A 56,503-nucleotide genomic window follows, 5' to 3' on the forward strand; every position below is an offset into this window, starting at 1 on the left:
CTTCAGCAGCCTCATCCTGCATCTGATCAAGCAGCGGGTGGCTTATTTCCGCCTGAAGCCTATTAATGGTAATCAGATGGCTGTACAAATTCTGTCCTATTCCGTCATGAAGCTCACGAGACAATCTTTTCCGTTCATCCTCTTGAACCTCTATGATCCTGGTCATCATTTTTTGCAGCTCTTCTTCTGCATTTTTTCTTTGCGTGACTTCATGGCGAATGGCAAGATGCTGATAAGGTTTCCCTTTTTCATTAAGGAATGGGACGATGGTGGTATCCACCCAATAATGTGTGCCATCCTTGGCTCTGTTCTTGATCTCTCCTTTCCATACCTGTCCGGAAGAAATTGTCTTCCACAAATCTCTGAAATATTCTTTAGAATGGTAACCTGAGTTGATAATTTTATGATCCTGTCCAAGCAATTCTTCCCGTGAATATTTTGAGATGCTGCAGAATTGATCATTTACATAAGTAATGGTGCCTTTCTGATCTGTAATTGCCACAATGGATGAAGCATCCAGGGCAAATTTTAAATCAATCAGCTCGTTTACGGAATTTTTCAGTTCCTCCACAACACGCTTATATTCAGTTATTTCATTCCGGATCGCCAGGTATTTATATGGCTTTCCTTTGTCATCAATGAAGGGAACGATGGTGGTATCCACCCAATAATAAGTTCCGTCTTTAGCTTTGTTTTTAATTTCCCCGCGCCAGACTTCCCCGCTCGAAATAGTTTCCCAAAGTTTCTGCATAAAGTCTTTGGAATGGTAGGATGAGTTGATAATTCTATGATCTTTACCAACCAGCTCATACGCAGAATATTTCGACACCTCACAGAACTTTTCATTCACATACGTAATTTTTCCTTTTTTGTCTGTAAAGGCCACAATTGTTGATTCATCCAGGGCAAATTGCAGATCAACCAATTCCTTTAATGAATATGATTGCTGCTTTTTTAATCGGGAACGGTCTTTGACTGAATGAAAGACGATTAAATAATAGGTTTCTTCTCCTTGCATGAAAGAATTAATTCTATAAAAGATTGAAAATACCTGACCATTACGATGCCGGCCATATTGGTGTACCACTTTGCCCTCTTCCGTTTCATGCAGAGTGATCTCAGGGAGCAGTTCCTTCAGGCTCTTCCCCTGCAGTTCATTTACCCTATATCCAAATTGCTCTTGCGCCTGCTCATTCGCATAGGAGATGACCCCAAATCTATTAACAAGAATCGTTGCATCACTGGAATCAGGAGCAATCTCTCTCTTTTTCGGCAACTGATTATTCCTGTCCATTTACGTTCCTCCAGTTGCATTTTTTAACCATTCAGCTTTAGTTCAAGTGTCCTCGCTGCATTCCTTGCAGTGTTTTGCTTGTTTTCATTTATAGGCTGACCTGACCGGTTCCCGATCAAGAAGACCCCTTTAGGGATTCCTTTAAAATGAATGGGAACAGCATATGCATACTTCAGGGCTTCAGCAAGCATAATCGGGTATTCCAATGCCTTTCCAGCAACATATTCCGGGAAGTTTTCTACGTACATCGGCCTGCCGGTTGAAATTACCTTTCCTGCAATGCCTTTGCCGTACCTTACTGTAATCCGCTTATATTTTTCGTTGCTATTTCCTGCAGCATAATGCCATCTTACATCCGGGCCATCTGTATTTTGCAGTGCCAATCCGACAAAATCACAGTCCAGCTCTGTCAGCACCTTTTCACAAGCCTGATCAATAAGTGCGCTTCCCCCCGGGCTGCAACCCTTATATTCCATAACCAAGCAGCCCTTTCTTTAAAGCATACGCTACTAGTTCCGGCCTGGTTTTCATCTGAAGTTTTTCCATTAAATTACCTTTATGGGTTTCAACTGTCTTTACACTAATCACAAGCTGTTCAGCAATATCCTTATTGGAAAACCCTTTGGCTATTAAAGTAAGAACCTCTTTCTCCCTGTCAGACAACAGGTTGAATGTATCGGTGTTCCCCTGCTTTACACTTCCGATATATTCTTCCATCAGCCTTTTAGTTGCAGACGGATGCAAATAGGCATTCCCGCTTGCAACAGACCGGATTGCTGCGAGCAGTTCATCATGAGGAGCACTTTTTAAAATACATCCGGACGCACCCGCTTGGATCGCTCTGAATAAGTACTCTTCATCATCATGCATGGTCAAAATCAGGATCTGTATTTCCGGTTTTAATTTTTTCAATTCTGACGTTGCCGACATGCCATCTTTTCCATGGGGCATGCTCAAATCCATTACTACCACATCAGGCTTTAATTCAAGAGCCTGCTGAATCCCCTCGTTGCCTTCCGAAGCTTCACCGACCACCTGCATATCTTCATGGTTATTTAAAAGCATTTTCAAACCCATTCTGACTACCGCGTGGTCGTCGCAAAGTAAAATATTGATCAACCTTGCTCCCCCTTTACCATTTGTCCGCACGAGAAAAGCACAAGCGCCTTGCCTGCCCGAGGGGGCAGGCTGCTTGCGCCGGACAGTTCTCGAAGTACAAAGCAACAATTCCAGTGCTTATAGGCAACAAGGGAGCCGCTTTGCGAAGCCCCTTGTTAAGTATAATCTTAGTATAACGGAAGGCTGATATCTATTGTAGTCCCTTCACCGATTTTGGAGCTGATGACGCACTTGCCGCTGATTAAACACATTCTTTCAATCATGGCAGCAAGACCAGACGATTTTTGCATTCCAGCATTAACATCAAAGCCCTTCCCCTTGTCTTCGATGTTTATAGAAAGCTGTCCCGGTTTCCATTGCAGGAAGATGGCTGCACTCATTGTGTCAGCATACCTGGCTATGTTTGCCAGAGCTTCCTGGCAAACTCGGAACAAAGTAATGCTTTCTCTTTCATTGATTTGGACTTCCATCCCCTCATTTTGAAGATCCACTGTTATTCCATATGTGGAAGTGTATAATTTCAGATAACTTTTCAGCGCCGGCAGCAGGCCGAGGGTTCCCAGAGCAGGGGGATGCAATTCCACAGCCAGTAGCCTGATTTCCTGAATCGTTTTTTCCATCATTTGCGCCATATCTCCAATATAGCCTTTCATCTCGGGCTGATCGACCGCAGTTTGAATGAACTGCATGCCTGTATATAAGCTGTAGAGCGTCTGCCCGACCCCTTCATGAAGCTCCAGGGCGATGCGCTTGATCTCATCTTCCTGAGATTGAATAATATAGGAACTGATATTTTTCTTTGCTGGCTGGATCTCCATTTCACCCCTCCTCCTTACGACTTTATTTTTGCTTTTACTTTGCTTTTTTTACCCGATGGCTGGAAATGTCACTAAACATGCCCGCATATTGGACTACATCTCCAGCATCATTTTTAATAGCACTAATGGTAAGCCATTGGAGATATTCTTCTCCGTCTTTGCGGCAATTCCATATTTCCCCTTGCCAGAATCCATTTTTTTCGATTGAAGTCCATAAGTCCTGATAAAAGCCCTTAGTCTGCTTCCCTGATTTAAGGATATTCGGATTTTTGCCGACTACTTCTTCTTCCTTGTAACCGGTTATTTCTGTGAAAGCAGGGTTTACAGAGATTATTTTACCGCCCTTATCCGTTACCAGAATTCCTTCAATTGTATGATCAATCACCTGGCTCGCAATTTCCATTTTACCTTGGAAGTACATCCAGACAACCAGAATCAGGCTGGCAAGCGCCACTTCTGACAATGCCATAAAGCCAATCGCATAATGGCCGGTGATATTAAATAACAGGGTCAGGATCAGTGGCGGAAAAAACCCTCCCAGGCCGCCCATTGCGGAAACAATTCCGTTTACGATACCCGCCTGCTGCTGGAAGTACATAGGCACCAGCTTAAAGATAACACCATTCCCAATTCCCGCTGATAGAGCAATGCTTAAGCATCCAAATGTATACCATGTAATTGACGGAGATAATGATAGAATTACTGCAGAGATGGTATATACTCCAAAGACAAACATTAGAAGAATTAAAGAATGGAAACGGTCTGCAAGCCATCCGCCAATCGGTCTCATGGCAGTTGCAAGGACGATGAATCCGGCTGTCCTTAATCCCGCATCCACTTTATCGAGTTCAAAATGAGCAACCAAGAAATTTGGAAGATAAATGGTAAACGCAACAAATGATCCGAAAGTAATGAAATAGAATAAGCTCAAGAGCCACAGCTTTTCATTTTTATATACGCCTTTAATCTGTTCCAGAAGCGGAGTCTGCACTTTAACTTCTTTTTTATCACCAAGCAAGAAGTTTGCTGCAATGAAGATTCCGAGCAGGACAAGATAGATTTGTACGGTTAGGGACCATCCAAACTTTGTGGCAACAACCGGAGCCGCAAATGCGGTTATGGCTGTTCCAAGATTACCTGCCCCGTATATTCCATTTACAAACCCATGGCGCTCCTTTGGATAATACTTTGGAAGAGATGTAACACCGACAGAAAACACCGCTCCTCCAAGACCGAGGAATAATCCCCCGATCAGTAAATCAGTAATGGAATCAGCTATACTGATATAATAGACTGGAAATAATAATAGAATAAAGCTCAGCATAAAGATTATTCTTGCGCCAAACTGATTAGCATAATACCCCAGAGGAATGCGCAGCAGCGATCCAAGGATTACCGGAACTGCTGTTACAAGGGCTAGCTTGTCGGCTGGAATACTGATATCTTCCTTAATAAACGGCATAAGGGAGGATATCAGCACCCAAACCATAAACCCGGCTACTAAGTTTAACGTCTGCAAAGGCAGCTGTATTTTTCTGATCATTGTGTTCACACTCTCTTCTTTATTACATATTTTAATCCGGCTTCCTGATCAAAAGCAGCCCACCTGCTATCAGATGCTTCCACAGAGGAAGTCAGCGGGACTGCAAAAAAATTCATGTGGTCAAAATAAATACGCAAATGTGTTCCATCCGGACAGAGCCCGGTTTTTATTATTTCTTTGTGAACAAAAGGGGCTTTGTCATTTCCCTTTTCATCTAAAATTGCCACCTGCACATTTTGCCGGACAAAGCGGTCCAAATCTTCTTTTTTAATGAGTTCCACAGCTGCCGCACCCTCTTTTTGCAGGGTAAATATACATTTGATAACCCTGCAGATATTTCCAGAATGTTTCACTTGCATGTTCTTCTATGAATTCAATGGTTTCTTCTTCTGATTGCCATTTGCTCATTCCTTTTATCTCTGCTACAACAATGTTCATGCCGTCATGAGATTTCTCATCCAAATACCAGTTCAGGCGGACTCCCTTGAATAGTTCGGAAAGGAGCTGATCCACTTCTGGAGCAAAATCCCCGGATTGTTCTCTTACAAAACAAAAATCAAGATATGTCTCACTGTTCATAAAAATCACGCCCTCATGTTAATCGTCTTTTTATAAGCGAATACAGCCAAGGGAAAAAGAACAATATTCAGTCCGCCGAAAATCAGTACATTTACATAGTTTTCGTAATAGTATTGGTGGACCATATATTGGGTAAAGACAATATTCATCATTAATATCGCGGCCAAAATGATGACACCCAGGTAGCTACGCTTCATAACGTTTCACCCTCACTGCAAAGATTGCTCCATTCTCCACCTTAACCTGGATTTCCGGAAGCGGCCTTCTTGGCGGTCCCGCAGTTGGCGAACCAGTCTCCACATCGAACTTGCCGTGGTGGCAAGGGCAGATCATTTCACCTTGCTCCTTCACCCAAAATACCGGACAGCGCAAATGTGTGCACGCATTCTGATAGGCGACATATTTGTTCTCTGATAAGCGGATTAAAATGGCGTCATCATGATCCCCAGGAAACTTGAACTCCACTGCATCACCGATTGGCAGCTTGCTTACTTCAGTTATTTTCTTATGAGGATATTCTTTTTCGCCAAGCCCCATTAATTCTTTGGCAGCAACTGCCCCCCAGGGAAGGGAGGAAACCGCAAATACACCGGCGGCACCAACCAAAGTTTTCATGAACCCGCGTCTATCCAGTTTTCTTTCGTTATTCCGTTCGATATTATGCGTATAATTATCTTCATTAAAGGGAATCTTGTTATTCTTATCAGACATCCCTAATCCCTCCTAAAACAGCTTTGTAATCCCCTGCAGGATTCCCGGCAGATTTACCTTAACGTTTGTTTCGCCTTCTAGGTATGGCATGCTTGTTACCCATTTGCCGTTATCAAGGTTAAATTGCTTCTTCTTGTTTTCAATTTCTTCATCTGTCAGCCATTGCAGCGTGTGGGATGGACATACACTCGCACACATAGGAGGAATTCCATCTTTAGTACGGTCAATACATAGGTCGCATTTGTACATTAAGTTCTGCTCTTGATCAAATTTTGGTATGCCATATGGGCAGGCAATTGTGCAGTTCTGGCAGCCAATACACTTTTCCACCAGTGCAGATAACACAGCGCCTGTCTCATGAATTTGAATAGCCTGGGCCGGACAGCTTCGGGCACATGCCGGATTTTCACAGTGAAGGCACATGAGAGGCATCGTCTGCCGGTTCACAAGAGGATTTACATCATACACATAATTTCTGTTGCGCTCCTCATGCCCCCCGCATTGTGTACATGCTGCCAGACAAGAACGGCATCCTATACAGTTTTCAAGTTCTAAATACAGCCTCTTCTTCATTTATTGCACCTTCTTTAATTCGACTTTTTCCAGCTGTGCAGCACATGCCTTGAACTCAGGCATTCGGGAAATAGGATCTAATGCTGCAATTGTTAATAGATTAATAGAATCCTCATGTCCAAAATGGTATGGAACAAAGACGGTATCCTTGCGGATGGCTTCCGTAATTTTGACTTTATAGATGGCCTCGCCTCTTCTGGTAAATAAACGGACCCTTTCTTCATGTTCCATATTATATTTTGATGCTGTTTCCGGATGGATCTCCACAAATGGTTCAGGGCACATATCATGAAGGAATGGAATTCTTCTAGTCTGATTACCGGATAGGTAATGGTAAACCACCCGGCCAGTTGTTAAACGGAGCGGATATTTTTCACATGGTTCTTCCGCTGGCGGACGGTATGGAAGTGCGCATATTTTTGCTTTGCCGTCCGGATGATAAAATTTCTTATCAAGGAACATATGTGGTGTCCCTTCATCCTTTTCATTTTTGCATGGCCAGAAAACTCCATCCTGCTTGTCGATTTTATCCCAGGTAGCTCCATAGTAATCAGCATAGCCGCCCTTGGTAGCCAGTCTGAACTCATCTGCAACATCTCGTGCCGTTTTTAGGTGAGAAAAGTATTTTCCTTTTCCTAAACGTTCAGCCAGCTCCACTTGTATTTGCCAGTCCGGCTTCGATTCCCCAACAGGTTCCTGGGCTTTATTGATTTTAATAATTCGGCCTTCAATATTCGTTACTGTTCCTTCATCTTCTGACCATGTGACTGCAGGAAGAACAACATCTGCAAATTCTGCCGATTCAGAAAGGTAGAAATCGGAGCATACCATGAAATCCAGAGCCTTAAATGCTTTCCTGACAAAATTTTGATTTGGTGCAGATACAGCAGGATTGGAACATAGAAGGTATAAACCGCGAATCGTTTTTTGCTCCATCAGCTCAATCATTTCATAAGCAGATACACCAGGCTGCGGCATTTCTTCAGGTGTAATTCCCCAAACACTGCATACTTCTTCAACATGTTTCGGGTTAGTAATTTTTCGGTAGCCTGGAAGCAAATCCGATTTCTGTCCATGCTCTCTTCCGCCCTGTCCATTGCCCTGACCGGTGAATGTGGCTACGCCGGCTTTCGGACGGCCAATCTTTCCAGTAACAAGCGCCATATTGGTGTAGGCGGAAACATTATCAACACCCTTATGCTGCTGTTCAACACCTCGTGCAAACATGACAACTGCATTTGGAGCTTTTCCGAATATTTCTGCAGCACGAATGATTTTTTCCTCCGCCACACCAGTCAGCATACTTGTATATTCAGGTGTGAAATCCTTTACAAGTTCCTTTGTTTCTTCAAATCCGTTGGTATGTTTATTAATAAACTCTTCATCTATATAGCCCATTTCAATCAATTGATTAACAATTCCGTTTGCAAGTGCAAGGTCTGTTCCGGGCTGCAGGTCGAGATGAAGGTCAGCTCTTCTGGCAATTGGCGTTTCCCGTGGATCGACTACAATGATATAACCGCCTCTTTCCTGAACGTTCCAAATGCGGAACATGGAAGTTGGATGGCATTCAGCTGTATTGCTTCCAGCGATAAACAGGCAATCTGTTTCATGAATATCTGTCCAAGGCAATGTTGACCCTCTATCAACTCCGAAAGAACGGAGGAAACCGCCGGCAGCGCTTGACATACAGAAACGTCCGTTATAGTCAATATATCGCGTTGCAAGAGCAACACGGGCAAATTTACCTGTCAAATAACATTTTTCATTTGTCATTGATACCCCGCTGAAGACGGAGAGTGAATCTTTTCCGAATTCTGTTTGAAGCTCTTTAAATTTTTTTGCAATTAAATCGTATGCTTCATCCCAGCTTGCTTCACGGAACCCTTCTGTGGTTCCTTTCAACGAAGCATCATCCCGGATCAGCGGTTTCAGCAGGCGGTCCTTGTGGTTGGTCTGCTGGTAGGCGGTAACCCCTTTAGGGCACATTTTCCCGACCGTAACCGGCCAGTCATACCGGGGCTCGACCCCAATGATTTTATTTGTCTGTGTATTAACCCTCAAGTTCATTCCGCATTGCATGCCGCAATAGCTGCAATGTGTTTTGATCAATTTTTCATTCGGATGGTTTAGATTCTCAATTTCTTTAAAAAACTTATCCCTTTGCATTCTGGTTTGCCTCCTTGACCTTCACTTCATGAGTGGGGAATCCGGAAAATTGTGCAATCCGGTATTTCCTTCTGCAAGGGAGGCACATTTCTGCAAGATGATGTCCTTCCTTTGCTTTAAATTCAATATCGTTCACGCCGAGTACATCGACGACATCTTTTGATTGTTCTGATGAAACAAACTGATCTCCGCACACCTTGCATTCCTTCATGCCCTGTTCGGCATAATGTTCTCTGTAGTTTCTTGCCAAAACACTCATTGGGCGGAAAGGAATATGTGCAAGCTTTCCAAATGGCAGGTAAATCAGTGTAATGATGACTGACCACTGATGGATCAATGACATTGCCGGCTGTCCTGCACCGTGTAAAAAGAGATTCATAAAGGTTAAAGCCAACCCTGTGATGCTGACTAGAAGCAGCATATAAAGAGGCATGAAATCATATAGGAATTTCTGCTCTGCTCTTGCCTGCATATTTTTCAGACGGCGGTACAGCGCCATGCAAACTCCAGCGATTACCATTACTGCTGTAATATTCAGCGCGTTATAAGAAATGGTGGCAACGATGCCATCCGCAGGGACAGTCATTACCTTCATGCCCATTGCAATAATGTTGTAATGGCCATTGTCATCCATCGTAAAATACATCCATCCGAAAACGAGAGGGAATGTAACGAAGCAGGATAAAATGCAGCCCCAGCCGATCATCACGTGCTGAGTCCATCGGTAAATTCCCCTATTCCAGATAAAATTGTAGGTTGCAAGATGCTCAACAGACGTTTTTGGCGTTGACTTTCTAAATAGCAGCTTCAATCCTTTTTTCAGGATAAGCTTTGTTGGCGGCCTTTCGCCCCAGGCAATAAACCTATAGAAAAACCCTCCAATAAACACAATCGTTCCGACCATATATCCGTACAGGTTTAAATCCACATGTGTAAACATTCTAGTGCCAATAAAAGAAAGAATTGCTAATGCTGTAACAGATAAAAACATCGACTTGGCAAAATGAGATGCAAACGCATTGTTTAATGTGTTTCCTGTTTTTTGATTGACTGCAGCTTTTGCCTGCATATTAACTCCTCCTCATTCACAAACAATTACCTTAACCTTATTGTAAAAGCGGGAGGACTTTTTCAATATCGGGGAACTTCCCCATTAGAGGGGGGAAATTCCCCTATCTTTAAGAAAGGATATTAAATGAGCATGTTGCTGAAGACAATGCACAAAAAAAAGACCTTTTCAAAGGTCTTGCGAAAATATTGAAACTTTTTCCAAATTCATGCGTATTTCTAAATAGGAGGCGGAATAATGAAAAAAAATATATTTATAATGTTCATTACACTAGCAGCAGAAACTTTAATTACCCTGCTCGCTTCACGTGCCTTTTCAATCCGATTCATCGAAATCATGTTTTTTTCAGGTGTGGTTTTTACAGCTTTAACTGTATGGTTTTCGAGCAGCGGCGGTATGGTTACGAGGTTTATGGACAGCACCGCAAGTGCCATGACTGGATTCATATCTAAAAGGGAGGAATTCAGCTTCAGACCGAATTATGCTGTTCTCGGTTCGGTTATCTTTTTACTTATTGGTCTTGTTTTCTTTATCTTACTGTTAACAAATATTATTCCTCCAATTTAGGCATTATGGTACAATCTTGAAAAGGAGTTGGTCATATGGCTAAATCAGCTGCGAAAAAGTTAAGGGAAAAAGCAGTACGTGAGGGAAAAAGAAACCCTGAATGCAATCGAAGCCCATTTGCACATGCGGACATGCGCACAAGAAAAACAAAAACCAAAAAAGAACAATTATACAGGAGCAAATATAAGAACCGTTATTCTGATGAAAACAGAAGAGACGGTTCTTTTTTTATGTATTATCTTTTCAAAAGCAGCCAGTCCGATTAAAGACCAGCTGCATTTTTTAGATTATAATATTCCCATCCCTTCTATATGTCTCCGCGCTTTGTCATCACCCAGATCATAAATCATTTTATATATGCCTTCCATGGATGCATCATATTCATCATTTTTTGATTCTTTGTGGTATTCCAGGAAAGGGACATGTGCACGGGCAAATGTTTTAAGATCTGCATCATAATTCTCATTAATATAATCATTTAACTGAGCTAATTCTTCATCTGTTGCAAAAATTTTAAACTGCCATTCGGCTGCTTCAACTGGTTCTGTGTAAATCTGCGCATTTTCAATATCTATATAATATGTTTTTTTTGTTTGGTCCATGTTTTTCATCTCCTCTATCTTTTATACGATATTTACCACATACTGAGGAAGTTTAACCATTTAATATTCAATGACATTTTAAGACGCTAGTTGGGCATGATATAGCTGTGCATTATAAGGAAGGTGGCACAAAAAATGAATCTTTTCAGGAGGTATACAATGGGTATTTTAAGCGGAAATCCAAAGGACGAGCCTTTGCATTTTGGCGAGGTTTATAGCACATGGTCTTACTTGCTGGCAGGAAAGGGAATGACCTCTGCCTACCAAACGATGCTTAGCCACTCTGGGGATGGGGACTTGAAGAAAATGCTTGAAGAAGCCATCCGCCTCTGCAAGCAGGAAGAGGAACAAATTGAGGCGATGTTAAAGGAAAACGGGATCGGTCTTCCCCCCGCACCACCTGATAGACCTGATGCTTGTGTAAATGATATCCCTCCAGGTGCCCGATTCATGGATCCTGAAGTAGCTGCAAAGTTAGCAGGAGACCTGGCAGCAGGATTGGTTGGCTGCAGTACAATCATGGGCCAATGTATCCGTGAAGATATCGCAGGCATGTTTGGCCAATTTCATACTCAGAAAGCAGCTTTAGGTGTTAAGGTTCTTCGAATGAATAAAGAAAAAGGCTGGCTTATTCCTCCGCCGCTACATCTTCACAAATCGGATAATTGCTAAGGATTTGCTGGAGAGATGTCCATATGTAAAAAGAGAGCAGAGTCCATTGTCTGCTCTCTTTCCTAAAAGGTTATTTCTTAAAACTTGGGCTCAGTTCACTCCATACATCAAACAAGATGCCGTCCGGGTCAGAAGATACAAAATTCCTGCCAGGATGCCCGCGATTTTCGATAGCTCCTGTATTTACTTCCTTCTCAAAAAGTTCCCGATGCAAGTTTTCGAGCTCTGTTATTCCATTGAGTTCAAAGGTTAAACAAAATCGCAATCTTCCGTCAGAACCCTTAAAATTAAGACTTTCCTCTTTGAGGTGTTTCCAAAAGGAAAAAGCTTTGGCTTGCCATATTGATTATGGCCATTTTTCCCTTTTCATCCCTAAAACTTTTTGCTGCTCCAAGATTCTCTGTGTACCAGTTTAAAGAATCCATTACATTTCTGACAGGTATGTGACCATTCCCACTCTTAAGAGCTTTTGACTCATAAATGCCCCTCCTCCAAACAAATTCTCTATTTTTGTAAATTCTATCCAAACGCGTATTAATTCCTTTTTAAAAATAAAAAAACCTTAGTCCGGAATGTGACTAAGGCTCATGTAACTTACTCAGAGTATTTGCTTTCACTGGAATCAGGGGAGACCATACCGCCGGCACCGCTGGAATTGATATCAGGTTCTGCTCCTTCAGGCTGAGATGGCAGCACTTTGTTTTTCTTTTGATTGGGTAGACCTGAGTGCTCCTTTAGATATTGATCATTTTCCATAATCGTTACCACTTTAAATCCTGTTCCTTCGAGCTGGTTCTTCAATTGATCAAATACCTTTGTCTGAGTATTATTCATTTCCTGATCATCATACTGAAGCTCTACATTTATTGTTTTCATGTCAGGACCTCCTTTTTAAGCTATTTTCCCGAATGCCTTTTCATTAAACTACACAGAACCTTTAAAAAAGCAGAAGTTTATTTCAGAAATAATAGGTTATTTAAGAAAATAACCAGGACATTGTTCGGTCCAAAAAATACATGGCTGATTTTCCCATAAATATCATTATCATTTCAATCCTGAATATAAATAAATTGTATGCCGATCAGACGAAAGGAGCAGAGGCATGTGGTTCTGGATTCTGGTAATCTTCATCCCTATTATTATCCTCGCTATTTTGGAAGAAACGATTCAATTTGCGGTGAATCGTAAAGTCTTCGGAAAAAGCGGCAAACCGGTTTTAATTAAACAAAAACTGCATCACTTAAAAAATAAATTCAAGTATAAAAAAAGCCATTCCCAATAAGGAAAGGCTTTTTTGTCCAGCAAGTATTGGCCGCTAAAACTCATATTTAATTAGATTCTTCTGTTTCAGAATCTTCTTCTGCCGACTGTTCCTGTCCGGACATCCGCTTCTTTTTCAGCTCAAAATAGGCATCTAATACTTTTCTGCCAATTTCATAATTGGCTGTATGTCCGCTTCTTCCCTGGTATGCCCATGGAACAATGACAGACATGGCGATTTCTGGATTATTATGGGGTGCATAGGCAACAAGGCTCAAGTTCATAACATCTATTAATGCATCTCCCTTTTTTTTGAGAGGGCCATCATAAAATGCTTCCGCTGTACCTGTTTTTCCTGCTGGAGAATATGGCGCATCTGCGAACCTTCGATATGCAGTCCCTTCAGGATGCTGCATCACCTGTCTTAATCCTTCTTTGACAGTGTTTAGTTCTCTATCACTTACATCTATCGTATTTAAGACAGTTGGCTGAATATCCTTCCAGATCCGGCCAAGCTCCTCCTGCTCTGTGGCGGGCTCACGGATTTCTTTTACAAGGCGCGGCTGGATACGATAGCCGCCATTTGCAATCGTTGATATATATTGCGCCATTTGCATCGGAGTGTAGGTATCATACTGTCCGATTGCAAGGTCTAATAGAAATCCCGGCAAGCGAAGCGGTCCTTCATAGCCTATTGCCTCATTCGGCAAATCGATGCCAGTTCTGACTCCGAGGCCAAATTGGCCGAATGACTCTCTCATGTCTTCAAATGCATTAGGGTTTTTAAATCCCAGAGGCTGATCATAAGCATACCGCGCATCCGCAATTTCAATTGCTGTTTTGAACATATATACGTTTGAGGATATACGCAAAGCCCTTGTTTCGTTCATGATTGCCTGAAAGTTAAACCACGATTTTTTCACCTGTGGTGTACCTGCAATTTTCATTGGTGCATCTAAAAATGCAGTCCCGGGTGAAATTGCACCGGTTTTATATCCTGTTAAAACGGTTGCCCCTTTTACAGAGGATCCCACATTATAAGAAGAGGCAATCGTACCCAGCGCATAATCCTGCAGAACCGTTTTGCCATCATCATCTTTGTCTATCATTTTCCCTGCCATCGTCAGAACTTCGCCAGTATGCGGATTCATTAGGACGACAAACGCACGATCCATTAAATATGTTCCCCGAGTCCTTTTTGCAGCCCAAATTTCCTCTTCCAATATTTTTTCCACAGCCTTCTGCAGATCCATATCAATCGTCAGAACAAGATCCTTGCCTCTTTGGCCCTGAGAAACCAGTTCACTTCCGAGAATTTCTCCTTTTTTAGTAATAAGCTTTTCCTTTGATTTTTGGCCATGCAGAACATCCTCATATTGCATTTCGAGATAGCTCTTACCTACGCGTTCATTTCTGCTGTAGTCCCTGGCCAGAAAATAATCCAGCCTTTCCTGCGGCAGCCCTTCGTTTGTATCTGTAACCTTCCCCAGGACTGTCTGGAGCGTACTGTCAAAAGCATAAGTTCGATCCCAGTCAGTAGTTGTATTGACCCCTGGAAGATATTGAAGGTTCTCGCTTACCGCAGCATATTCTTTACTTGATACATCCTCATTTTTGACTATTTGCGGCGTCATGGCATAACCGCTCGTAAATTCCCGGAAGATTGCCCGCACTTCCAGATCCTGCTTGCTCAGCTGTTTCAGATCTTCGTCTGTAATTCTCTTAAGCTGCATCTCATAAATTTGCTTATCATCCAATTTGTTCTCTTTAAACAGCTTCCATTCCTTATCAGTTATTTTATCCCGGACAGCATCAGGATTTTTTAGAATCCAATGATCCTTCTTATCTCGTTCCGTCACTTTATCCGTCTTTTTATCAATCAGAATGGCCAGCCGCTCTGCCACCTGAAGCATTTCTTTCTGTTTGGTATTCCGATTTGTATACGTAATCGCACTCTTTGGAATATTATCCACAATAACCTGATGGTTCCTGTCAAGCATCCTTCCCCTTGGAACCGGATTAGCTACGATGACATCTTCCGTCCTGTCCACTTCTTTTTTGTATGTCTCACCATTTACAATCTGGACAACGCCAAGTCTTAAGATTAGTACTGAAAACAAAACAAAAACAGCAAAAAACAATAAATTGACCCTAAAAGGCACATGGCTTTTCTTTTTCTTCTTTTTCCCCATGTACGAATCTCCCCCCTTATGAACATTATGTCTGTATAATAGAGATTCTTCCAAATCTTCCCCTGTTAAATAATTCCACGGTTTTTGTAAAATCCCTGCCAGTCCAAAACATATTTTGAAATATAAAGGTATTTAAAGAGGTTAAGTGGAAATGTTAATCTGATAATTTTTTTAGGAGGTCTTTAATATGGAAAGAGCACAAAAATTTCTGAACTATTTTTTATCTCACAGAAAGGTGACTAATGAGTTAATCAAGAAGATTGATGAAAATAACTATGACTACAAACCAACTGAAACAAGCATGGCGGCCGGCAAGCTTGTAACACATATGCTTACTTCTTTTTATATGTTTTCCAAAACAGTAAAAGAAGGCAGCCCTGCAGTGTTTGGCGAGAAATTCGAAGAAATTGCCCCAAACCTTTCTGAAGCCGCTGAAAACTACACAGAAAAAACCATTGAGATCATTTCATCATTAACAAATGATGAGTTAGAAAGAACGATTGATATGTCACGGATATTTGGAATGGAATTTACCGGCATCCAGCTGCTGCAGCTTGCAATGGATCATGAAATTCATCATAAAGGAAATTTGTTTGTCTACGTACGTGAAATGGGCCATACGGAGCTTCCGATGTTTGTGAGCAGATGATAAGAAAAGCGGAAGCGCCTTCGAAACAAGCCAAAGCGCTTGTTACTGCGAAGAACATCCAAGGAAGCTTTCCCTTGGCGCTCACCCCCGACTCCTCGAGAAGGTAGGCGCTGGAGCTAGACAGTACTCAAAGTTAAAAGTTATAATTTCTTATCATTTTGAAAAAACGGACGCGTCGCCGCGTCCGTTTTAAAAACTATTAAGGGGAGAAATTAATTCTGCCAGCTCATTTTTTGGTGAATTCACTTTATTTGATACCGGATACTTATCCATTTTTTCAGCCGGATAAGGTTCAAGCAATGACTTCAGGTATTCAGTGTCATTAAAACGAGGATTAAGCCAGTCCTCAAAATCGCTTTCCTTTAATATCACCGGCATTCGGTCATGAACATCTTCGGTTACTTCATTTGGCCCCGTTGTAATAATTGTACAGCTCGTTAGAGGATTTTCTCCTTTATGCCATGAATCCCAAATGCCTGCAAAGGCAAACGGCTTATCATCTTTCATAATGAACCGGTACGGCTGTTTACCTTCTTCGGTTTTCTTCCATTCATAAAAGCCATCTGCAAGGATTAAGCACCTTTTGCTTTTAAAAGGAGCTTTAAAGCTGGGTTTCGAGTCGATGCCTTCCGCTCTTGCGTTTATCATTTTGTAAGCAATTTTTTCGTCTTTAGCCCAGTAGGGGACCAGTCCCCATTTCATCTGTCTGCCGATCCGCTGTTTACCATCTCCAATGATGGTTAAGATATTCTGGCTTGGCGCGATATTATATCTGGGTAAAACCTCTCCCTCTGCATATTCAAATTCAAACAGCAGCTGAAGTTTTTCGATGGTTTCTGTTAGTGTAAACCGGCCGCACAATATAATCACCTCTTTTAAGTCAATAGCAATATAATGTTCATCTATTCCCGGATATAGCGCATATTAAAACTGTCAGCTATTTTTACAGGGAGGAATGAAATATGACAAAACAAGGCAGACAAAATGCAAATCAAACGAGAGCCCAAATTGAAAAACAGGATAAACGAAACGATGTTGAACTGGGAAGCGAGTTTCAGGCAGGAAATGATAAATCTCAAAGCCAGAAAAAAAGCGGAAAGCAAATTAATAAGAAGTCATAATGACAAATCCCCCATTTTAGGGGGATTTTCATGTCCTGATTGTATACAGCTGTCCTTCCACTGCAAAAGAAATACGGCCTGTTTCCTCTGAAACTACAATAGCAACAGCATCTGATTTTTCCGTAAGTCCCATTGCCGCTCTATGCCTTGTCCCAAATTTTTTCCCCTCAATGGTTTTATTGGCAAGAGGCAGGATGTTGCCTGCAGAAATAATGGTATCTTCTTTTATTAGAATACCCCCGTCATGCAATGGGTTTCCAGGATAAAAAATGGTTTCGAGCAAAGTGCTGCTTACTTTTGCTCCAATAGGAGTCCCATTATGAAGGTAATCGCCTATAGGCAGCCTTCTCTCCACAACAATAAGCCCGCCATGCCTTTTTTTCGATAAATGCTGGGCGGCCAATGATAAGCTCGAATATTCCTTGGTATACGGCGATAAATATGACTGAAGATAATATGTCGAAGCAATTGTGTGAGCCTCCGTTACCGCCCTCTGCAAGTTCTCGAAATCAGATAAAATACAGCAGCTGAAGTCCTCTAGCGTTTTGGAAATAGAATGAATCTGACTGTCGATATTGTCAATATACCGGTTTAAATCTTTTCGGTATTGATCTTCGCCATAAATCACCGGACTTCCTCCAATCTTAATTCATATTAGTACCTTTTCCAGTTAAAAATTATTTATCCATTTTACGGAATAGGTTTAGGACTGCTTTAAAGGGACTAAATATAAGTATTAAGCAACGAGGTGAGGGACATGTTCGATATATTAGCAAAACAATTTCAGAAACCCGCAGGATTACTTGGGAAGCTTGCTGGAAAAATCATGTATTTTGAGAACCGCAAGATTAACAAATGGACAATACAGCAATTAAAGATTAATCGCAGGGACTCTATTTTAGAAGTAGGCTTTGGCCCTGGCTACAGCATCAGGCATATAATGGATCACTTCCGCCATGCAGAAACGGATGGAGTTGATGTATCCGAAGATATGAAGGCTTCAGCAGCCAAACTGAATGATGAGTATATCCGTCAGGGAAAGGTCAGATTGTTCGTAAAAGATATACACGATTACTTCCCTGATAAAACGTATAATAAGATATTTTCAGTAAACAATTATCCTTTATGGACAAAACCAAGAGAGTCTCTTCAGTATCTCTATGGGATGCTTGAGGAAGACGGAATAATTGCCATCACCGTCCAGCCAAGAGAAGAAGGAGCAGATGACACCATTGCCAAAAATCTCGGACAGGTGATCAAAACTGATATGGAAGCGGCAGGTTTCCATTCTATTTCCATTTCTTATAAAGAAGCCCGCCCCGTATTAACCGTTTGTGTAACTGCAATTAAATAATAATAAAAAAGAGCGGGAGATTGCAGCTCCCGCTCTTTTTCAATTTATCACCAGCCTCGGCTGGCTCCTCCTCCGCCGGAAGAACCGCCTCCCCCTCCCCGGGGACCGCCACCGCCACTTCCACCTCTTGAGAGAATGGAAAGGATGGCGTAAGAAAAGGCTCCTCCAAAAAATTTAATGTCCAGAAATAATAATCCAACAACAATTAAAATTATCAGCCAGGACGGTATGCCAATGCCTCTATCCTGTGTTCCGGCATCAGCATAATCGCCGCCTAAATTCACTTCTTCCCCGGCAGCTTCCTGTACAAGCACCTTATAGGTTTCAATTACAGCTCTGTTAGGCTCGCCATCCTGGAGATATGGAAGGGTGACGTCATCCAGAATCCTGCCTGCTTTTCCATCGGGAATTTGGCCTTCAAGCCCATAACCAACCTCAATCCGCACCTTCCGATCCTCCATGGCAACAACCAAGAGGACACCATTATTCTCTGCGGCACTGCCTATGCCATAAGACCGGAAAGCTTCATTAGCATATTCTTCAATCGGTCTGTCTCCAGTAGTTCCAACAGTTAACACTGCAACCTGTGCAGATGTCTTATCTTCCAATTGCCTCCCCAGGTTATTCAATTCAGTTTTTTCCTGGTCATTCAGAACCTCCGCAAAATCCTGGACATAAATATCTCCAGCAGGCTGCGGTATGGATTCATCTGCATGGACTGGGATTGCCCCCATTATTAAATTTGCGAAAAGAAGGGCCAAAGAGACCCAGCGGATGATCATTCCCCATTGCCTCCAAAGTCAACATCAGGTGCTTCGTTCGCCAGCGGATCCGCCCTAAAATACTCTTTTTCATCAAAGCCGGTTATCCCTGCAACAATTGCACCCGGGAACCTTTTTACTTGTTTGTTATATACGGCAACCTGGTCGTTATAATCCTTTCGGGCAACCGAAATCCGATTTTCTGTGCCCGCAAGCTCGTCCATTAATTGGGTAAACTGCTTATCCGCTTTTAAATTTGGATAGTTCTCCACCACTACAAGCAGACGGCTCAAAGCGCTTGACAGCTCGGCGTTTGCAGCTGCTTCCTCTTCAGGGGACCCCGCTCCCGCCAATCTCGCACGAGCATCTGATATAGCCTGAATTGTCTCCTTCTCGTGAGCAGCATATCCCTTTACTGTATTTACCAGATTAGGAATCAAATCCAGCCTTCTCTGCAGCTGGTTCTCAATTTGAGAATAAGCCTGATCCACATTTTCCTCAGCACTTACAAACCTGTTATAACTGGACATCAGCATCATGCCTGCTATGACTACTGCCGCAATAACGGCAATTAAAACTCCCATACCTTTTTTCATTTGCGTCACTCCTGTTTCTAAGTTGTTTTGTCACTTGCATGGTATTTTTCCTTTTTGGGGTGAAAGTTAAACCTGGAGATTGGTTTGCTGATGTTGTTAAGCTCGCGCGGATTTGGATGATTTACGCGCGGGTGGGCTCCTTTTCTGCGCGGGGGCACGTTTTTTTGCGCGGGCTGGCTTCTGTTTTGCGCGGGATTATTTCTTTTGTGCGCGGATTTGGATGATTTACGTGCGCGCGGCCGGGCTCTTTCTGCGCGGGGGCACGTTTTTTTGCGCGGGCTTCCTTTTGTTTGGCGCGGGATTACTACCTTAATGCGCCGATTTGGATGATTTACGCGCGGGTGGGCTCCTTCTGCGCGGGGGCACGTTTTCTTGCGCGGGCTGGCTTCAGTTTTGCGCGGGATTATTCCTTTTGTGCGCGGATTTGGATGATTTACGCGCGGCCGGGCTCCTTCTGCGCGGGGGGCACGTTTTTTTGCGCGGGCTGGCTTCTGTTTTGCGCGCGATTATTACTTTTGTGCGCGGATTTGGATGATTTACGCGCGGGTGGGCTCCTTTTCTGCGCGGGGGCACGTTTTTTTGCGCAGGCTGGCTTCTGTTTTGCGCGGGATTATTACTTTTGTGCGCGGATTTGGATGATTTACGCGCGGCCAGGCTCTTTCTGCGCGGGGGGTGGCAGGCTTCAGGTTCGGGCGGATACATTACTTTAAAGCGCGAATTCTTGTAGGTTTCGTGCATATGACTTTTTACAATATCAAGAGTAATCGCGTAATTATCTATCATTATTGCTTCATGTCTGACTTAAATTGCGTCTCCAGGACAGGGTATTGCACTGATCTTTTAATTTTTTGCGCTATCACAATGTTTATGCGTTTAACTTACCCATACTCGCGTCATCCAGCAGGTTATTCGAGCCTCCGTGTCTCTTTTTCGCGCTGTCCCCTTTTCAAAATTGCACCAAATAATCCCTATAATACAACAAAAACCGGAACCCATCCGGGCCCCGGTTCAAGTATGATTATTTAATAAAATTGTTCGCAATCAGTTCACTGAATTCAGGTTTATCTTTCAGGAATTTTAAAGTGTAGGATGAATCTGCAAATTCCTGGATGGTGTCTGCATCAACATCGTAAGTGAACCCGATTCTTTCCCAGGCGCGGTCTACGACTTCTTTTTCCAGTTCCTGGCCAGTCACTTCTTTAATGTCTTTGATAGTAATTGCTTTTGCTTCTTCAGGATTTTCTTCGATAAATTTAACTGCATCTTTATGTGCATCAACGATTTTCTGTACTTTTTCCGGGCTGTTCTTCACAGCATCACCAGTAGCAACCAATACTGATGCCGGAAGTGTTTCACCGAAGGATACTTCATCCCAGCCAATTACGACTTCAGCGTTTGTTTCCTGTTCAATGACTGCTGCCCATGGTTCGGGAGCAACTGCAATATCGACTTTACCTGTTTTCAGCATACTTGCATATTGTGCAGGGTTGCCTGTCAAATGCTTCATGGTACCGCCAATGCGAGCTGAAGTGATGCCGGCTTCTTCAAGATATGTCTCATACTGGACATCATGTGTACAGCCCACGCCAGGTGTAATAAACGTTTTTCCCTGGAAGTCTTCAAGTGAGTTAATTTCTACTCCTTCTCTGGCAAGGACAACTGTTCCGCCAGTTGAGGCACCGGCGATAATTTTAACATCAGCTCCGGTTGAGAAGTTGTTCATTGCTGGTCCGGGTCCTACTAGTCCTGCATCAATATCGCCTGTTTTCAGGGCAGTCATGAATGAACCGCCTTCAGCAAACGTCTTATATTCTACCTTAGTACCATCGCCAAGCTGTTTCTCAAAATAGCCTTGATCTTTCGCAACCATTGCTGGCACATGATTGATATTCGGGAAATAGCCGATGACAATCTTGTCTTCTCCTCCGCTGCTCTTCTCAGATGATCCGCATCCGGCAAGCAGCCCGGTGAAAGTAAATAATATAGCAACCCATAAAATAGCCTTTTTCATTTATACCCCTCCAAAATTAAGACTCAAGTCCCCATTTTTTTATGACTGATTTTTCAATGCGCTGGAATATAAACTGGTCAACAATCATTCCGATAGCTCCAATAATAATCATGACACCGATTACGATGTCCATTCTTCCAAAGTCTGAAGCATATCGAAGTGTGTAGCCCAATCCTGGTCCTGTGCTTAAAAGCTCACCCGCCATCAATGCACGCCAGGCAAATGCCCAGGCAAGTCGTGAACCAGTGACAACGTATGGAATGGATGCCGGAAAGATGACTCTTGTGAATAAGTCAATTCCATTCGCTCCCATAGTCTGAGCTGCCTTGATATATAATGGTGAAACATTTTTTATGCCTGTTCGCATGTTCAGAGCCATTACAAATGTACCGCCAAGTATGGTTACAAAAATAACAGCCTTTTCATTTAATCCAAACCACATAATCGCGATCGGCAGCCATACGATGCTGGGAACACTTTGCAAGGCAAGGATGACTGCACCCAGTGTTTCATCAGCTGTTTTGGATTTTCCAAGGAGAATGCCAATCAATGTGCCAATGACAAGGCTGATAGCCAGACCGACTGCGAGCCTCTTAAAACTGGCGATTAAATCATAAATGAGAGTTTTATCCTGAAACCCTTCAACAAGAGCACTGAATACACTGGAAAGGGAAGGGAAAATCAGAGGATGCCAAAGTTCAAGCCGTGACCCAATCTCCCAAAATGCAATGATGGCTGCAAAAAATATAATCCTTTTAATGGTTGTTTGCATATTGGAGTTCCTCACTTATAACTTTATCAATTTCCTTCTTCAGGTATTTCATAATGTGGTCTTCAATCTCGAGCATTTCTTTTTTGTGTTCTTCACGGGGTCTGGGTATATCAACCGTTATATCCTGTAAAATGATTCCCGGCTTTGTTCCCATAACAATGATTCGATCTGACAGTTTAATAGATTCTGAGATGCTATGAGTAACAAAAAGAATGGTTTTCTTCGTCTCAGTCCAAATGTTTTCCAGCTGTCCGTGCAGACGCGAACGGGTCTGTTCATCAAGAGCTCCGAATGGTTCATCCATTAAGAGTGTTTCCGGGTTCATCGCAAGTGCTCTCGCGATCGCCACCCTCTGCTGCATTCCTCCAGAAAGTTCATGAGGATAATGGGATATATATTTTCCCAGCTGAACCATTTGCAGATACTTAAGTGCTGTTTCCTCTGCATCTTTCTTCTTCATTTCTTTTTTCAGCGGAAACGTGACATTTTCCATGACTGTCAGCCAAGGGAATAAGGCTGCCTGCTGGAACACCATTCCCCTGTCTTTTCCGGGCTTTGTTATGGCTTTGCCATCGATTTGAATGTGGCCTGAAGTTGTTTTAGTCAGCCCTGCGACGATTGAAAGAAGTGTTGACTTTCCGCATCCTGAAGGGCCTAAAATTGAAACAAACTGGCCTTTCTCAATGGATAAATTAATATCTTTCAAGACGTCAACAGGACGATTTTCTTTATCGCTATATTGTTTATTCACATCGTTTATCTCAATGAACATTTTAAAAATCACCTATTCCTATAAATCTCATTAATTTACTCGGATTACTTGTAATTATAAAGTATTCACCTTGCATGTCAACCATTACAATAAATATTTTTAAAATTGGGCTTAATCAAATAAAAAGCCTCCTCCATCAAGGAGAAAGCTATTGTTTCACAATTTAATTTCTTCTATTTTAGATGAAGCGATCAGCTCTTCAACCTTTGCTAACTCACCGCTTTGAAAAAGTTCTATGATCTTGCTTCCAACGATTACCCCGTCACAATGCTGATTCATTTCTTTTACATGCTCTGGTTCAGAAATTCCGAAGCCGGCCAATACTGGTATCGGACTTACATCTCTAACCTTCTCCAAATGCTTTCCAAGCTCATCTTTAAATTCTTTTCTTGCCCCAGTGATGCCATTAACCGTTACAGCGTATAGGAAGCCTTTCCCTTTAGCTGCAATCGCCTCTATGCGCTCCAATGGACTGGTTAAGGTCACAAGGCGGATAATTTCGATTCCAGATCTTTCTGCAATTGGTGCAATGATCTCCTCTTCCTCTGCAGGAAGATCAGGGATTATTAAGCCGTCTACCCCTGACCTGGAGGCATCAGAAATAAAGTTGCCAATGCCATAGGCCATGATCGGATTCATGTATGTCATAAAGATCAGCGGGATGTGAACAATAGGCCGGATTTCCGCAATTTTAGCTAAGACCCCTCTAAGGGTTGTTCCGGCTTCTAATGCTCGAATGCCAGCCTGCTGGATGACTGGGCCATCTGCAACCGGATCCGAAAACGGAATCCCAATTTCAATGGCAGTTGCTCCCGCTTTTTCAAGGAATGTGATTTTCTCGGCCAGTGTCTCTAAGCCTCCGTCCCCAGCCATTATATATGGCACAAATGCTTTTTCTTTGTTTTGCTTAAGGCTCTGAAAAACTTTTTCAACCCGGTTCATTGTCCTTTCCCTCCTAATCTTGCTCTTACAGTTTCTACATCTTTATCGCCTCTGCCAGATAAACAGATGACAAGGCCTTCGTCTTTTTTCATTTGCGGTGCAAGCTTTAATGCATAGGCTACGGCATGGGAGCTTTCCAGCGCAGGGATAATGCCTTCCAGTTTGCATAAAAGCTTTAATGCATCAAGCGCCTCATCGTCTGTAATGGATTCATACTCGGCTCTTCCGCTGTCTTTCAGATAGCTGTGTTCCGGCCCAACTCCTGGATAATCAAGGCCAGCTGAGATGGAATGAGCCTCCTGAATTTGACCGTGTTCGTCCTGCAGCAAATACATTAATGCTCCATGAAGAACTCCAGGAGTTCCTTTTGTTAAAGAAGCAGCGTGCTTATCTGTATCTGTACCCAAACCAGCTGCTTCAACCCCAACCATGCGGACCGTATCATCTTTAATGAAAGGATAAAACATGCCCATTGAATTGCTTCCGCCTCCAATGCAAGCCACAACTGCATCAGGGAGTTTACCTTCTTTTTCAAGGTATTGCTTCTTCGTCTCATTTCCGATAACACTCTGAAAATCCCGTACAATCATAGGAAAAGGATGTGGTCCCATCACAGAACCAAGGATGTAATGTGTATCCTCGACATTTGTCACCCAGTAGCGGAGTGCTTCGTTGACTGCATCTTTTAAGGTGGCACTTCCCGATTGTACCCCTACAACCTTCGCTCCAAGCAGTTCCATTCTGAATACGTTCAGCTGCTGTCTCCTGATGTCCTCTTCACCCATAAAAATAATGCATTCAAGATTTAAAAGCGCACATGCAGTTGCTGTTGCGACTCCATGCTGCCCTGCACCCGTTTCAGCTACTATTTTTCTTTTTCCCATTCGCAGCGCCAATAGAGCCTGGCCCAGTGAGTTGTTTATTTTATGGGCACCTGTATGATTCAAATCTTCTCTTTTAAGATAGACCTTCGCACCGCCGGCATAATTTGTGAGGTTCTCAGCAAAATAAAGAGGAGTTTCCCGTCCGACATAGTCTTTCAGCAAAGCCTTCAGTTCTTTCTGAAAACTTTCATCGGCTTGAGCTTTCTTATACTCCTCTTCCAATTCAAGAATGGCCTGCATAAGTGTCTCCGGCACATACCTTCCTCCAAAATCCCCGAAATGACCTCGTTCATCAGGCAATGTATAAGCTGTGTTCATTTTACTTCCTCCCTCTCCACACATTTAGCGTTTTCTATGAATCTTTTTATTTTCTCCGGATCTTTCTTCCCTTCAGTCTCAACCCCGCTGCTTACATCAACCATATAAGGATTGGCTGCTTTAATTCCTTCCCCCACATTTTCAGGATTGAGCCCCCCAGCAAGGATCATTTTTTTGTCCTGCAATGGTTTATTTAAAATCGACCAATCAAAAGATACCCCGTTGCCCCCCCGATATTTTCCTTTCGGACTATCAAGAAGAATGTATTCGCATGAAAATTCATCTAATTGAGATAAATCATCTGGTGAACCTACACTCAAAGCTTTTATAACCGGAAGAGAAAATGAGCTGCAAAATTCCGGCGTTTCATCTCCGTGCAGCTGAATGACATTGATCCCTGAAACATTTGCTATTTCTTCAATGGTCGCTTTCGTTTCATTTACAAACACTCCGACTTTTAAAACTTCTCCGGGAAGCTCTCTGATTATCTCCCCTGCTGCCTCAGGATTAATTTTTCTTTTGCTTTCTGCAAAAACAAATCCCAGGGCATCAGCCCCGTTTTCAATAGCAAAAAGTGCCGTGCTGATATCCCTGATTCCGCAAATCTTCACCTTCATTGTCTGACAGCCCCCTGCAAAGGAATCTTCATGGCCTTCAAAAGCCCTTCCAGATTATCTGCTTTCATGAATGCTTCTCCGACAAGAATGGCGTTTGCTCCTGCTGCAATTACACGCCGCACATCGTCTTCCGACTTAATCCCGCTTTCACTGATCAGGAATTTTCCCGCATTCTTTATTAGCGGGGCAAGTTTTTCTGTTACACCAAGGTCTACTTCGAAAGTTTTTAAATTTCGGTTGTTGACTCCGATCAGCTGTGCACCGGTTCTTAGAGCTATTTCCAGTTCTTCTTCATTATGAACCTCCATTAATACCTCAAGGCCTTCACTTTCAGCAAAATCGAAAAGCTCTTGAAGCCGTTCAGCTTCCATCGCAGCAGCAATGAGTAAAATTAGGTTTGCCCCTGATGCTTTTGCTTTTAATACTTGCACCTCGTCTATAATGAAGTCTTTGCAAAGGATAGGCAGGTCGACTGTCTCTCTGACAGCTGACAGATCAGCGAAGCTGCCTTTAAAAAACCTATTGTCTGTTAAAACGGAAATGGCATCGGCACCATACTTTTTATAAAATAATGCCTGATCTTTCGGATTTTGTCCGGTATTTATATCACCTTTTGAAGGTGAGGCTCTTTTGAATTCCGCAATCACAGCCAGTTCACTGCCTGATGCAAGCTTGTTAATAAAGGAGCGTTTATACATGGTTTCTCCTATTTGAAAATATTCCTTTTCCTTCTGCAGTACGATGACTTCTTTTCTTTTTTCAGCCAGTATTTGATCTAGAATTGTTCCCATCTTATATCACCTCTTTATGGACGCTTTTACTTGCTTCAATTAACCTATGCAGTTTTTCTAATGCAGCACCTGAATCTATGCTTTCTTTGGCTAAATTTATCCCGCCATGAATTGTTTCTGCCTTGCCTCCTGTAAAGATGCCAATCCCGGCGTTAAGAAGGACCGTGTCTCTTCTTGCTCCCTTCTCCCCCTTTAGGACACTTAGGAGTATTTCAGCATTTTCCCTGGAATCTCCGCCTCTGATCGCATCATTGCTGCTAACCGATAGGCCAACTTCCTCTGGATGAAGAACCTTTTTCGTTACCTTGCCGTTATTAAGAATGGCCAGGTGATTTTCCCCCTGTAAGGATGCTTCATCCATAAACCCTGCACCATTTAAAACAACTGCCCGTTTTCTTCCCAAAGCTTTTAACACCTCTGCAAACATTTCAATATAATCTCTCCGGTAGATCCCGAGAAGCTGATGATCAAGTTCAACCGGATTGGTTAAAGGTCCTATTAAATTGAAAGTTGTAGGTATTCTCAGGTCCCTGCGTACTTTCATGATTCTTTTAATATTCGGATGGACATGAGGTGCGAATAGAAAGGCTATCCCAATTTCCTCCAGAATTTCCTCCGTGCGCTCAGGCGAGTGATCCAAGTTTATTCCCAAATGTTCCAGTACATCGGCACTGCCTGTTTTGCTGGATACACTTCTATTGCCATGCTTGGCAACAGAAATTCCTGCTCCTGCAATCACAAAGGCCGAAGTAGAACTGATATTAAAGCTGCTTGAACCATCTCCTCCTGTACCGCAATTATCCAAAACATTAGGAATTTTCTTGCTAAATGTAAGGGATTTATCCCGCATTGCTTTTACGATGCCTGCAATTTCTTCAACTGTTTCCCCTTTTGTTTTAAGGCTCACCATAAATGCCGCAATCTCACTGTCCGTCACATCATTGGCAAATAAATTGTCCATCGCTTCCTTCATTTCTGCCTCTGTTAATGACTCGCGATCAGATAACCTCTGCAGTATAGTTTTCATCGTTTTTCTCCCTCCCGATAGTTTGTAAAAAGTTTTCCAAAATATTTTTTCCAAGGCCTGTTCCTACAGACTCCGGATGGAATTGCAAACCGTATAAAGGATAATCTTCATGCTTGATTGCCATTATTTCATTATCATCCATTGATCTTGCCAAAACCTTAAAACTGCCAGGCAAAGTTCCCGACTTAATTATTAAGGAATGATAACGCATGATATGGATCGGCTGCGGCATGTATTGAAAAAGCTGTGATCCGTTATGCTTCAGATTAGACACCTTGCCATGCATAATTCTCTTGGCTTTTTCAATCTTTGCCCCAAAGGCATAGCCGATTGCCTGATGGCCAAGGCAAATGCCCAGGATAGGGAGCTTCCTGTAAAATTGCTGAATAACATCAACAATAACTCCAGCTTGTTCAGGCCGTCCCGGTCCAGGTGATAGAACAATGGCTTCAGGATTTAATTTTTCAATATCTTCGATTGTTATTTGATCATTCCTTACAACTTTAATTTCTTGTCCCAGTTCACCCAGATACTGATAAAGGTTAAATGTAAATGAATCATAATTATCAATCAGCAGAATCATTTTTTGTCCTCCAAAAATGCTTTTAATTTATGAAGTGTTTCGTCGTACTCTTTTTCTGGAATCGAATCATGCACGATGCCTGCCCCAGCTTGTATATAAGCGAATCCATCTTTTATTACCATGGTTCTGATTGCCAGGGCGAAATCCATATTGCCGTTTCCGGAAAAATAGCCGACTGCCCCTGAGTAAATTCCTCTTTTCACTGCTTCCAGTTCATTGATGATTTCCATTGCTCTAATTTTGGGTGCACCTGAAACCGTTCCGGCAGGGAGACACGCTATTAAGGCATCAATCGCTTTGTGAGGACTTTTCAGCTTGCCGCCCACTTCGGATACAAGGTGCATGACATGCTTATATCTCTCAATGACCATGTTTTTTTCTATAGTTACCGATCCAAATTCGCATACACGGCCGAGATCATTTCTGCCTAGATCGAGCAGCATCCTGTGTTCGGCAAGCTCCTTTTCATCTTCTATCAGGTCCCTTTCAAGCTGTAAGTCTTCCTCTTCTGTCTTGCCTCTTGGCCTTGTTCCTGCAATAGGGTTAGTAATTACTTTGTTTCCAGTTGCTTTTATAAGACTTTCAGGCGATGCCCCTGCAACCGCATATTCTTCAAAATCAAGATAGTACATGTATGGGGAGGGATTTTGCACTCTTAACTTCCGGTAAAATGCGAAAGGATCTCCAGTCAATTCTGCTTTTAACCGCTGAGAAAGCACTACCTGAAAAATGTCTCCCTCTTCAATATAGGCCTTGGCCCTTTTTACTTTTTCAACGAAGTCTTCTTTAGATATGGAAGCTTTGAAAGCCGACAGCGATGCTTCTTCCGATTGGGATGCCGCAGCCCCCTTTTGGATTTCGGCCTTTCTTTTCTGCAATCTTTCACGTAGCTGAGATTCATCGGTTGCTGCCAATAAAGACATGGCTATCAGAAATACCTTTTGCTCCAGATGATCAAAAACGGCCACTTCCTCAAAAAACATAAGGTGAACATCTGGTACATTCAGCTCATCATGAGGGATCACCCCGATATCTTCGTATTGCCTGATGACATCATAGCCTGCATATCCAACAGCTCCTCCACAAAATGGGAACTGTTCAATGGGGTGAGCCTTTTCCTCGGGCATCAGCCTTCTTAATACATCAAGCGGCTTTTCATTAAAAACTTCTATTTTCCCCTCCGCAGTAACAGCCGTCCGAGATGCTTCCCCTTTTAGTTCCATCACCGGGTCCGCCCCAATAAAGGAATACCTTCCCGACTTTTCATGCTTTAGCGAGCTTTCAAGCAGAAATTTTTTTCTCCCGCTCATTCTCTGGTAGATCAAAATAGGTGTTAATGTGTCCCCCTCAAGCTCTTCGATGATATAAGGACCTTCCAAAATCGTTTTCAATATATTTCTCCTCCAGTTCTTTCGGATTCAGATAAGCGCAAGCGCCCTGATCACCCCTGACACTTTGAGGGAGCAGGCGATGGAGCCAGACAGGTATCTGACTTCAGAATTTTTACTTAACTATAAATAAAAAAGTCCCCTATACACACAGACAGAATCTGCGGGTATAGAGGACGTGTCTTGTGAACGTGGTGCCACCTCTTTTTAGAGCAGCATGCTGCTCCCTTTTTCGGGTACGGAAACATATCGATACCCTATCCTTTTAACGGTGGAAATCCGTGCTTCCCTACTATCTTTCAGGAAGCCTCTCGCAAGTCCATTCGAATGACTTACCGTACCGGGCTCTCACCTTACCCCGGCTCTCTTGAACGGACTCCATCAATCTACTCCTCTTGCTCAGCGATTTAAAGTAATAAAGTTAAAGAAAAGCGGAAGCGCCTTGCCACCCCCGACAAGCACAAGACGAGCCTCCCGGAAAGGCGTTCTTTGCCTTTTTAGGGGATTGGCTTGTGAACTCGAGGGGGTAGGCTGCTTGCGCTAGACAGTTATTTAAGTTCAAAAATTCTATATTTTTTCTGAACTAAATAAAAAAGGGCCTCCCGTCTAAAAAGGACGAGAGACCCGTGGTGCCACCTTCATTAGCTGATACATCAGCTCACTTAACAGATATCAAAACGAAAAACCGTTTGAATATCTGTCCCTTGTAACGATGAGACCGTTCGCCAAAGCCTACTGCTTAAAAAGGTTCGGTTTGGAGGCTCGAAAGTCCATTCACTGCTGTTTCCACACTGATTTGCACCAACCATCAGCTCTCTTTAGCTTCCACTGCAGCTACTACTCTTTGTCATTGCCGATCGATATATTGCTTATTATACTATTCCGATAAATGAAAAATGTCAAGGATATTTTTCATTTTTTTATAATAGAGCTTTTTCCAGCTTTTCTCTCCAGACAGCTGCAAGTGCCTCAATCTGCAGGAGTTCTTCAATTGCTTTACGGTTTTTGCGGTCATGGAACATGATAAAATTTCCTTGCAGAACCGATACCTTTTCCTGCTTTCTTTCTTCGAGCTTAAGAACGCTGCCTGCTGTTACAGTTCCTTCCTTCAGCACTCTGAAAAAGTAGCCTGTAAAGCATGTTTCAACAATTCTGCTTAAAAGCCGATCTTCTTCGTTATGCTTTGATATGGTTGAACATGGAATGCGGCCCTGTGTTATTTGGATAACAGATTCACCAAGCGAAAAGGTATCACCTATAAAAACATCCTTTTCCAGCATATTACCCGCACAAATATTTTCACCAAATGCCGGGGGACAGAATGTCTTTTTAAATTCTTTTTCCCACATCCCGTAATGTTCGAACGGGTATAGGCAAACTGCCCGGTCGGGGCCGCCATGAAAATCAGTGTTTGCCACTCCATCCCCCAGGAAACCATCCTTCGTTAAGAACGCACTTTCAATTTTTTCTTTGCCTATTCCCGATATTTCCTCACGGTTTTTCCAGCTGTGCTTTTTCGGTTTCCCTATGCTTAAACTAATAATTTCTTTCACATTTATCCCCTCGCCAGATTCGCTTTTCTATATATTTTAACGCTTTCCTTTTAGTAAATCGAAACATATTTTTCCAGAATTTGAATTTTCCCATAAAAAGACAGAGGTTTTTCTAGTTAGTTTTCCTGCAATTAGCTCATATTAAGACTAGTTTGATTAACGAAAAGGAAGGTCAGAAATATGGAGCATGTTGAAAATTTACAATCTGTAAATTCCAAAGCTAAAAAGAAGTCAGGTGATGATGTTCATAACCAAAAATGGGCCATTCTTTCACTTTCTTCAATTCCTCTCGTTATGACACTTGGGAATTCCATGCTGATTCCTGTTCTGCCGGCGATGGAAAATAAACTAAATATTTCTGCATTCCAATCCAGCATGATTATTACCGTTTATAGTATTGTAGCCATTATTTTGATTCCAATCGCAGGCTTTTTATCGGATCATATCGGCCGTAAAAAAGTCATTATACCAAGTCTGTTCATTGCAGGAATTGGCGGGCTGATCTCCGGATGGGCGGCATGGAAAATGGCGGATGCTTATTGGATCATATTAGCTGGGAGGGCATTGCAGGGTGTTGGGGCAGCTGGTGCGGCACCAATTGTTATGCCTTTAGTAGGGGATATGTTTAAAAATGATGATGATGTCAGCAGTTCCCTTGGACTTATTGAAACTTCCAATACTTTTGGAAAAGTTCTATCGCCTATACTTGGAGCATTTCTTGCAGGGTTTATATGGTTTTTACCGTTTTTTTCGTTTCCGGTTTTTTGTACGATTTCAATCCTGCTGGTTATCTTTCTTGTAAAAACGCCAAATAAAAGAGAAGAGCCGCTTCCTCTAAAGAAATTTTGGAGCAATATCAAGGATACCTTTAAAAACAACGGAAAATGGCTATATGCTATTTTCTTAATAGGTGCCATTCTTATGTTTGTGCTTTTTGGGATACTTTTTTATTTATCTGATGTGCTTGAAAAGACATACGATATTAAAGATGTTAAAAAAGGGCTTCTCCTAGCTGTCCCGCTTGGCGCACTATGCCTTTCCTCCTATCTGACAGGAAAAAAAATAAAAGAAAATAAAATACTGATGAAGTGGATCATATTTTTAGGCTCAGTGCTTGTGGCAGCTGCCACTGCAATCTTAAGCTTTTCAAACAACATGTGGTTTATGATCAGCATGTTCCTGTTTGCCGGAATTGGCATAGGCGTTGCATTGCCTTCGTTGGATGCACTGATTACCGAAGGAATTGCAAAAGAAGAACGTGGAACCATTACTTCTTTATACAGTTCAATGAGGTTTATAGGCGTTGCCGGAGGCCCGCCGGCCATTGCCATTCTGATGAAGCATTCTGATCAAGGGCTTTTTTATATATTAAGCGGGATAACCATTCTTGCTGCCCTAGCAGCCATTATAGCAATCAAACCTGACGCAAATGAGGGCTAAAAAAAATCCGTATCGTTCAATGACGATACGGATTTTTTTATTTAAAATGCTGCTGTACAAAACCAGTTACAACCTGGTTGAAAAGCTGCCACTTTTTGGTTGGCGCCTGGTGGGAAACACCTTTGATTATTGCCGCCTGAAAGCTGACATATCTCCTATAGCTCCTAATATGCTGATTAACAAAATCTCTTGATCCATATATCAGGAGAAGGGGGACACTCAAGTTCCTCAGGCGATCCGTGCATGAATAGTGGAGCGACCTATCGTAAAATTGAAACCACATAGTATGATTCGCCTTTTTCATGTGTTCCAGAATATCTTTTCTGACTTTTGGATCATTTGTGTGACTTGCTGCTATTACATACCGCAGAAAACCCGGAAAATGTTTCACGAAATACATTCCCATTATATGCTCATATTTGAAAGTTTCTGATAAAACCTCTGGAAATCCGCCAGACAGTATGACTCCAAGTGTCCTTTCAGGAAAAGAAAGAGCAAATTCCTGAGCAATTATGCCTCCAGAGGAATAACCCAGGATAACGGCTTTTTCAATTTCCAAGTGGTCTAATACAGCTTTAACCTCTTCTGCATAGCCCTGAATGGTTACTGTTTTCTCGGGACCGATGGTATCTCCATTCCCGCTTAAATCAGGAAAAACAACCTGAAAATGCTCAGCCATCAGGCCTTGATAATAAAATACCTTTCTCCCCATGGCAGGCGGATGTATAAAGATTATCGGTACCCCTTTTCCCATCGTTTCATAAAATATCTTTGTATCCTCATAAATACATGCTGGCACAAGAATCGTCCTTTCCATTCACAAAACATAGATGGCTCAAAAGCCTCCTGTTCCATATAAAAATGGGACAGTTTTAGTCTGCCCCATCTCGGTCAATTCTTTATTTCCAACATCAGTTAGGTCTTGTCTTCTTAGCTTTTTTGCTTTGCTGATCAAGCTCTTTTGAGAACTCCATATCGTTTATGCTCTTGTTTGTGCTCTGCAATCCGGATTTAGTCTTAATATTGCGTTTTGTCATGTTAATCCTCCTTTAAAGTACTCCCATTATAGTATGGCACATTAGGATTCGAATCATTATGGATTTTCAGCTGGAATCTGTATATACTATAAGTAATCATGCGATTATGCTTATTTCCGTGACTTTCTGAACCGTATATGATATTCTTGAATTAAGAATATGAATAAAAAAAACGACCGCAGGTGTTGCCGCACCCACGGTCATTCGCAATAGTCGTTCCCTTAGGGGATCGGCCTGTCAAAGACATAGACCTCTCCCTCAATTGTCAGATCAAGGGAGGTCTATTTTTTATGGTTAAAAGTCATGACAGCAATGATCAGACTAGAAAAGGAAATCATCATCATGATCGATTCGAAAACTGTCAAAAGGCATCACCCCCTTTCATACGGGGCTAGCCGACCACCCTTGAGAAACTCCCATTGCTTCTTTATTATAACACAACCTTGTCCATTTAGTCGAACACGTGTTCTATTTTAGGAAAATTGATTCTTCTTTCCTATTTTTTCAAGTTTCACTATCTTTATCGCCTGCAGATTTCCTTTGTAGATATCCACGAAGAAAACCCATTTCTTTATTAAGCAAATACTCCATTTCCTCCATCTGCTGCTTAGCAATTAACTGCGGACTGCCTGTCCATTCAGCACTGTGGATAAAATAATAATTCTTTATTCTTTTAAAAATGATGACCGCTTCAGGATAACAGTCAAACAATCCCTTTACCTGATTTCTCCGCATGTAACTCCATCTTACCAGTTTCATGATATCAGCCTTTTTATACTCTTTTTACCCAGAAAACACTGACGCATGTTCTTAATGCAAAAAAAACTGCCAAATTGGCAGCATTGAATTTATTCTTTAAGCCTCGGCTTTGCCGGATCACATTTCGGTTTTTCAGACTGAGTGGACTCAGCAAGCTTTGACAGGTAATAGCATTCTTCACGGTACATGTGATCAGCCATTAAAGCTGCAAATGTCCCCAATGCCTCTTTGCTCAATTCAAGCTCCTCAATTTCATTGAGAAAGTTCATAAACAAAGATATTTCAAGTGCAACATCGCTGTTGAACTTTTGAAGTGCCGGGAATGACTCAACATTCGTCCGAAGGAAGCCGGACATTTCAACCGCCTTTAAATAGAATGCTTCAAAATCCTTTGTATAGCCATCACTGATTTTTTTTATTTTCTTCTCAACACTTTCCATATTATCTGATATGGCTCCAGCATGGCCAGCTGCATCCAGAAGCCAGATTAAATGGTGGTGAAGCTCATGAAATACAGGCGGGACTTCCCCTTTTTTTAAATATTGAAGGACAAGCATATATTCTTCAAGTTCATTGACCATATGGTTTATAAAAACAGGACCAAGATGAATGGAAATTTTCCCTATCAGATGACGTTCAAGTAGGTTCAATTTAAATTCCCTGAGCTTTTTAGCTTCCTGTTCTGCCCTCCGGCTCAATTGCTCCAGGTTATCCACTTCAACCCTTCCTAATAGCTGATCGAAGGTTTGTATAAAGTAATTTGCTCTTTCAATGCTGTCTTTTTCCTTTGGTGATAGTGAATCATGTATGAAGCGTGCATGATCACCCAAAATCTGAAGCCAAAATCCATGTTCAAATTTTGCAGCATTTTCAAATCCAGCAGCCAAAATATCTCCCCTTTCCATCTTACTCATAAAAACATATCAGTAACCATTAGAAATTATGCCTATAAGCACGAATCTCAAAAATTAATTGGTAACTTATTTTTTTGCAGAAAGGGGGAATCTTAACTAGGAATCATGCATCCTATAGTGTTTTTTTCATCATTACCTGGCCAATCTTTTTTTCAAATCCCATTTTAAGCAAAGCTTTCGATGCGGGATTGGAAACAGAAATATTAACTGCAGTGAAATCAATCGAATCATCCTGATCAAGGAACAGCTGGCCCAGAATACTTTCAGTCATTGCCTCATATGCACTGCCATCCGTAAAATTTAGCTGATAAATAATAATGCGTTCTGTACGTCCTGCTGCTTCCAGCACTCTTTTGTATAAAATATAGCCTTCCTCTTTCCCATCTTCACTCATAAGCACAGCAGCTTCCCCTTGTTTCGCACTTTGCCACTGGCACTGCCAGGCAGCATCGCTGTCATAAAAGCTGATTGACTGAAGCTGTTCAGGATATATCTTTTTTATTGCTAAATGGCTTTCCGTCAATGAGCCTATTTCTTTATGTGTTAGCTTCTTGTTTAGATAAAGCAATTGATCAGTAATTGCATAGCCGGCTTTTATGTACAGCTTAATCGCTCTCTCATTTTCTTCAATTGCTTCAAGAACAGCAGTGTGTACATTTTCAGCTTTATATATGCTAAGCACCTCTGACATCATGGCTGCAGAAAGACCTTTTCCCCTGTATTGTGGTGCGATCCCGGTGCCTCCGTTCCAGGCAATTTTCCTGCCGTTAATCTCACGGAACCCATTCAATATGATTCCGCAAGGTTCGCCGTGCATAAAAACGACAATGGATTTTTCAGGCGAAAGTCCCTCAGATGCGATTCGATTAACAAAGGCCTGGATATCCATTTTTATTGGAACTATATAACCTTCAAAGCCTTTATTCCAGGCAGTCAGCGCCTCCTCCAGGGTAACTTGAGAAAGTTTTTTTATTTTCATAAACGCTCTCCTTCATGTGTTTTCTGATGTTTTACTTGGTGTGCATCTAATGGCTGGTTATTTATGTTTGTTTCCTCTTCTAATAACAATGATAATGGCCATGGTTTCACACCTCCAATTATACAGACTGGATAGTTTATTTATTCATATAATAAAATAGACTGATTAGTTTATTTTAATTTAATCATTTATTTTCTGTTTTTTCAATCTTTTCTAAAAGGAATTTTCTAAAAAAAAAGCCGATACATTAAGTACCGGCTTTAGTTATTCATTATTTATTTAAAGGTTTTTTCAGAAACCCGATAAGGATCGCAGACAAAAGAGCACCTGCTATTATTCCTGCAAGGTAAATTCCCCATGGGCCATCGACGAGAGGGACGACAAAGACTCCGCCGTGCGGTGCCCTTAATCCGACTCCAGCCATCATTGAGATGGCACCTGCCACGGCTGATCCTGCCATGATGGACGGGATGACACGCAATGGATCTGCTGCTGCGAACGGGATTGCGCCTTCTGTGATAAACGAAAATCCCATGATGTAATTTGCTTTTCCTGCATCCTGTTCCTGTTTTGAAAATCTATTTTTGAATAAAGTAGTAGCAAGCGCGATGGCAAGAGGCGGAACCATCCCCGCCGCCATAATGGCTGCCATTGGTTCATATACTCCATTTGCAAGCAGCCCTGTACCAAATACGTAAGCCGATTTATTAACCGGGCCGCCCATATCAAATGCCATCATCAGCCCAAGGACTACTCCAAGCAATACAGCATTTCCAGTACCAAGACCTGAAAGCCACTCGGTGATAGCAGTATTTAATGCGCCAACTGGTTTGTTGACAACATAAAGCATCAGCAATCCCGTGAACGCAATTCCAAAGAGCGGATAGAGCAAAATCGTTTTAATTCCTTCAAGTGATGAAGGCAGACCAGCAAAGACTTTTTTCAACCCAACTACTACATAACCTGCAAGGAAGCCGGCTATGATGCCGCCAAGGAATCCAGCGCCTCCAGATGCTGCCATCATTCCGCCGACTGCGCCTGCAGCAAAGCCGGGACGGTCAGCAATACTCATGGCAATGAACGCTGCAAGTATTGGAACAATCAATCCAAATGCATTTCCTCCCCCAATGGTCATCAGTGCTTCTGCGATAGGATGATACGACGGATCATTAGGATCTGCTGCTTTATATCCGAACATAAAGGAAATGGCAATGAGTATTCCGCCGCCAACAACAAATGGAAGCATGTTGGAAACCCCATTCATCAAATGCTTATAAATTCCTGCTTTTTGTTCTTTTTTATTATCTGCTTTTCCGCTGCTGTCCGCGCTTCCGCCCTTGTATACCGGCGCATCCTGCTTTAGCGCTTTTTCGATTAGTTCCTGAGGTTTTCGGATGCCATCAGCAACTGCCGTTTCAAGGACATGCTTCCCGCTGAATCGCTCCATCTCAACCTTTGTATCTGCTGCGACTATAACTGCTGCCGCATTCGCGATTTCTTCTGGTGTCAGAACATTTTTAGCACCGCTGGAGCCATTTGTTTCAACTTTAATATCAACGCCCATTTCAGCTGCCTTGGCTTTTAGGGAATCAGCCGCCATATAAGTATGGGCAATTCCTGTTGGGCAGGCTGTTACAGCAACAACAAATCGTTTACTGTCTGCAATATTTTGGACTTCCTCTTCTTCTGTCTCGTCATAGCTGTCTATAATTCCAATAACTTCGTCTGCAGAAGCAGCATTTTGGAGTTTTTTGCGTGCTTCCTCGTTCATTAGTATTGATGAAAGCCTGGATAGAGCTTCCAGATGTGTATTGTTTGCTCCTTCCGGGGCTGCAATCATAAAGAATAGATGTGCGGGCTGACCGTCAAGTGATTCATAATCCACTCCTGCTTCTGATTTGCCGAATGCAATAGCAGGCTCCTTGACCGCACCAGTTTTTGCATGCGGAATGGCTATTCCGTCACCGATACCTGTTGTGCTTTGTTCTTCCCTTTTTATAATTGCATTCTTAAAGGCAGAACTGTCATGAAGCTTTCCTGCTTGATCAAGCTGGTTTACCAATCCATTTATGGCATCCATTTTGCCTGTTCCGCTCAATGAGAGCAGAATCGTATCTCTTGTCAGTAATTCTGTTATTCTCATCCTAAATCTCCCCTTTTAGGCTGACCTTTTCAATCGAAACCTGAGAAAGCAATTCCTCTGCTTTTTCCTTTGTGCAAAGACCAAGTGAAAAAGCCGTAGCGCTTCCGGAAGCAACACTGTATTGAAAAGCCTTTTCTATATTTTTGTTTTTTTCATAAGCTGCAAGAAATCCGGCTACCATGGAATCTCCTGCACCTACAGAACTTTTCACTTCCCCATTTGGAACGCTTGAAATATACGCTGCTTCATCAGAAATCAAGACTGCTCCCTTGCCGGCTAATGAAACAATTACATTCTGTGCGCCCATTTCTACAAGTTTCTGTCCATATGGGATAACTTCTTTTGCGGAAGTAAATTCTGTCTTGAATAAATCACCTAATTCATGGTGATTAGGCTTTATTAAAAACGGTTTGTATGGAAGGACCTTTTTCAGTAATTCTCCCTCTGCATCCACCACAAAAGCCGTCCCGTTTTCTAAACAAATTCTTACCAGCTCTTCATAAGTTGATTCCGGCAATGTAGATGGAATGCTGCCAGCCAGAACAAGCAAATCTTCTTCTGATAGGCTGCGGATCTTATTTTTCAGATCCTCGAAATTCCTTCCTGAAATGGCCGGCCCTTTGGCATTGATTTCTGTTTCCGTCTTTGTCTTGATCTTTACATTGATTCTTGTGTCACCAGCAACTTGGACAAAGTCAGTTTGAATATTCTCCTTGTTTAAGCAATCAACAATATACTCTCCTGTAAATCCGCCTGCAAAGCCAAGGGCCTTGCTTTTAACATCCATTCTGTTCAGCACTCTGGAAACATTTATCCCTTTTCCTCCAGGGAACTTTGTATCATGCTGCATGCGGTTAAGACCGCCGACTATTATCTCATCCAATTCTAAGATGTAGTCCACTGACGGATTTAGCGTCAATGTGTGTATCATGCTGTCACGACCTTTATTGTAGTTTTGCTGATATAAGGCTCTTGCTGATCCTCATTCAGTTCATTAGTAATAATTGCTGCTGTATGCAAATCGGCAATCTTGGCAAATGCGATTTCTGAAAACTTCGTATCATCGGCAAGCACGAATGCCTCCCTTGAAAGCGAAATGGCCATTTGCTTAATCATGGCCTCATCCTGATCCGGTGTGGTGTATCCGAATTGAGGATGGATGCCATTAACCCCCATAAAACATTTATCAAATCGATAATTTTCGAGGCTTTCCAATGCCCCCCTGCCAATGATGGCTTTTGTCTGGCTCTTGGCAAAACCGCCAATTAAAAACGTTTTTATATTTCGTTCCAGCAATGCGTTGATATGCATTAATCCGTTCGTTACAACTACAATTTCTTTTGCAGGCAAGAAAGGAATCATTTCAGTAACTGTCGAGCCTGCATCCAGATAGATGGAATCACCTTCTTCAACAAGACTTGCAGCATATTGGGCGATTTGGCGCTTTTGCTGAAGGTTTCTGGCGGATTTTTCAGACATGCTGGGTTCCTGGAGCTTTCCCTGAAGCCTGGCAGCCCCTCCATGTATCCTTTTTAAGTATTTTCCTTCCTCAAGCTGAGTCAGGTCCCTTCTGATTGTTGATTCCGATGTTTCTGTCATATCAACGAGATCCTGAATTTTCACTACACCTTTTTCTTTTAAAAGCTGCAGAATCAATTTGTGGCGCTCTGGTGTTAACAAAACATCACCCCCTGGAATGTGTTGCTCCTCTTGATTACATCATACTGAAACCGATTGCAAAAATCAATCATTTTCATTCAAAAACAATCAAAAACGTTCAAATATCGAATGTTTTTGATTGTTTTACGATTATTAACTCAATAATTATTAAAATAGTAGAATATTTTAAATATATTAAAATAATAGTTTGCTCTATCCGTCTGATTATGCTAGAATCAAAAATAACAATATATAGTTTCTTGTTCAACCACAGATACTATATATTGTTTTAATTTAAGAATTAACTCGTTCCAAGGTCTCTTTTTTGATCCGCTTTCTTTTTGAAAGCGGAATTTTTTTGTTTTGGAAATAGAATCTCTTTCCATTAGCCTTCCAGAACAGGAAAAGAGCACTGCTCAATGGCAGTGCCCTTCTATAAGACCGATTATTTATCTTCATAATTTACCAGATCTTCTATTTTTCCATCTTCATTATGCAGTATTGCCATTGTCCCCGCTTCTTCTGCCATGCTCTTCGCTTTCTCCACCGCTTCTGACTGTGACTCTGCAGTATACTCAGGCTCGTTTTGCCCTTCCTTTTTGACTGCCCATCCTTCCTCATCGTGCGGTACTACATGGAATCTTGCTTCATCTGTACCTGCTCTGTCCTTAAAATATTGTTCCTGTTCATCACTGTGAATGTTGCTTTTACGATTTGCCATGTTTATACCTCCTTTATATAAATGAACTTTCATCTATCGATGAGTACTATCACTTTACCCTTTTAGGGAGTAAAAAAACACAAAGTCTCTCGCCATAAACAGTAATAATTTCCCAATAGATTTTGTCTTTTATTATATAAATTTGACACATAGTGTCGCAAAAATAGGCTTACCCCATAGGAATTAGTACTCTATTCAAAAAATACCATTTTCTACTAAACTAGGAATCGTTAGGGAATCGAAAAACCACTAAATTTCAGGAGGGTATTATGTCAAGAAATAGTCGAAAATCTCACAAGATATTAGCAGCGGCTCTAGCAGCTTCTTTAGCTTTTGGCACAATCGGGTATGCTGCCCCGCTAAGTAATGAAAATGGAAATTCATCCCACTCGCAAGATCAGAAGATTATTGCCAGAGTAAATGCTGAACGTGCTATCGAACACGTGAGGTATCTATCGGAAGAAATCGGGACAAGACCCGGCGGATTAGAAAATGAAAAAAAATCGGCAGAGTATATTGCCAATACACTCAAAAGTTATGGCTATGATGTTGAATTTCAATACTTTCCAGTAGCAGATCAATTCATAGGCAGTGCAGCATTTGAAGATGGGACGGTATGGGAAATGGGCGCTGCACCAAACGGAGCAATCAGCGATACGCCAGTTCATGCAGAAGTCATCTTTGTGGAAAATGAGAATTTCCAGGGAGCCGAAGGTAAAATAGTTCTTCTGGCTCGAGCAGATACTACAGCCGGATACCGAGAGCAGGTAGCCAAAGCAGTTGAGGCAGGGGCAGCTGGTGTGATTCTCCAAAGCCTTGTTGGAAGCCGCGGCAATTACGGACAAACTTTTAATCCTAACCTTACATCGGAATATGATATCCCGGTTTTTGGGGCTTCCTATATTCATGGAGAATGGCTCAAGGAACAAATGGAGCAAGGTGCAGTTGAGCTCTCCCTGTCAGCAAAACATTATAAGGATCTTAAATCGGTAAATGTAATTGCAACCAAGGAAGCTAAATCAAAAGATGAAGATACAAAAGAGGTGATACTAGGTGCCCATCATGATAGTGTGGTGGGTGCTCCAGGTGCGAATGATAATGCTTCCGGTGTAGGGTTAATGCTTGAACTTGCCAGAGTTTATAAAGGATACAATACAGACAAAACCCTTAAATTCATTGCATTTGGATCTGAGGAACGCGGACTTTTAGGAGCAAGATATTATGTAGATCAGTTAACAGAGACACAAAAAGATCAAATAGAAGCTGTTTTTGTTCCTGATATGGTTGCTACAAATTATGAAAAGGCTACAAACCTATATGCCATGACACCAGACGGCAGCCAAAACATTGTAACTTCTTCAACTGGTCATGCTGGGGCACGCTTGGGCAATTCGGATATTCTCCCAGGCAAATTCGGATCGAGTGACCATGTTCCTTTCCATAATGCCGGCATTCCTGCGGCCCTTTTTATCTGGATGGGCATAGACAGCTGGGATCCGCTTGTTTACCATATTGAAAAAGTCTATCATACACCGCAGGATACTATCGAAGATAATATCTCTGCAGAAAGAATGCAATCAGCACTTGATATCATCGGTTCCGGACTTTTTGATGTTGTCCGAAAAAAAACACAAGGCAATAATTAATGCTTTTATCCAGCCGCTGGCCAATTGCCGGCGGCTGGTTTATTAGCAAAAAAGAAACTCCATGCCTAACCCCGATTTCTTCTCTCCCTAACCTCCATTCAATATGCCATACCATACGTTTACACACCTTAACCAAATATATATGTTAACCTATTATAAAATTAAGTTGACAATAAACGTTTGCTGCTATTATTCTAAATTGTATAAATACAAATCTATCAGGAGGCATTTTATGAAGACAGGTTTAAGAACGATTGATTTAACATTGGCTGGCATGTTTGTTGGCCTAATGGCGGTTGGAGCAAATATCACTTCATTTGTCCCATTTTTAGTTATTGGGGGAGTGCCTATTACTTTGCAGACTTTTTTTGCCATTCTGGCAGGGGCTATTTTAGGTAGCCGATTAGGGGCTATTACTATGGCTGTCTATGCTTTTGCCGGGCTTGCAGGCGCCCCTGTATTTTCAAAATTCGGCGGCGGTTTTGCTTCCTTATTAAGCCCCACTTTCGGTTTTATCTTATCGTTTATAGTAACAGCCTATGTCACCGGCAAATTGATAGAAAAGAAAAAATCTGTTCCGGTGTATATTACTGCAGCTTTAATCGGAATGGTGATCAATTATGTTTTTGGGACGAATTGGATGTATATGGCCTATAAACTTTGGTTTACAGCACCTGAGGGATTTACCTATCATTTGGCATGGCTGTGGATGGCGGTCCCCCTTCCAAAAGACATAATTCTCTCTGTTTTTGCCGGGTTAATGGCCCATCGTCTGGAGCATAGAGTATTTGCAAGCAGTCAGTTCAGAAAAATGAACCGAGCAGCATAAACAATTTTACTAAGGAGGATACATATGAATTTCCAACAGTTAGCACTTGACGTACTGGAAGGACATGAACTTACAGACTCGGAGGCAATGGATGTTTTAAATTGTCCAGATGAAGAGCTGCTGAATCTATTGCACAGCGCCTATAAAATCCGCCATCATCATTATGGGAATCATGTTAAATTAAATATGATTATTAATACCAAATCAGGCCTATGTCCTGAAAACTGCGGCTATTGCTCACAATCCAGCATCTCAACAGCACCTATTGAAAAATACAGGATGATGGATAAGGAATCTATCATCCAGGGTGCAAAACAGGCACATCAGCTAAATGTTGGAACCTATTGCATCGTTGCAAGCGGAAGAGGTCCGAGCAATAGGGAGCTAAATGAAGTAATTTCAGCGGTTAAAGAAATTAAGGATAACTATAACATGAAGGTCTGCGCCTGTCTCGGGCTTCTAAAGCCTGATCAGGCTGATAAGCTCAAGGAGGCTGGGGTCGACCGCTATAATCACAATATTAACACTTCTGAAAATCATCATGAGAGCATCACTACCTCCCATACATACCGTGACAGAGTCAATACGGTCCAATTAATAAAGGACGCAGGTATTTCACCGTGTTCCGGGGTAATTATTGGCATGAAAGAAACCAGGGAAGACGTCGTAGCGATGGCCAAAAGCCTAAAAGCCCTGGATGCCGACTCAATCCCGGTTAACTTTTTGCATGCAATTGATGGGACGCCCTTAGAAGGGACAGATGATTTGAATCCCCGCTATTGTCTGAAGGTGCTTTGCCTGATGCGTTTTATCAATCCATCAAAGGAAATCAGAATATCCGGAGGCAGAGAGGTGAATCTTAGGAGCCTTCAGCCGCTCGGGCTTTATCCTGCTAATTCTATTTTCGTAGGAGATTACTTAACCACAGCAGGTCAGGAAAGCACAGCGGATCACCAAATGCTGAAGGATCTGGGTTTTGAGATTGATTTTGTATCTAGGGAACCAGTATTCTCATGAAAAAAAAGATTCTGCGCAACAGCAGAATCTTTTTTTTTATATCCGGATAAGGTTTATAATTCATCAAAGCCATTATCAATTTGAACTTTTGTATATTGCCGCGATTTTTGTTCAAAGAAATCGGACTTCCCATGGTCAACCTGCTCATAAGCTACTATCCAGCGGAGCGGATTGGTCCGGTAGCCTTCAAACGGCCGTTCATATCCCAGCTGATTGCAGCGGATATTGGCATAAAATTTGATATAAGCTTCAACGTCAGACAGCAGGATGCCTTCTGTTTTGCTGCCGATCACATCGCGGGCCCATTCAATCTCCAGTTCAGCAGCTCTTTTAAAAGTCTCCTGGACGAAATTACTTAATTCATTAGTATTAAGTTCCGGATTTTCCTGCAGAATTTCTTTAAAAATTTTAACAAACAAATCTACATGAATTTGTTCATCCCGGTTGATGTAATTAATCATCGTTGAGGTGGCTACCATTTTCTGATTTCTGGCCAGGTGATAAAAGAATGCAAAGCCTGAATAAAAGAAAAGCCCCTCCAGAACGACATCAAACACAATAGATTTAAGCAGGTTCTCTGCACTTGGATTCTCAGCAAAATCTTTATATCCGTTCACAACAAATTCATTTCTTTCAGCTAATATAGGTTCTGTACGCCAGAATTCAAAAACCTCATCCTGTTTTTGTTTGGGAACAAGGCTTGATAGAACATACGAATATGAGTGATTATGAATCACCTCCTGCTGTGCAAGTATGATCATGAGTGCCGATATGCTTGAGTCGGTAATATAATCAGCAACTTTTCCGGCATAATCCGTCTGGATACTGTCGAGCAATGCAAGCAGGCCAATAATTTTCAAAAATGCCTCTTGTTCACTTTTCGTTAATTCCGGAAATTGCTTAATGTCCTGTGACATGTTTATTTCAAAAGGCGTCCAAAAGTTAGCGAGCATTTTTTTATACTTTGGATAGGCCCAGGAGAAGCGTACATCATCCCAATTAAGAATATTGGAGCATTCCCCATTGATGATTGATGTTGATTTGTTTGGCGCCGATTGATTAATAATTGGCCGTTTTTCTAGAGTATTCATAACGTCCTCCTTTAGCTTGAGCAAGATTCACAGTCTTCAATCTCAGATGAAGTTGATCGGATATAATACGTTGTTTTTAATTTTTTCTTCCATGCTGAAAGATGCAGATTTAAAAGATCGATTGCTTTAATATGGTTCGGTATATAGAAATTAAATGAAATAGCTTGATCTATATGTTTTTGTCTGTTTGCATTCTGCCTGATGCTCCACTCCTGGTTAATATGATAGGCAGATTTGTAATACCAAATGGTCTCACTGTTAATATCGGGAGCTGTCACAGGGATCCGATAATCCTTTTTCTCTTCGGAGTACTGCTTGTTGAATATAGGATCAATACTTGGAGTGCTTCCTGCAATTAAAGCAGTTGATGCATTAGGTGCAACCGCCAGCAAATAGGCATTTCGAACACCGTTTTCACTTACCTCTTTGCTCAATGCAGCCCAGTCCATGTCTGACTCTGCCTCCAGATATCCCCTCTTTTCAAAGTAAGCACCCGTTTCCCAATCAGAACCTTTAAAGGCTGAATAGCTTCCTTTTTCTTTAGCCAGATCCATAGAACTTTTTATCGCTAAAAAAGCAATTTGCTCATATAGAATGTCAGCGAATTTTTCTGCTTCTTCGCTTTCCCATGTGATTTTTTTCAGTGCAAGAAGGTGGTGCCATCCAAAAGTCCCCAGTCCAATCGCACGGTACTTCTGGTTTGTGATCTGGCCCTGAGGCACCGGAATACTATTAATATCAATGACATTATCAAGCATTCGCACCTGAATTGGCACAAGCCTTTCAAGTACTCCCTCACTTATGGCCCTTGCAAGATTGATGGATGAAAGATTGCAGACAACGAAGTCTCCTGGATGTTTTTCGATAATAATTCTCCCATCCCTTGTATATTCTTCAACCCTCTTTGTAACACTTTGGTTTTGTACAATCTCAGTGCACAGGTTTGTACAATAAATCATTCCGCAATGTGAATTGGCATTTTTCCGATTTACTTCATCCCGGTAAAACATAAATGGTGTCCCTGTTTCAAGCTGGCTTCTCATGATGGATTTCATTATATCGATGGCAGGCACTTTTTCCCTTGATAGATTCGGGTTATCTATACACTCTTTATATTTCTGGCGGAATGAACCTTCGCCTTCACCTTCATCATAAAAATCCTCCAGTGAAAAGCCCATTACCTTGCGGACTTCATGGGGATCAAATAAATACCAATATCCCCGGCTTTCCACTTTTTCCATAAACAAATCCGGAATGCAGACACCTGTGAATAAATCATGTGTCCGTTGCCGTTCATCTCCATTATTAAGCTTTGCATCAAGAAACGAGAAGATATCTTTATGCCAGACATCCAGATAGACGCTTATAGCACCCTGCCTCTGTCCAAGCTGATCAACACTGACTGCTGTGTTATTCAGCTGCTTCATCCAGGGAATCACACCTGAAGATGCCCCCTTAAATCCTTTAATATCACTTCCTCTGCTGCGGATCTTCCCTAAATATACTCCGATTCCCCCGCCATTTTTAGACAGTGATGCAATATCGGTATTGCTGTCATATATAGAATCAAGACTGTCATCAACAGTCTCAATGAAACAGCTTGAAAGCTGTCCCCAGTTTTTCCCTGCATTAGCGAGTGTTGGCGTGGCAACAGTCATATACAAACCACTCATTGCCCAGTAAGCTTCTTTAATGAGTTCAAGCCGCTTACCCTTCGGCTCCCTTTTCATCAGCACCATGCTGATGATCATGAACCGTTCCTGTGGAAGCTCATAAAGATTTTTCTGTTTGTCCCTGGCAAGATATCGGTCAGCCAGCATTTTCAACCCCAAATATGTAAATAAGCGGTCATTTTCTTTCTTTATGAATTGGGCAAGTTCATTTATCTCATCCTTTGAATACACATCTAATAAATCCTGGTCATAAATTCCTAAAGCCGTCAGCCGTTCAATTAACGTATAAAAATGTTTGTAGCAATCATCCGGCTGGCATTCTCTATTTTTTCCTGACTCAGTATAGAGCTTCTTAAGAAGCAGACGTGACGCGGCAAAAGTCCAATCAGGCTCATCAATACTTATAAAAGATAAACAATCCAGTATAAACTGGTCATACATTGCTTCCGCTCCCAGCTGGCTCATTTCTTCATACCTTTTTAATAGGTGCTCTATGCCGAGCTGTGGAAATTCTGTCTTAAGTTCTTCTAAAATTTCTATCGGTTGTATGGTTTGGACCATCTTACTTCCTCCTAAAGGCAAAATAAAAATCCGCCCGGAAAATGAGCGGATCAAACGATAGTATAATAGCTGGAAGAAGATGAATAAACGGCCATTACGCGATCGTTTCATCATCTCAATCCCCGAAGATATGAAACTTTCGATCGCCCTGGCAGGTCTCCTGGCTTGTGCTTCACTCTACTTAAAGCCCTTCCCATACAAACGCCATAAAGCGTTTTGTACAGTGGCATGCTCTTTTCGTCTGCACTTACAGTTGCGGGGACAGCTTCGGTTCTACACCGAATTCCCTATTAAGTCCTCATAGGACACCAATCACGATCTATATGTAGTTTTTATTCTTTTTAATATATACTATATATTGTAGATGATTCTATCATATGGAGAAATAGATTACAAATTTTTAATCGTTAATGGACGAAAAAGAACAGGGGGATATTCCCTCTGTTCTTTATTTCTCACTCATGATTTTCCATTTCAATATCATGAGATACCGGCTCAGGGGTAGCCCAAAATGAATCATATACAGCATACCCTGCCATTACAAGAACGAGATACGCAATCGCTGCACCTGCCCATTTTTTCATTTTATCTGCTCCTTTTAATTAAACGTTTTTTCATTTATCGCAGTCTAACGGACAGTATGACCCCACTACAGGGCTCAGAGGAGTCCATGGAGGATGAGTGGGTCAACTGCCCATTGAGGCCCGATTTGTTCAACTAACAATCAGCAGAGAAAAAGAATTCCCGCTGATTGAAGTTTCACTTTATTTTTACTCTTTGTAAACGAAGTGCGTTTAAAACGACAGATACGGAGCTGAACGCCATTGCGGCGCCGGCAAGCCAAGGTGCAAGGAACCCTAATGCAGCTACTGGGATGCCAAGGGTATTGTATGCAAATGCCCAGAAAAGATTTTGTTTTATATTCCTTATGGTTTTTTTGCTCATTAGGATGGCGTCTGCAATACTATTTAAATCCCCTCTCATTAGCGTAATATCAGCTGCTTCCATCGCAACGTCTGTACCGGTTCCGATCGCCATACCAATATCAGCTACAGCAAGTGCAGGTGCATCGTTTATGCCATCGCCGACCATAGCTACTTTTTTTCCCTGGTTCTGAAGTTTTTTTACTTCTTCTGCCTTGCCTTCAGGTAGAACCTCTGCAATTGCAGAGTCTATGCCCACTTCATCAGCTATTGCCTGAGCCGTACGTTTGTTATCTCCCGTAATCATAATGACTTCAATGCCCAGTTTCCTTAAGCGTTTGATTGCATCTCTGGATGTTTCCTTTATTGTATCCGCAACTGCCACGATACCTGCATATTTGCCATCAACCGCGACAAGCATTGCCGTTTTTCCATTTTCCTCCAGTTTTTCCATATCAAGTTTGGCTGACTGGACATTAACGTCGTATTTGTCCATTAATCTTCTTGTACCTATCAGGAGATCTTTTCCATCCACTCTCGCTTTTATTCCATACCCCGGAATAGCTTCAAATTCAACTGGATTAAATAGCATGATTCCTTTATCCTTTATTCCCTTTACTATCGCTTCAGCCAATGGATGCTCAGACTGTTTCTCCGCTGACCCTACAAGCTGGAGAAATGTTTTTTCTTCAACGTTGTGTTCTATAATCACATCTGTTAATACCGGTTTGCCATGTGTAACTGTTCCAGTTTTATCAAGAACGACTGCAGTGATTTCGTGCGTGAGCTCCAGGTGCTCTCCGCCTTTGAAGAGAACCCCATATTCCGCTGCCCGGCCTGAGCCGGCCATTATAGAGGTTGGCGTCGCCAGACCTAGAGCACATGGACATGCAATTACCAGGACAGCAATCAATTTTTCGAGTGCTTCTGCAAAATTTCCAGGACTTACCCATATATACCACACCAGGAATGTAACCACTGCTATGGCCACTACAATGGGAACGAATATCCCAGAGATTCTGTCTGCCATTCGCTGTATAGGGGCTTTTGAACCTTGCGCTTCTTCAACCACTTTAATAATCTGTGACAATGCTGTATCTTTGCCGACTTTAGTGGCTTTAATTTTCAGGAAGCCATTTTTATTAATGGTGGACCCAATAACTGTATCTCCTGCTGTTTTATCAACAGGTACACTTTCCCCTGTCAGCATGGATTCATCTAAAGCAGACTGTCCTTCGATAATCTCACCATCAACTGGAACTTTTTCACCTGGCTTTACATATATGATTTCCCCAGCAATGACTTCTTCAAGGGAAATTTCAATTTCTTCCCCTTCCCTTAAGACAGTTGCTGTTTTTGCCTGCAGCCCCATAAGCTTTTTGATTGCTTCAGAAGAACGTCCCTTAGCCCGGGCTTCAAACAGCTTGCCTAAGATTATTAATGTTATAAGGATAGCACTTGTTTCGTAATAAAGTTCCACCGTATGTGCATTGCTGCCAATTGATAAAATTGATTGGTATAAGCTATAGAAAAAAGCAGCAGAAGTTCCGAGTGCAACCAGCACATCCATATTGGCGCTCTTATTTTTTAATGCCTTATATGCCCCGACATAAAATTGCTTTCCTATGAAAAATTGTATCGGTGCTGCAAGAGCCAGCTGTACCCACGGATTCATAAACATATCGGGAACATAAATAAATGATGTAAACTCGAAATGTCCAACCATGGACCAGAATAAAGGGATGGAAAGAATTAAAGAAAAAATAAACTTGCCTTTTTGTTTCTCAATTTCCTTTTCCCGATATCCCTCGATATCCTGGTCTTTATCCATTTTCACTTTCGCCTGATACCCTAGATTCTCCACTTTCTTTATCATGTCCTGAATGGAGATTTGTTCAGGATTATATTCCACAGTGCCCGTTTCAAGAGCCAGATTGACTACAGCTTGTTTGACGCCTGGAAGCTTATTAAGTCCCTTTTCAATCCTTCCAGAGCAAGCAGCGCAAGTCATGCCCAGCAATTCGAACTCTGCTTTCTCAGATACGACCGAATAACCTAAATCCTCAATTTTTTTCTCAAAAGCTTCGACAGAAGTTACTTCAGGATTATATTTAATTGCTGCTTTTTCTAAAGCAAGATTGACACTTGCTTCTTGGACGCCGTCCAGCTTATTTAATCCTTTCTCAATTCGAGACGAACAGGCAGCACATGTCATGCCTGATATTGGAAGGTGAACCTCTTTAAGGGCTGCATCAACCATAACTCCCACTCCTTTATTAAACGATGTTCCTCACAATTTGTATACTATACCCATCTACCCTATATGTTAACCAAATAAATCCAGACAAATTACTTTATTTACTAAAAAAAGAGAACGTGTATTTTGTTCACACGTTCTTTCCCGATCCTATTACTCTACATCATAGCCTTGATCATCAATTGTTTCTTTGATTTGCCCAAGTGTAACTGCTGATGAGTCAAATTGAACCTGCACCTGGCCATTATCAAGGTCAACTGCTACTTTATCAACACCATTTAGTTTGCCGACACTGCCTTCTACCGCTTTTACACAATGTCCGCATGACATTCCGCTAACTTTTAAAGTGACATTTTCCATAATATTTAAACCTCCAATTATTTTTTCATTAGTTTTTGAATAGTGACTAAAAATTCATCAAGCACTTCTTGATCGCCTTCATGGATTCTTTCAACTACACAGCTTTTCAAATGGCCTTCGAGCAAAAGCTTCGCTACGCTATTCAAAGCGGACTGGGTTGCAGAAATTTGTGTTATTATATCGTCACAATACACGTCTCTGTCAATTAGTCCTTTTATTCCGCGTATTTGACCTTCAATCCGATTTAAACGGGTTGTCAAATTCTTTTTAACTTTTTCTGAGTGATGACTTTTTCGTTCCGATTCGATCGAACAGCAGCTTTCAGACAATAAATCCTCATTTTCCAATTCAAAAGCCATTTGATCAGCCTCCTTTATATTTATTATATTATACCCCGGTATCCTATGTAAAGGCCTGTGCTCAAAATGAAATAAATTACGGATTTTTATGTACAATTTCCCTTTCATGATATTTAAAATCTCTGTTTATACTAACGGAAACACTTTATTAAAGGAGGCAGCTAATGTGGAAAGAAAGCATAAAAATCCAGAAGACACGGGCAAAGATTTATATGGGATCGATAAAGATATCAGCCTGCAGTCAGTAAATTTTGCTTCTGCTGAGAATCAATATTTAAATGAACGTACACAAACTGAGTCCAATCAGGAAATATAGAGTTAAAAGCCGCCAACATGGCGGCTTAAGATCATCTTTACAATTCTGTCAGTTCTCCAATTTCCACCTCGGATCTTTCTTCAAGTGGACCGCGCAAATGTACCGTAGCTGTTCTTCCATCCTCATTCAGCTTGTCGATCCACACAGAAGCACCATTGTATTTTACTTCGATATCTGCTGATGATGAAAGAATTTGCTTCACACGTTTTGCATCCATAAGTAACACTCTCCTCTGCATTTTTCATTTTATTTTTTGCATGGTCGAGAAATTTATGCTTTGCTTTGTCAAAAAGTGAAGTGAGTAAGCCTTCGATTTTTGATCAAGGTCTATATGGACTATGGCATCTGATTAAAATCTGCTGTTCATAACTTGCTCTGGATTAAAAGTTGTCCTATCCTTCCAATACACTGAATACACTTTGTACAAATAGGTTTTGGAGTTAGGAGCTGTACACTTATGAGCATTTTTCTAAGCTATGTTTTCTTGGGTCTGTCGCTTGCAGCCGCCAATCGGTCCAATCAATGCTGCACAGTTGGATAAAGGAATAAAAAATGGGTTTTTCCATGCCTGGCTGGTGGGGCTGGGAGCTATGACAGCAGATGCCATATATATGGGGGCTGTTTATTTGGGGGTTGTACACTTTCTTGAGATACCATTCATGAAAGCATTCTTATGGTGCTTTGGATTTTTCGTCCTTGTATACACAGGAGTTGAAACCCTGACAAGTGCCGGCAAAGTCGTTTCAAGCTATAGAACCAAAGATGAATCTAAAATTAAATCCTTTATGTCGGGTTTTCTCATGTCTTTGTCAAATCCTTTAACTATACTGTTTTGGCTTGGCATCTATGGTTCCATTCTGGCCAAAACAGCAGCCGAGTATGACAAGGCTCATGTCATTTTATACAGCGGTGCAATTTTCACTGGGCTTCTCCTCTGGGACATAACGATGGCTGCCGTCGCCAGCAGCTTTAGAAGATTTTTAACCGGAAAAATTCTCGCTTTAATTTCCATATTATCTGGCTTATCGCTGATTGGCTTTGGGGTTTATTTTGGGATACAGGCTTATAAACTTTTGTTGTAATACATATTCCATACATTCAGACAAGGGGGAGAAAAACAGATAATTACGTGCTGAAATATCAATCTGAGCTGCAGGATGGCCAAAGGTATGAATTCTTTGAAGCTGCATTACAGTTAATATGGTTGTCTGTCAAGTTTGGGGATTTATCTGACATGAATTAAGTTTTATTTAGCATGTCTAAGAGTTGACCTAACTGGTTTTCATTTTTATCTTACATGTTTTGGTGTTTATCTCACATTTGGCACAATACTTCTTTGCTGAGAACAAATTTAACACATAAAACAGGAAGTTAAATAGGAGTGAAGCATATATAATTCATTTCTGGCGCTTATACGAATGAAAGTGACGCATATATGTGCCAAAGTGAAGCATAAACTGAAAATCATCCAAACATACAAAAAAAGAGCACCCTTCAGGTGCTCTCAGTTTGTAGACAAAAAGAGTTCGGAATAGTCTCATTCCGAACTCCTTTTGATTTTTTGTAGGACTTCAAGTAATTACAGAGAATTGCAGACCTCTCCGAGGTTATCATTTAGGCCATTTCTGGACCTTGCCAAGTCCAGTTGGCCATTTTCTTCAAATTCATGGCAGCGAAAGTAAGCATCGCCTGCATCGACATTTTTTTAAGTCCCCTGAGGGTTGTCCAACGCATGCCATGCTTTTCTTTTGCATCTGCGAATACTCGTTCAATTGTTTCTTTGCGTTTTTCATAGATCGGTTTGACGTCTTGATGGTGGCGAAGATGATCTGCTTCTTCCACATGTTCCTCCCACACATGACGTTGAATCAGTTTTTGATGTGCTTGACTCTGTGTGCATTGAGACAAGAAAGGGCATCCAGCACAAATTCGAGGATCTGATTTATATTGACGATACCCTTCCTTTGTAGTTGTAGTATATTTTAATATCTCACCAGTTGGGCAAATGTAACAGTCAAAATGCTCATCATAAACATACTCATGTTTTCTGAAGAAACCCTCTTTTGTGCGAGGTCGTGTGTAAGGTAAAGCAGGTGTGATGTCGTTTTTCAATAAGTAGCTCGTGATAGCAGGTGTTTTATAGGCTGCGTCTGCCGCAACAGCTTTTGGTTTACTAACTTTCTCAATGACTTGTTCTACCAATGGCTCTAAAATATGACTATCATGCGTGTTACCAGGGGTTACAATTGCGCCTAACACGAAGCCGTTGCGGTCTGCGGCCGCATGGAAAGAATAAGCGAACTGTTTTGTACGCTCATCTTTTACATAGTAGCCACTCTCTGGATCTGTTGTACTTTCCTTGATTTCTTTGTATTCTTCTTTATCAAACTTATCTGGTGGAAACGGCTTTTTTCCATGATCCTCGCGGTCTTGGTTAATCTCCTCTTGAAGGCGTTCTTGATAAGCACGGGTTTCTTTTCGAACAACTTTCTTTTCAAATTTGCGTTTATTTGCACTCGCTTTTACATGAGTAGAATCTACAAAAACGTGTTCAGCACTAATTAAATTCTTTTCAGCTGCGGTTTTTAAGATTCGGTAAAATATTTGTTCAAAGAGATCGCTGTCTTTAAATCGGCGCTCATAATTTTTACCGAAAGTTGAGAAGTGAGGAACTTTATCGTGAAAGCCATATCCTAAAAACCATCGATAAGCCATATTCGTTTTCAATTCTTCAATTGTTTGACGCATGGAGCGAATACCGAAGGTATATTGAATAAATGTGAGTTTAATTAATATTACAGGGTCAATACTTGGGCGGCCTTTTTCTGAATACTTATCTTTTACCAAGTCATAGATGAATGAGAAATTAATCGCCGCTTCAATTTTGCGGACCAAATGGTCCGCCGGTACAAGTTCGTCTAAAGCAACCATTTCAATTTGATCCCGTTGAATTGGATTATGTTTTGAAAGCATTTAAATCACCTCAAGCTTTGTATTACTTCTATTTTAAAATAAAAAAGACTGCAGACAAGCACGATTTTCATCGAGTTTGTCGACAGTCTGAGAGCACCCTTCAGGTGCTCTTTCATATGCCCGGCAGCGTCCTACTCTCACAGGGGGACAGCCCCCAACTACCATCGGCGCTGAGAAGCTTAACTTCCGTGTTCGGTATGGGAACGGGTGTGACCTTCTCGCTATCGCCACCGGACTATGTAATTGAAGAAACTTCGTTCCCTCAAAACTAGATAATGTATGAAGAAGCATTTGCCGAGTATTCACCAATGACTTGTCTAGCTTCGGCTCCTAACTTCTCTCGAAGTTGACAGTCGCCTCCGCTTTTCGTTTTGGTTAAGTCCTCGATCGATTAGTATCAGTCAGCTCCACATGTCGCCACGCTTCCACCTCTGACCTATCAACCTGATCATCTTTCAGGGATCTTACTAGCTTGACGCTATGGGAAATCTCATCTCGAGGGGGGCTTCATGCTTAGATGCTTTCAGCACTTATCCCTTCCGCACATAGCTACCCAGCGATGCCTTTGGCAAGACAACTGGTACACCAGCGGTGCGTCCATCCCGGTCCTCTCGTACTAAGGACAGCTCCTCTCAAATTTCCTGCGCCCACGACGGATAGGGACCGAACTGTCTCACGACGTTCTGAACCCAGCTCGCGTACCGCTTTAATGGGCGAACAGCCCAACCCTTGGGACCGACTACAGCCCCAGGATGCGATGAGCCGACATCGAGGTGCCAAACCTCCCCGTCGATGTGGACTCTTGGGGGAGATAAGCCTGTTATCCCCGGGGTAGCTTTTATCCGTTGAGCGATGGCCCTTCCATGCGGAACCACCGGATCACTAAGCCCGACTTTCGTCCCTGCTCGACTTGTAGGTCTCGCAGTCAAGCTCCCTTGTGCCTTTACACTCTGCGAATGATTTCCAACCATTCTGAGGGAACCTTTGGGCGCCTCCGTTACTTTTTAGGAGGCGACCGCCCCAGTCAAACTGCCCACCTGACACTGTCTCCCGCCCCGATAAGGGGCGCGGGTTAGAATTTCAATACAGCCAGGGTAGTATCCCACCGACGCCTCCACCGAAGCTGGCGCTCCGGCTTCTCAGGCTCCTACCTATCCTGTACAAGCTGTACCAAAATTCAATATCAGGCTACAGTAAAGCTCCACGGGGTCTTTCCGTCCTGTCGCGGGTAACCTGCATCTTCACAGGTACTATAATTTCACCGAGTCTCTCGTTGAGACAGTGCCCAGATCGTTACGCCTTTCGTGCGGGTCGGAACTTACCCGACAAGGAATTTCGCTACCTTAGGACCGTTATAGTTACGGCCGCCGTTTACTGGGGCTTCGATTCAAAGCTTCGCTTGCGCTAACCTCTCCTCTTAACCTTCCAGCACCGGGCAGGCGTCAGCCCCTATACTTCGCCTTGCGGCTTCGCAGAGACCTGTGTTTTTGCTAAACAGTCGCCTGGGCCTATTCACTGCGGCTCATCAGGGCTATTCAC

61 protein-coding genes, 2 rRNA genes, 2 pseudogenes, 1 riboswitch and 2 other annotated features (2 of these 68 running past the window's edge) are annotated in these 56,503 nt (G+C 42.0%); of the genes and pseudogenes, 13 read left to right on the forward strand and 52 right to left on the reverse strand.

Going from position 1 to position 56,503, the window contains the following annotated elements; genetic code table 11:
- The 12 genes from AC0VZ9_RS18230 to AC0VZ9_RS18285 form a co-directional block, all read right to left on the reverse strand.
- A protein-coding gene (locus AC0VZ9_RS18230; RefSeq protein WP_475396592.1) for a PAS domain-containing sensor histidine kinase crosses the window boundary here: on the reverse strand, positions 1-1,294 show its 5' portion. The gene continues 434 nt to the left of window position 1, outside the view; only the first 1,294 of its 1,728 coding nucleotides appear in the window; it begins with the start codon at positions 1,292-1,294; its stop codon lies beyond the left edge, outside the window.
- 23 nt (positions 1,295-1,317) lie between these two features.
- Positions 1,318-1,770, reverse strand: a complete 453-nt coding sequence (locus AC0VZ9_RS18235) for a GAF domain-containing protein (RefSeq protein ID WP_009333509.1) — start codon at positions 1,768-1,770, stop codon at positions 1,318-1,320.
- Positions 1,760-2,413, reverse strand: coding sequence for a response regulator (locus AC0VZ9_RS18240; RefSeq protein WP_009333508.1), 654 nt, complete (start codon positions 2,411-2,413; stop codon positions 1,760-1,762). The genes AC0VZ9_RS18235 and AC0VZ9_RS18240 overlap by 11 nt, the downstream gene beginning before the upstream one ends.
- Before the next feature lie 167 nt (positions 2,414-2,580).
- Positions 2,581-3,231: a sensor histidine kinase gene (locus AC0VZ9_RS18245; protein WP_009333507.1), complete on the reverse strand. Its 651-nt coding sequence runs from the start codon at positions 3,229-3,231 to the stop codon at positions 2,581-2,583.
- Between the two features lie 34 nt (positions 3,232-3,265).
- A complete protein-coding gene (locus tag AC0VZ9_RS18250) occupies positions 3,266-4,774 on the reverse strand; it encodes a nitrate/nitrite transporter (protein WP_019381179.1) in 1,509 nt (502 codons plus the stop codon).
- Positions 4,775-4,779: 5 nt separating this feature from the next.
- A complete protein-coding gene (locus AC0VZ9_RS18255; RefSeq protein ID WP_009333505.1) occupies positions 4,780-5,055 on the reverse strand; it encodes a hypothetical protein in 276 nt (91 codons plus the stop codon).
- A complete protein-coding gene (locus tag AC0VZ9_RS18260) occupies positions 5,042-5,353 on the reverse strand; it encodes a hypothetical protein (protein ID WP_009333504.1) in 312 nt (103 codons plus the stop codon). The genes AC0VZ9_RS18255 and AC0VZ9_RS18260 overlap by 14 nt, the downstream gene beginning before the upstream one ends.
- 5 nt (positions 5,354-5,358) lie before the next feature.
- Positions 5,359-5,550 (reverse strand): hypothetical protein, encoded by a 192-nt coding sequence (locus tag AC0VZ9_RS18265; RefSeq protein ID WP_009333503.1) that lies wholly within the window; start codon positions 5,548-5,550, stop codon positions 5,359-5,361.
- Positions 5,540-6,064, reverse strand: coding sequence for a Rieske (2Fe-2S) protein (locus AC0VZ9_RS18270; protein ID WP_009333501.1), 525 nt, complete (start codon positions 6,062-6,064; stop codon positions 5,540-5,542). The genes AC0VZ9_RS18265 and AC0VZ9_RS18270 overlap by 11 nt, the downstream gene beginning before the upstream one ends.
- Positions 6,065-6,076: 12 nt before the next feature.
- Positions 6,077-6,637, reverse strand: coding sequence for a 4Fe-4S dicluster domain-containing protein (locus AC0VZ9_RS18275; protein ID WP_256815301.1), 561 nt, complete (start codon positions 6,635-6,637; stop codon positions 6,077-6,079).
- Positions 6,638-8,806 carry a molybdopterin oxidoreductase family protein gene (locus AC0VZ9_RS18280; RefSeq protein WP_009333498.1) on the reverse strand — a complete coding sequence of 723 codons (2,169 nt, stop codon included), beginning with the start codon at positions 8,804-8,806 and terminating at the stop codon, positions 6,638-6,640. It abuts the gene before it with no gap.
- The gene (locus tag AC0VZ9_RS18285) at positions 8,793-9,875 is read right to left on the reverse strand and encodes a hypothetical protein (RefSeq protein ID WP_009333496.1); all 1,083 of its coding nucleotides are present in this window, start codon (positions 9,873-9,875) and stop codon (positions 8,793-8,795) included. The genes AC0VZ9_RS18280 and AC0VZ9_RS18285 overlap by 14 nt, the downstream gene beginning before the upstream one ends.
- A gap of 237 nt (positions 9,876-10,112) precedes the next feature.
- On the opposite strand from AC0VZ9_RS18285, the gene AC0VZ9_RS18290 reads away from it, so the two are divergent.
- Both AC0VZ9_RS18290 and AC0VZ9_RS18295 read left to right on the forward strand, forming a co-directional pair.
- Positions 10,113-10,442 (forward strand): hypothetical protein, encoded by a 330-nt coding sequence (locus AC0VZ9_RS18290; RefSeq protein ID WP_009333494.1) that lies wholly within the window; start codon positions 10,113-10,115, stop codon positions 10,440-10,442.
- 35 nt (positions 10,443-10,477) lie between these two features.
- Positions 10,478-10,708, forward strand: a complete 231-nt coding sequence (locus AC0VZ9_RS18295; protein WP_009333492.1) for a hypothetical protein — start codon at positions 10,478-10,480, stop codon at positions 10,706-10,708.
- Positions 10,709-10,729: 21 nt separating this feature from the next.
- On the opposite strand, the gene AC0VZ9_RS18300 is transcribed toward AC0VZ9_RS18295, so the two are convergent.
- The gene (locus AC0VZ9_RS18300; RefSeq protein WP_019381175.1) at positions 10,730-11,044 is read right to left on the reverse strand and encodes a hypothetical protein; all 315 of its coding nucleotides are present in this window, start codon (positions 11,042-11,044) and stop codon (positions 10,730-10,732) included.
- A 159-nt stretch (positions 11,045-11,203) separates the two neighbouring features.
- Here AC0VZ9_RS18300 and AC0VZ9_RS18305 point away from each other — a divergent pair, with 159 nt between their 5' ends.
- Positions 11,204-11,716, forward strand: coding sequence for a DUF3231 family protein (locus AC0VZ9_RS18305; RefSeq protein ID WP_475397515.1), 513 nt, complete (start codon positions 11,204-11,206; stop codon positions 11,714-11,716).
- 287 nt (positions 11,717-12,003) lie between these two features.
- Here the strand turns inward: AC0VZ9_RS18305 and AC0VZ9_RS18310 are convergent, their stop codons facing one another.
- Positions 12,004-12,243: a hypothetical protein gene (locus AC0VZ9_RS18310; RefSeq protein WP_475396593.1), complete on the reverse strand. Its 240-nt coding sequence runs from the start codon at positions 12,241-12,243 to the stop codon at positions 12,004-12,006.
- Between the two features lie 67 nt (positions 12,244-12,310).
- Positions 12,311-12,592 carry a hypothetical protein gene (locus AC0VZ9_RS18315; protein WP_019381172.1) on the reverse strand — a complete coding sequence of 94 codons (282 nt, stop codon included), beginning with the start codon at positions 12,590-12,592 and terminating at the stop codon, positions 12,311-12,313.
- Positions 12,593-12,818: 226 nt separating this feature from the next.
- Here AC0VZ9_RS18315 and AC0VZ9_RS18320 point away from each other — a divergent pair, with 226 nt between their 5' ends.
- Positions 12,819-12,998, forward strand: a complete 180-nt coding sequence (locus AC0VZ9_RS18320) for a hypothetical protein (RefSeq protein ID WP_009333483.1) — start codon at positions 12,819-12,821, stop codon at positions 12,996-12,998.
- A gap of 46 nt (positions 12,999-13,044) precedes the next feature.
- Here AC0VZ9_RS18320 and AC0VZ9_RS18325 read toward each other — a convergent pair whose 3' ends face one another.
- Positions 13,045-15,168 (reverse strand): peptidoglycan D,D-transpeptidase FtsI family protein, encoded by a 2,124-nt coding sequence (locus tag AC0VZ9_RS18325; RefSeq protein ID WP_475396594.1) that lies wholly within the window; start codon positions 15,166-15,168, stop codon positions 13,045-13,047.
- A 187-nt stretch (positions 15,169-15,355) separates the two neighbouring features.
- On the opposite strand from AC0VZ9_RS18325, the gene AC0VZ9_RS18330 reads away from it, so the two are divergent.
- The gene (locus AC0VZ9_RS18330) at positions 15,356-15,817 is read left to right on the forward strand and encodes a DinB family protein (protein ID WP_009333481.1); all 462 of its coding nucleotides are present in this window, start codon (positions 15,356-15,358) and stop codon (positions 15,815-15,817) included.
- A 189-nt stretch (positions 15,818-16,006) separates the two neighbouring features.
- Here the strand turns inward: AC0VZ9_RS18330 and AC0VZ9_RS18335 are convergent, their stop codons facing one another.
- A complete protein-coding gene (locus AC0VZ9_RS18335; protein ID WP_019381170.1) occupies positions 16,007-16,678 on the reverse strand; it encodes an SOS response-associated peptidase in 672 nt (223 codons plus the stop codon).
- 101 nt (positions 16,679-16,779) lie between these two features.
- Here AC0VZ9_RS18335 and AC0VZ9_RS18340 point away from each other — a divergent pair, with 101 nt between their 5' ends.
- A complete protein-coding gene (locus AC0VZ9_RS18340) occupies positions 16,780-16,938 on the forward strand; it encodes a hypothetical protein (protein ID WP_009333479.1) in 159 nt (52 codons plus the stop codon).
- Positions 16,939-16,966: 28 nt separating this feature from the next.
- Here AC0VZ9_RS18340 and cdaS read toward each other — a convergent pair whose 3' ends face one another.
- Positions 16,967-17,566: a sporulation-specific diadenylate cyclase CdaS gene (cdaS, locus tag AC0VZ9_RS18345; RefSeq protein ID WP_475396595.1), complete on the reverse strand. Its 600-nt coding sequence runs from the start codon at positions 17,564-17,566 to the stop codon at positions 16,967-16,969.
- A 129-nt stretch (positions 17,567-17,695) separates the two neighbouring features.
- Between cdaS and AC0VZ9_RS18350 the strand changes: the two genes are divergently transcribed.
- Complete coding sequence (locus AC0VZ9_RS18350; RefSeq protein WP_386850117.1) at positions 17,696-18,292, forward strand: class I SAM-dependent methyltransferase; 597 nt, start codon at positions 17,696-17,698, stop codon at positions 18,290-18,292.
- A 47-nt stretch (positions 18,293-18,339) separates the two neighbouring features.
- Here AC0VZ9_RS18350 and AC0VZ9_RS18355 read toward each other — a convergent pair whose 3' ends face one another.
- The 13 genes from AC0VZ9_RS18355 to AC0VZ9_RS18415 form a co-directional block, all read right to left on the reverse strand.
- Entirely contained in the window at positions 18,340-19,074 is a 735-nt protein-coding gene (locus AC0VZ9_RS18355; protein WP_475396596.1) for a TPM domain-containing protein, read from the reverse strand.
- The gene (locus tag AC0VZ9_RS18360) at positions 19,071-19,649 is read right to left on the reverse strand and encodes a LemA family protein (protein ID WP_019381167.1); all 579 of its coding nucleotides are present in this window, start codon (positions 19,647-19,649) and stop codon (positions 19,071-19,073) included. Before AC0VZ9_RS18360 ends, AC0VZ9_RS18355 begins: the two co-directional genes overlap by 4 nt.
- Positions 19,650-20,667: 1,018 nt before the next feature.
- Positions 20,668-21,660: an aliphatic sulfonate ABC transporter substrate-binding protein gene (locus AC0VZ9_RS18365; RefSeq protein WP_009333474.1), complete on the reverse strand. Its 993-nt coding sequence runs from the start codon at positions 21,658-21,660 to the stop codon at positions 20,668-20,670.
- Between the two features lie 16 nt (positions 21,661-21,676).
- Positions 21,677-22,432 carry an ABC transporter permease gene (locus AC0VZ9_RS18370; protein ID WP_475396597.1) on the reverse strand — a complete coding sequence of 252 codons (756 nt, stop codon included), beginning with the start codon at positions 22,430-22,432 and terminating at the stop codon, positions 21,677-21,679.
- Positions 22,416-23,204: an ABC transporter ATP-binding protein gene (locus AC0VZ9_RS18375; protein ID WP_475396598.1), complete on the reverse strand. Its 789-nt coding sequence runs from the start codon at positions 23,202-23,204 to the stop codon at positions 22,416-22,418. The genes AC0VZ9_RS18370 and AC0VZ9_RS18375 overlap by 17 nt, the downstream gene beginning before the upstream one ends.
- A gap of 156 nt (positions 23,205-23,360) precedes the next feature.
- Entirely contained in the window at positions 23,361-24,146 is a 786-nt protein-coding gene (gene trpA, locus AC0VZ9_RS18380) for a tryptophan synthase subunit alpha (protein ID WP_448897053.1), read from the reverse strand.
- On the reverse strand, positions 24,143-25,348 hold the full coding sequence (trpB, locus tag AC0VZ9_RS18385; protein ID WP_009333470.1) for a tryptophan synthase subunit beta: 1,206 nt from the start codon (positions 25,346-25,348) through the stop codon (positions 24,143-24,145). The genes trpA and trpB overlap by 4 nt, the downstream gene beginning before the upstream one ends.
- Positions 25,345-25,965, reverse strand: a complete 621-nt coding sequence (locus tag AC0VZ9_RS18390) for a phosphoribosylanthranilate isomerase (RefSeq protein WP_019381163.1) — start codon at positions 25,963-25,965, stop codon at positions 25,345-25,347. Before AC0VZ9_RS18390 ends, trpB begins: the two co-directional genes overlap by 4 nt.
- Positions 25,962-26,756, reverse strand: coding sequence for an indole-3-glycerol phosphate synthase TrpC (gene trpC, locus AC0VZ9_RS18395; protein ID WP_009333468.1), 795 nt, complete (start codon positions 26,754-26,756; stop codon positions 25,962-25,964). The genes AC0VZ9_RS18390 and trpC overlap by 4 nt, the downstream gene beginning before the upstream one ends.
- 1 nt (position 26,757) lies before the next feature.
- Positions 26,758-27,783, reverse strand: coding sequence for an anthranilate phosphoribosyltransferase (gene trpD / locus AC0VZ9_RS18400; RefSeq protein ID WP_217027660.1), 1,026 nt, complete (start codon positions 27,781-27,783; stop codon positions 26,758-26,760).
- Positions 27,755-28,366, reverse strand: coding sequence for an anthranilate synthase component II (locus tag AC0VZ9_RS18405; protein ID WP_475396599.1), 612 nt, complete (start codon positions 28,364-28,366; stop codon positions 27,755-27,757). The genes trpD and AC0VZ9_RS18405 overlap by 29 nt, the downstream gene beginning before the upstream one ends.
- Entirely contained in the window at positions 28,363-29,757 is a 1,395-nt protein-coding gene (trpE, locus tag AC0VZ9_RS18410) for an anthranilate synthase component I (protein WP_475396600.1), read from the reverse strand. Before trpE ends, AC0VZ9_RS18405 begins: the two co-directional genes overlap by 4 nt.
- 166 nt (positions 29,758-29,923) lie before the next feature.
- Positions 29,924-30,166 (reverse strand) — a binding site (T-box leader).
- Positions 30,167-30,362: 196 nt separating this feature from the next.
- Positions 30,363-30,614: a binding site (T-box leader), on the reverse strand.
- A gap of 60 nt (positions 30,615-30,674) precedes the next feature.
- A complete protein-coding gene (locus AC0VZ9_RS18415; protein ID WP_026041653.1) occupies positions 30,675-31,313 on the reverse strand; it encodes an MOSC domain-containing protein in 639 nt (212 codons plus the stop codon).
- A gap of 174 nt (positions 31,314-31,487) precedes the next feature.
- Here AC0VZ9_RS18415 and AC0VZ9_RS18420 point away from each other — a divergent pair, with 174 nt between their 5' ends.
- On the forward strand, positions 31,488-32,747 hold the full coding sequence (locus AC0VZ9_RS18420) for an MFS transporter (RefSeq protein ID WP_475396601.1): 1,260 nt from the start codon (positions 31,488-31,490) through the stop codon (positions 32,745-32,747).
- A 37-nt stretch (positions 32,748-32,784) separates the two neighbouring features.
- Here the strand turns inward: AC0VZ9_RS18420 and AC0VZ9_RS18425 are convergent, their stop codons facing one another.
- The 11 genes and pseudogenes from AC0VZ9_RS18425 to AC0VZ9_RS18475 form a co-directional block, all read right to left on the reverse strand.
- The gene (locus tag AC0VZ9_RS18425; RefSeq protein ID WP_475396602.1) at positions 32,785-33,546 is read right to left on the reverse strand and encodes an alpha/beta fold hydrolase; all 762 of its coding nucleotides are present in this window, start codon (positions 33,544-33,546) and stop codon (positions 32,785-32,787) included.
- 112 nt (positions 33,547-33,658) lie between these two features.
- Positions 33,659-33,784 carry a hypothetical protein gene (locus tag AC0VZ9_RS18430; protein ID WP_256815309.1) on the reverse strand — a complete coding sequence of 42 codons (126 nt, stop codon included), beginning with the start codon at positions 33,782-33,784 and terminating at the stop codon, positions 33,659-33,661.
- 281 nt (positions 33,785-34,065) lie between these two features.
- The gene (locus AC0VZ9_RS18435; RefSeq protein WP_226280784.1) at positions 34,066-34,149 is read right to left on the reverse strand and encodes a putative holin-like toxin; all 84 of its coding nucleotides are present in this window, start codon (positions 34,147-34,149) and stop codon (positions 34,066-34,068) included.
- A 139-nt stretch (positions 34,150-34,288) separates the two neighbouring features.
- A complete protein-coding gene (locus tag AC0VZ9_RS18440) occupies positions 34,289-34,519 on the reverse strand; it encodes a hypothetical protein (RefSeq protein ID WP_157380208.1) in 231 nt (76 codons plus the stop codon).
- 113 nt (positions 34,520-34,632) lie between these two features.
- A complete protein-coding gene (locus AC0VZ9_RS18445) occupies positions 34,633-35,448 on the reverse strand; it encodes a DUF2935 domain-containing protein (protein WP_009333459.1) in 816 nt (271 codons plus the stop codon).
- Between the two features lie 121 nt (positions 35,449-35,569).
- Positions 35,570-36,436 carry a GNAT family N-acetyltransferase gene (locus tag AC0VZ9_RS18450; protein ID WP_258753771.1) on the reverse strand — a complete coding sequence of 289 codons (867 nt, stop codon included), beginning with the start codon at positions 36,434-36,436 and terminating at the stop codon, positions 35,570-35,572.
- 271 nt (positions 36,437-36,707) lie between these two features.
- A complete protein-coding gene (locus tag AC0VZ9_RS18455; RefSeq protein ID WP_374940702.1) occupies positions 36,708-37,700 on the reverse strand; it encodes a PTS fructose transporter subunit IIC in 993 nt (330 codons plus the stop codon).
- Between the two features lie 102 nt (positions 37,701-37,802).
- Positions 37,803-38,579: pseudogene (locus AC0VZ9_RS18460) on the reverse strand (fructose PTS transporter subunit IIA); the annotation flags it as partial.
- A 1-nt stretch (position 38,580) separates the two neighbouring features.
- The gene (gene pfkB, locus AC0VZ9_RS18465) at positions 38,581-39,510 is read right to left on the reverse strand and encodes a 1-phosphofructokinase (RefSeq protein ID WP_019380464.1); all 930 of its coding nucleotides are present in this window, start codon (positions 39,508-39,510) and stop codon (positions 38,581-38,583) included.
- The gene (locus AC0VZ9_RS18470) at positions 39,507-40,259 is read right to left on the reverse strand and encodes a DeoR/GlpR family DNA-binding transcription regulator (protein WP_009333455.1); all 753 of its coding nucleotides are present in this window, start codon (positions 40,257-40,259) and stop codon (positions 39,507-39,509) included. Before AC0VZ9_RS18470 ends, pfkB begins: the two co-directional genes overlap by 4 nt.
- 424 nt (positions 40,260-40,683) lie before the next feature.
- Positions 40,684-40,959 carry a DUF2188 domain-containing protein gene (locus AC0VZ9_RS18475; RefSeq protein WP_009333454.1) on the reverse strand — a complete coding sequence of 92 codons (276 nt, stop codon included), beginning with the start codon at positions 40,957-40,959 and terminating at the stop codon, positions 40,684-40,686.
- A gap of 269 nt (positions 40,960-41,228) precedes the next feature.
- Between AC0VZ9_RS18475 and AC0VZ9_RS18480 the strand changes: the two genes are divergently transcribed.
- The 3 genes from AC0VZ9_RS18480 to bioB all read left to right on the forward strand — a co-directional run bounded on the left by AC0VZ9_RS18480 (position 41,229) and on the right by bioB (position 44,451).
- Positions 41,229-42,605 carry a M28 family metallopeptidase gene (locus AC0VZ9_RS18480; protein ID WP_475396603.1) on the forward strand — a complete coding sequence of 459 codons (1,377 nt, stop codon included), beginning with the start codon at positions 41,229-41,231 and terminating at the stop codon, positions 42,603-42,605.
- Between the two features lie 232 nt (positions 42,606-42,837).
- Entirely contained in the window at positions 42,838-43,434 is a 597-nt protein-coding gene (locus AC0VZ9_RS18485) for a biotin transporter BioY (RefSeq protein WP_019380468.1), read from the forward strand.
- Between the two features lie 24 nt (positions 43,435-43,458).
- Entirely contained in the window at positions 43,459-44,451 is a 993-nt protein-coding gene (gene bioB, locus AC0VZ9_RS18490) for a biotin synthase BioB (RefSeq protein ID WP_475396604.1), read from the forward strand.
- Between the two features lie 53 nt (positions 44,452-44,504).
- Here bioB and AC0VZ9_RS18495 read toward each other — a convergent pair whose 3' ends face one another.
- The 6 genes from AC0VZ9_RS18495 to AC0VZ9_RS18520 form a co-directional block, all read right to left on the reverse strand.
- On the reverse strand, positions 44,505-45,542 hold the full coding sequence (locus AC0VZ9_RS18495; protein ID WP_475396605.1) for a ribonucleotide-diphosphate reductase subunit beta: 1,038 nt from the start codon (positions 45,540-45,542) through the stop codon (positions 44,505-44,507).
- Between the two features lie 11 nt (positions 45,543-45,553).
- On the reverse strand, positions 45,554-47,776 hold the full coding sequence (locus tag AC0VZ9_RS18500; RefSeq protein ID WP_009336780.1) for a ribonucleoside-diphosphate reductase subunit alpha: 2,223 nt from the start codon (positions 47,774-47,776) through the stop codon (positions 45,554-45,556).
- 134 nt (positions 47,777-47,910) lie between these two features.
- A riboswitch (cobalamin riboswitch) is annotated at positions 47,911-48,104 on the reverse strand.
- A 127-nt stretch (positions 48,105-48,231) separates the two neighbouring features.
- On the reverse strand, positions 48,232-48,360 hold the full coding sequence (locus tag AC0VZ9_RS18505) for a hypothetical protein (protein ID WP_256815313.1): 129 nt from the start codon (positions 48,358-48,360) through the stop codon (positions 48,232-48,234).
- Between the two features lie 175 nt (positions 48,361-48,535).
- Positions 48,536-50,959: a heavy metal translocating P-type ATPase gene (locus tag AC0VZ9_RS18510; protein ID WP_475396606.1), complete on the reverse strand. Its 2,424-nt coding sequence runs from the start codon at positions 50,957-50,959 to the stop codon at positions 48,536-48,538.
- Positions 50,960-51,109: 150 nt separating this feature from the next.
- Positions 51,110-51,316 (reverse strand): copper chaperone CopZ, encoded by a 207-nt coding sequence (copZ, locus tag AC0VZ9_RS18515; RefSeq protein WP_009336783.1) that lies wholly within the window; start codon positions 51,314-51,316, stop codon positions 51,110-51,112.
- Between the two features lie 17 nt (positions 51,317-51,333).
- The gene (locus AC0VZ9_RS18520; protein WP_019380472.1) at positions 51,334-51,675 is read right to left on the reverse strand and encodes a metal-sensitive transcriptional regulator; all 342 of its coding nucleotides are present in this window, start codon (positions 51,673-51,675) and stop codon (positions 51,334-51,336) included.
- Positions 51,676-51,841: 166 nt separating this feature from the next.
- Here AC0VZ9_RS18520 and AC0VZ9_RS18525 point away from each other — a divergent pair, with 166 nt between their 5' ends.
- The gene (locus AC0VZ9_RS18525; RefSeq protein WP_009336785.1) at positions 51,842-51,991 is read left to right on the forward strand and encodes a hypothetical protein; all 150 of its coding nucleotides are present in this window, start codon (positions 51,842-51,844) and stop codon (positions 51,989-51,991) included.
- A gap of 37 nt (positions 51,992-52,028) precedes the next feature.
- Here AC0VZ9_RS18525 and AC0VZ9_RS18530 read toward each other — a convergent pair whose 3' ends face one another.
- A complete protein-coding gene (locus AC0VZ9_RS18530; RefSeq protein WP_009336786.1) occupies positions 52,029-52,208 on the reverse strand; it encodes an H-type small acid-soluble spore protein in 180 nt (59 codons plus the stop codon).
- Positions 52,209-52,448: 240 nt separating this feature from the next.
- On the opposite strand from AC0VZ9_RS18530, the pseudogene AC0VZ9_RS18535 reads away from it, so the two are divergent.
- Positions 52,449-53,073: pseudogene (locus tag AC0VZ9_RS18535) on the forward strand (LysE family transporter).
- Positions 53,074-53,605: 532 nt separating this feature from the next.
- Here the strand turns inward: AC0VZ9_RS18535 and AC0VZ9_RS18540 are convergent.
- The 3 genes from AC0VZ9_RS18540 to AC0VZ9_RS18550 all read right to left on the reverse strand — a co-directional run.
- Entirely contained in the window at positions 53,606-54,964 is a 1,359-nt protein-coding gene (locus tag AC0VZ9_RS18540; RefSeq protein ID WP_251266574.1) for an IS1182 family transposase, read from the reverse strand.
- A 118-nt stretch (positions 54,965-55,082) separates the two neighbouring features.
- A 5S ribosomal RNA gene (rrf, locus tag AC0VZ9_RS18545) occupies positions 55,083-55,199 on the reverse strand.
- Positions 55,200-55,335: 136 nt separating this feature from the next.
- A 23S ribosomal RNA gene (locus AC0VZ9_RS18550) occupies positions 55,336-56,503 on the reverse strand; it runs 1,768 nt beyond the window's last position.

This window comes from Cytobacillus sp. QJM3NY_8 (assembly GCF_056173585.1).

Coding starts and splice junctions, on each gene's coding strand:
- AC0VZ9_RS18235 (WP_009333509.1), bottom strand. CDS start 1,770: ATGGAATATAAGGGTTGCAGCCCGGGGGGAAGCGCACTTATTGATCAG.
- AC0VZ9_RS18245 (WP_009333507.1), bottom strand. CDS start 3,231: ATGGAGATCCAGCCAGCAAAGAAAAATATCAGTTCCTATATTATTCAA.
- AC0VZ9_RS18250 (WP_019381179.1), bottom strand. CDS start 4,774: ATGATCAGAAAAATACAGCTGCCTTTGCAGACGTTAAACTTAGTAGCC.
- AC0VZ9_RS18260 (WP_009333504.1), bottom strand. CDS start 5,353: ATGAACAGTGAGACATATCTTGATTTTTGTTTTGTAAGAGAACAATCC.
- AC0VZ9_RS18265 (WP_009333503.1), bottom strand. CDS start 5,550: ATGAAGCGTAGCTACCTGGGTGTCATCATTTTGGCCGCGATATTAATG.
- AC0VZ9_RS18270 (WP_009333501.1), bottom strand. CDS start 6,064: ATGTCTGATAAGAATAACAAGATTCCCTTTAATGAAGATAATTATACG.
- AC0VZ9_RS18275 (WP_256815301.1), bottom strand. CDS start 6,637: ATGAAGAAGAGGCTGTATTTAGAACTTGAAAACTGTATAGGATGCCGT.
- AC0VZ9_RS18280 (WP_009333498.1), bottom strand. CDS start 8,806: ATGCAAAGGGATAAGTTTTTTAAAGAAATTGAGAATCTAAACCATCCG.
- AC0VZ9_RS18285 (WP_009333496.1), bottom strand. CDS start 9,875: ATGCAGGCAAAAGCTGCAGTCAATCAAAAAACAGGAAACACATTAAAC.
- AC0VZ9_RS18290 (WP_009333494.1), top strand. CDS start 10,113: ATGAAAAAAAATATATTTATAATGTTCATTACACTAGCAGCAGAAACT.
- AC0VZ9_RS18295 (WP_009333492.1), top strand. CDS start 10,478: ATGGCTAAATCAGCTGCGAAAAAGTTAAGGGAAAAAGCAGTACGTGAG.
- AC0VZ9_RS18300 (WP_019381175.1), bottom strand. CDS start 11,044: ATGGACCAAACAAAAAAAACATATTATATAGATATTGAAAATGCGCAG.
- AC0VZ9_RS18305 (WP_475397515.1), top strand. CDS start 11,204: ATGGGTATTTTAAGCGGAAATCCAAAGGACGAGCCTTTGCATTTTGGC.
- AC0VZ9_RS18315 (WP_019381172.1), bottom strand. CDS start 12,592: ATGAAAACAATAAATGTAGAGCTTCAGTATGATGATCAGGAAATGAAT.
- AC0VZ9_RS18320 (WP_009333483.1), top strand. CDS start 12,819: ATGTGGTTCTGGATTCTGGTAATCTTCATCCCTATTATTATCCTCGCT.
- AC0VZ9_RS18325 (WP_475396594.1), bottom strand. CDS start 15,168: ATGGGGAAAAAGAAGAAAAAGAAAAGCCATGTGCCTTTTAGGGTCAAT.
- AC0VZ9_RS18330 (WP_009333481.1), top strand. CDS start 15,356: ATGGAAAGAGCACAAAAATTTCTGAACTATTTTTTATCTCACAGAAAG.
- AC0VZ9_RS18340 (WP_009333479.1), top strand. CDS start 16,780: ATGACAAAACAAGGCAGACAAAATGCAAATCAAACGAGAGCCCAAATT.
- AC0VZ9_RS18350 (WP_386850117.1), top strand. CDS start 17,696: ATGTTCGATATATTAGCAAAACAATTTCAGAAACCCGCAGGATTACTT.
- AC0VZ9_RS18355 (WP_475396596.1), bottom strand. CDS start 19,074: ATGATCATCCGCTGGGTCTCTTTGGCCCTTCTTTTCGCAAATTTAATA.
- AC0VZ9_RS18360 (WP_019381167.1), bottom strand. CDS start 19,649: ATGAAAAAAGGTATGGGAGTTTTAATTGCCGTTATTGCGGCAGTAGTC.
- AC0VZ9_RS18365 (WP_009333474.1), bottom strand. CDS start 21,660: ATGAAAAAGGCTATTTTATGGGTTGCTATATTATTTACTTTCACCGGG.
- AC0VZ9_RS18370 (WP_475396597.1), bottom strand. CDS start 22,432: ATGCAAACAACCATTAAAAGGATTATATTTTTTGCAGCCATCATTGCA.
- AC0VZ9_RS18375 (WP_475396598.1), bottom strand. CDS start 23,204: ATGTTCATTGAGATAAACGATGTGAATAAACAATATAGCGATAAAGAA.
- trpA (WP_448897053.1), bottom strand. CDS start 24,146: ATGAACCGGGTTGAAAAAGTTTTTCAGAGCCTTAAGCAAAACAAAGAA.
- trpB (WP_009333470.1), bottom strand. CDS start 25,348: ATGAACACAGCTTATACATTGCCTGATGAACGAGGTCATTTCGGGGAT.
- AC0VZ9_RS18390 (WP_019381163.1), bottom strand. CDS start 25,965: ATGAAGGTGAAGATTTGCGGAATCAGGGATATCAGCACGGCACTTTTT.
- trpC (WP_009333468.1), bottom strand. CDS start 26,756: ATGGGAACAATTCTAGATCAAATACTGGCTGAAAAAAGAAAAGAAGTC.
- trpD (WP_217027660.1), bottom strand. CDS start 27,783: ATGAAAACTATACTGCAGAGGTTATCTGATCGCGAGTCATTAACAGAG.
- AC0VZ9_RS18405 (WP_475396599.1), bottom strand. CDS start 28,366: ATGATTCTGCTGATTGATAATTATGATTCATTTACATTTAACCTTTAT.
- AC0VZ9_RS18420 (WP_475396601.1), top strand. CDS start 31,488: ATGGAGCATGTTGAAAATTTACAATCTGTAAATTCCAAAGCTAAAAAG.
- AC0VZ9_RS18430 (WP_256815309.1), bottom strand. CDS start 33,784: ATGACAAAACGCAATATTAAGACTAAATCCGGATTGCAGAGCACAAAC.
- AC0VZ9_RS18440 (WP_157380208.1), bottom strand. CDS start 34,519: ATGCGGAGAAATCAGGTAAAGGGATTGTTTGACTGTTATCCTGAAGCG.
- AC0VZ9_RS18445 (WP_009333459.1), bottom strand. CDS start 35,448: ATGGAAAGGGGAGATATTTTGGCTGCTGGATTTGAAAATGCTGCAAAA.
- AC0VZ9_RS18450 (WP_258753771.1), bottom strand. CDS start 36,436: ATGAAAATAAAAAAACTTTCTCAAGTTACCCTGGAGGAGGCGCTGACT.
- AC0VZ9_RS18455 (WP_374940702.1), bottom strand. CDS start 37,700: ATGAATGGGGTTTCCAACATGCTTCCATTTGTTGTTGGCGGCGGAATA.
- pfkB (WP_019380464.1), bottom strand. CDS start 39,510: ATGATACACACATTGACGCTAAATCCGTCAGTGGACTACATCTTAGAA.
- AC0VZ9_RS18475 (WP_009333454.1), bottom strand. CDS start 40,959: ATGGCAAATCGTAAAAGCAACATTCACAGTGATGAACAGGAACAATAT.
- AC0VZ9_RS18480 (WP_475396603.1), top strand. CDS start 41,229: ATGTCAAGAAATAGTCGAAAATCTCACAAGATATTAGCAGCGGCTCTA.
- AC0VZ9_RS18485 (WP_019380468.1), top strand. CDS start 42,838: ATGAAGACAGGTTTAAGAACGATTGATTTAACATTGGCTGGCATGTTT.
- bioB (WP_475396604.1), top strand. CDS start 43,459: ATGAATTTCCAACAGTTAGCACTTGACGTACTGGAAGGACATGAACTT.
- AC0VZ9_RS18495 (WP_475396605.1), bottom strand. CDS start 45,542: ATGAATACTCTAGAAAAACGGCCAATTATTAATCAATCGGCGCCAAAC.
- AC0VZ9_RS18500 (WP_009336780.1), bottom strand. CDS start 47,776: ATGGTCCAAACCATACAACCGATAGAAATTTTAGAAGAACTTAAGACA.
- AC0VZ9_RS18505 (WP_256815313.1), bottom strand. CDS start 48,360: ATGAAAAAATGGGCAGGTGCAGCGATTGCGTATCTCGTTCTTGTAATG.
- AC0VZ9_RS18510 (WP_475396606.1), bottom strand. CDS start 50,959: ATGGTTGATGCAGCCCTTAAAGAGGTTCACCTTCCAATATCAGGCATG.
- copZ (WP_009336783.1), bottom strand. CDS start 51,316: ATGGAAAATGTCACTTTAAAAGTTAGCGGAATGTCATGCGGACATTGT.
- AC0VZ9_RS18520 (WP_019380472.1), bottom strand. CDS start 51,675: ATGGCTTTTGAATTGGAAAATGAGGATTTATTGTCTGAAAGCTGCTGT.
- AC0VZ9_RS18530 (WP_009336786.1), bottom strand. CDS start 52,208: ATGGATGCAAAACGTGTGAAGCAAATTCTTTCATCATCAGCAGATATC.
- AC0VZ9_RS18540 (WP_251266574.1), bottom strand. CDS start 54,964: ATGCTTTCAAAACATAATCCAATTCAACGGGATCAAATTGAAATGGTT.